General features: G+C 67.6%; 39 protein-coding genes, 1 pseudogene and 1 riboswitch. Of the genes and pseudogenes, 7 read left to right on the top strand and 33 right to left on the bottom strand.

The features are described 5' to 3' along the window. Both ribB and N7573_RS14430 read right to left on the bottom strand, forming a co-directional pair. Positions 1 to 1,056, bottom strand: a 1,056-nt coding sequence (ribB, locus tag N7573_RS14435; protein ID WP_279943200.1) for a 3,4-dihydroxy-2-butanone-4-phosphate synthase, incomplete at its 3' end; no start/stop codon positions are given. Continuing rightward, positions 1,053 to 1,679, bottom strand: a complete 627-nt coding sequence (locus N7573_RS14430) for a riboflavin synthase (protein WP_065722764.1) — start codon at positions 1,677 to 1,679, stop codon at positions 1,053 to 1,055. The genes ribB and N7573_RS14430, both read right to left, overlap by 4 nt. A 74-nt stretch (positions 1,680 to 1,753) precedes the next feature. Further along, positions 1,754 to 1,899, bottom strand: a riboswitch (FMN riboswitch). 187 nt (positions 1,900 to 2,086) lie between these two features. On the opposite strand from N7573_RS14430, the gene N7573_RS14425 reads away from it, so the two are divergent. The 3 genes from N7573_RS14425 (at position 2,087) to N7573_RS14415 (ending at position 4,274) form a co-directional block, all read left to right on the top strand. Further along, positions 2,087 to 2,707, top strand: coding sequence for a hypothetical protein (locus tag N7573_RS14425; protein ID WP_121504866.1), 621 nt, complete (start codon positions 2,087 to 2,089; stop codon positions 2,705 to 2,707). A gap of 152 nt (positions 2,708 to 2,859) precedes the next feature. Then, positions 2,860 to 3,744, top strand: a complete 885-nt coding sequence (locus tag N7573_RS14420; protein ID WP_032128043.1) for a hypothetical protein — start codon at positions 2,860 to 2,862, stop codon at positions 3,742 to 3,744. Positions 3,745 to 3,902: 158 nt separating this feature from the next. After that, positions 3,903 to 4,274 carry a hypothetical protein gene (locus tag N7573_RS14415; protein ID WP_279912446.1) on the top strand — a complete coding sequence of 124 codons (372 nt, stop codon included), beginning with the start codon at positions 3,903 to 3,905 and terminating at the stop codon, positions 4,272 to 4,274. Between the two features lie 35 nt (positions 4,275 to 4,309). Here N7573_RS14415 and ribD read toward each other — a convergent pair whose 3' ends face one another. The 6 genes from ribD to N7573_RS14385 all read right to left on the bottom strand — a co-directional run bounded on the left by ribD (position 4,310) and on the right by N7573_RS14385 (position 9,130). Continuing rightward, a complete protein-coding gene (gene ribD, locus N7573_RS14410; RefSeq protein ID WP_279912445.1) occupies positions 4,310 to 5,395 on the bottom strand; it encodes a bifunctional diaminohydroxyphosphoribosylaminopyrimidine deaminase/5-amino-6-(5-phosphoribosylamino)uracil reductase RibD in 1,086 nt (361 codons plus the stop codon). Between the two features lie 131 nt (positions 5,396 to 5,526). Next, positions 5,527 to 6,048: a transcriptional regulator NrdR gene (gene nrdR, locus N7573_RS14405; protein ID WP_004143350.1), complete on the bottom strand. Its 522-nt coding sequence runs from the start codon at positions 6,046 to 6,048 to the stop codon at positions 5,527 to 5,529. 149 nt (positions 6,049 to 6,197) lie between these two features. Further along, the gene (locus tag N7573_RS14400; protein ID WP_279912444.1) at positions 6,198 to 6,647 is read right to left on the bottom strand and encodes a hypothetical protein; all 450 of its coding nucleotides are present in this window, start codon (positions 6,645 to 6,647) and stop codon (positions 6,198 to 6,200) included. A gap of 27 nt (positions 6,648 to 6,674) precedes the next feature. Continuing rightward, complete coding sequence (locus N7573_RS14395; protein ID WP_279912443.1) at positions 6,675 to 7,094, bottom strand: hypothetical protein; 420 nt, start codon at positions 7,092 to 7,094, stop codon at positions 6,675 to 6,677. A gap of 124 nt (positions 7,095 to 7,218) precedes the next feature. Then, entirely contained in the window at positions 7,219 to 8,472 is a 1,254-nt protein-coding gene (glyA, locus tag N7573_RS14390) for a serine hydroxymethyltransferase (protein ID WP_279912442.1), read from the bottom strand. 184 nt (positions 8,473 to 8,656) lie between these two features. Further along, the gene (locus N7573_RS14385) at positions 8,657 to 9,130 is read right to left on the bottom strand and encodes an RcnB family protein (protein ID WP_154262284.1); all 474 of its coding nucleotides are present in this window, start codon (positions 9,128 to 9,130) and stop codon (positions 8,657 to 8,659) included. 253 nt (positions 9,131 to 9,383) lie between these two features. Here N7573_RS14385 and ettA point away from each other — a divergent pair, with 253 nt between their 5' ends. From ettA to N7573_RS14370, 3 genes and pseudogenes are all read left to right on the top strand, one after another. Next, positions 9,384 to 11,048 (top strand): energy-dependent translational throttle protein EttA, encoded by a 1,665-nt coding sequence (gene ettA / locus N7573_RS14380; protein WP_005412220.1) that lies wholly within the window; start codon positions 9,384 to 9,386, stop codon positions 11,046 to 11,048. A 100-nt stretch (positions 11,049 to 11,148) separates the two neighbouring features. After that, a complete protein-coding gene (locus N7573_RS14375; protein ID WP_005408048.1) occupies positions 11,149 to 12,465 on the top strand; it encodes an NCS2 family permease in 1,317 nt (438 codons plus the stop codon). Between the two features lie 82 nt (positions 12,466 to 12,547). After that, positions 12,548 to 13,552, top strand: a pseudogene (locus tag N7573_RS14370) (DUF4434 domain-containing protein). On the opposite strand, the gene N7573_RS14365 reads toward N7573_RS14370, so the two are convergent. The 8 genes from N7573_RS14365 to N7573_RS14330 all read right to left on the bottom strand — a co-directional run bounded on the left by N7573_RS14365 (position 13,546) and on the right by N7573_RS14330 (position 27,215). Then, positions 13,546 to 16,380 carry a hypothetical protein gene (locus N7573_RS14365; protein WP_279912440.1) on the bottom strand — a complete coding sequence of 945 codons (2,835 nt, stop codon included), beginning with the start codon at positions 16,378 to 16,380 and terminating at the stop codon, positions 13,546 to 13,548. The pseudogene N7573_RS14370 and the gene N7573_RS14365 sit on opposite strands and share 7 nt — an antisense overlap. Beyond that, a complete protein-coding gene (locus N7573_RS14360) occupies positions 16,377 to 18,524 on the bottom strand; it encodes a glycosyl transferase family protein (RefSeq protein WP_279912439.1) in 2,148 nt (715 codons plus the stop codon). The genes N7573_RS14365 and N7573_RS14360 overlap by 4 nt, the downstream gene beginning before the upstream one ends. 6 nt (positions 18,525 to 18,530) lie before the next feature. Next, a complete protein-coding gene (locus N7573_RS14355; RefSeq protein ID WP_279912438.1) occupies positions 18,531 to 20,732 on the bottom strand; it encodes a hypothetical protein in 2,202 nt (733 codons plus the stop codon). Then, positions 20,729 to 21,913, bottom strand: a complete 1,185-nt coding sequence (gene wecB, locus N7573_RS14350) for a UDP-N-acetylglucosamine 2-epimerase (non-hydrolyzing) (RefSeq protein ID WP_049399830.1) — start codon at positions 21,911 to 21,913, stop codon at positions 20,729 to 20,731. The genes N7573_RS14355 and wecB overlap by 4 nt, the downstream gene beginning before the upstream one ends. Positions 21,914 to 22,179: 266 nt before the next feature. Further along, positions 22,180 to 23,214 carry a fimbrial protein gene (locus N7573_RS14345; RefSeq protein WP_279912437.1) on the bottom strand — a complete coding sequence of 345 codons (1,035 nt, stop codon included), beginning with the start codon at positions 23,212 to 23,214 and terminating at the stop codon, positions 22,180 to 22,182. Next, the gene (locus tag N7573_RS14340) at positions 23,205 to 25,769 is read right to left on the bottom strand and encodes a fimbria/pilus outer membrane usher protein (RefSeq protein WP_343238885.1); all 2,565 of its coding nucleotides are present in this window, start codon (positions 25,767 to 25,769) and stop codon (positions 23,205 to 23,207) included. The genes N7573_RS14345 and N7573_RS14340 overlap by 10 nt, the downstream gene beginning before the upstream one ends. A gap of 92 nt (positions 25,770 to 25,861) precedes the next feature. After that, a complete protein-coding gene (locus N7573_RS14335; protein WP_032128056.1) occupies positions 25,862 to 26,590 on the bottom strand; it encodes a molecular chaperone in 729 nt (242 codons plus the stop codon). A gap of 85 nt (positions 26,591 to 26,675) precedes the next feature. Then, positions 26,676 to 27,215 carry a fimbrial protein gene (locus N7573_RS14330; RefSeq protein ID WP_032128057.1) on the bottom strand — a complete coding sequence of 180 codons (540 nt, stop codon included), beginning with the start codon at positions 27,213 to 27,215 and terminating at the stop codon, positions 26,676 to 26,678. 459 nt (positions 27,216 to 27,674) lie between these two features. Here N7573_RS14330 and N7573_RS14325 point away from each other — a divergent pair, with 459 nt between their 5' ends. Next, positions 27,675 to 28,040: a hypothetical protein gene (locus N7573_RS14325; protein WP_014645902.1), complete on the top strand. Its 366-nt coding sequence runs from the start codon at positions 27,675 to 27,677 to the stop codon at positions 28,038 to 28,040. Between the two features lie 10 nt (positions 28,041 to 28,050). Here N7573_RS14325 and pncB read toward each other — a convergent pair whose 3' ends face one another. The 17 genes from pncB to purL all read right to left on the bottom strand — a co-directional run bounded on the left by pncB (position 28,051) and on the right by purL (position 55,955). Beyond that, on the bottom strand, positions 28,051 to 29,229 hold the full coding sequence (pncB, locus tag N7573_RS14320; RefSeq protein ID WP_010482009.1) for a nicotinate phosphoribosyltransferase: 1,179 nt from the start codon (positions 29,227 to 29,229) through the stop codon (positions 28,051 to 28,053). Positions 29,230 to 29,337: 108 nt separating this feature from the next. Beyond that, the gene (locus tag N7573_RS14315; RefSeq protein ID WP_032128058.1) at positions 29,338 to 30,177 is read right to left on the bottom strand and encodes a glycosyltransferase family 2 protein; all 840 of its coding nucleotides are present in this window, start codon (positions 30,175 to 30,177) and stop codon (positions 29,338 to 29,340) included. After that, on the bottom strand, positions 30,174 to 31,028 hold the full coding sequence (locus N7573_RS14310; RefSeq protein WP_279912434.1) for a glycosyltransferase: 855 nt from the start codon (positions 31,026 to 31,028) through the stop codon (positions 30,174 to 30,176). The genes N7573_RS14315 and N7573_RS14310 overlap by 4 nt, the downstream gene beginning before the upstream one ends. 578 nt (positions 31,029 to 31,606) lie before the next feature. Continuing rightward, positions 31,607 to 33,808 carry a type II secretion system secretin GspD gene (gspD, locus tag N7573_RS14305; protein WP_279912726.1) on the bottom strand — a complete coding sequence of 734 codons (2,202 nt, stop codon included), beginning with the start codon at positions 33,806 to 33,808 and terminating at the stop codon, positions 31,607 to 31,609. A 9-nt stretch (positions 33,809 to 33,817) separates the two neighbouring features. Continuing rightward, positions 33,818 to 34,612, bottom strand: coding sequence for a general secretion pathway protein GspN (locus N7573_RS14300; protein WP_100437858.1), 795 nt, complete (start codon positions 34,610 to 34,612; stop codon positions 33,818 to 33,820). Continuing rightward, positions 34,602 to 35,321 (bottom strand): type II secretion system protein GspM, encoded by a 720-nt coding sequence (gene gspM / locus N7573_RS14295; RefSeq protein ID WP_049424965.1) that lies wholly within the window; start codon positions 35,319 to 35,321, stop codon positions 34,602 to 34,604. Before gspM ends, N7573_RS14300 begins: the two co-directional genes overlap by 11 nt. Beyond that, positions 35,296 to 36,441 carry a PilN domain-containing protein gene (locus tag N7573_RS14290; RefSeq protein ID WP_279912727.1) on the bottom strand — a complete coding sequence of 382 codons (1,146 nt, stop codon included), beginning with the start codon at positions 36,439 to 36,441 and terminating at the stop codon, positions 35,296 to 35,298. Before N7573_RS14290 ends, gspM begins: the two co-directional genes overlap by 26 nt. Then, positions 36,438 to 37,301, bottom strand: a complete 864-nt coding sequence (locus N7573_RS14285; RefSeq protein WP_279912728.1) for a general secretion pathway protein GspK — start codon at positions 37,299 to 37,301, stop codon at positions 36,438 to 36,440. The genes N7573_RS14290 and N7573_RS14285 overlap by 4 nt, the downstream gene beginning before the upstream one ends. Beyond that, positions 37,298 to 37,930: a type II secretion system protein J gene (locus tag N7573_RS14280; protein ID WP_032130130.1), complete on the bottom strand. Its 633-nt coding sequence runs from the start codon at positions 37,928 to 37,930 to the stop codon at positions 37,298 to 37,300. The genes N7573_RS14285 and N7573_RS14280 overlap by 4 nt, the downstream gene beginning before the upstream one ends. Beyond that, complete coding sequence (locus N7573_RS14275; RefSeq protein ID WP_032130131.1) at positions 37,927 to 38,346, bottom strand: prepilin-type N-terminal cleavage/methylation domain-containing protein; 420 nt, start codon at positions 38,344 to 38,346, stop codon at positions 37,927 to 37,929. Before N7573_RS14275 ends, N7573_RS14280 begins: the two co-directional genes overlap by 4 nt. After that, a complete protein-coding gene (locus tag N7573_RS14270) occupies positions 38,343 to 38,837 on the bottom strand; it encodes a GspH/FimT family pseudopilin (protein ID WP_032130132.1) in 495 nt (164 codons plus the stop codon). Before N7573_RS14270 ends, N7573_RS14275 begins: the two co-directional genes overlap by 4 nt. Before the next feature lie 6 nt (positions 38,838 to 38,843). Beyond that, entirely contained in the window at positions 38,844 to 39,287 is a 444-nt protein-coding gene (gspG, locus tag N7573_RS14265) for a type II secretion system major pseudopilin GspG (RefSeq protein WP_004142831.1), read from the bottom strand. A 49-nt stretch (positions 39,288 to 39,336) separates the two neighbouring features. Next, on the bottom strand, positions 39,337 to 40,557 hold the full coding sequence (locus N7573_RS14260; RefSeq protein ID WP_279912730.1) for a type II secretion system F family protein: 1,221 nt from the start codon (positions 40,555 to 40,557) through the stop codon (positions 39,337 to 39,339). A gap of 24 nt (positions 40,558 to 40,581) precedes the next feature. Beyond that, the gene (gspE, locus tag N7573_RS14255; protein WP_049424954.1) at positions 40,582 to 42,306 is read right to left on the bottom strand and encodes a type II secretion system ATPase GspE; all 1,725 of its coding nucleotides are present in this window, start codon (positions 42,304 to 42,306) and stop codon (positions 40,582 to 40,584) included. A 136-nt stretch (positions 42,307 to 42,442) separates the two neighbouring features. Then, positions 42,443 to 44,296: a S8 family peptidase gene (locus tag N7573_RS14250; protein ID WP_125894942.1), complete on the bottom strand. Its 1,854-nt coding sequence runs from the start codon at positions 44,294 to 44,296 to the stop codon at positions 42,443 to 42,445. Positions 44,297 to 44,453: 157 nt separating this feature from the next. Further along, on the bottom strand, positions 44,454 to 51,632 hold the full coding sequence (locus N7573_RS14245) for an ESPR-type extended signal peptide-containing protein (protein ID WP_279912731.1): 7,179 nt from the start codon (positions 51,630 to 51,632) through the stop codon (positions 44,454 to 44,456). Between the two features lie 438 nt (positions 51,633 to 52,070). Continuing rightward, positions 52,071 to 55,955: a phosphoribosylformylglycinamidine synthase gene (gene purL, locus N7573_RS14240; RefSeq protein WP_279912732.1), complete on the bottom strand. Its 3,885-nt coding sequence runs from the start codon at positions 55,953 to 55,955 to the stop codon at positions 52,071 to 52,073. Positions 55,956 to 56,159 lie beyond the last annotated feature (204 nt).

Here is a 56,159-nt window from a genome sequence, read left to right as displayed (position 1 = left end):
GCCGATCTGGCGGCGCGGGGTGCCCAGTACGCGCAGCTTGCCCAGGCCCAGGTCGGACAGGATCTGTGCGCCAGCACCATTGCGGCGCCACTGGCTCACGTCCTTGTCCTTGCCCGGTACCACCGGCGCAGGCTGCTGCCGCAGGCGGGCCAGCAGGGCCTCGCCGTCGCGCGGGGCCGACAGCACCACCATCACGCCGGCGCCTTCGGCATCGATCGCGCGCAGGGCATCGGTGGCAGCCACGCCGAAGTCATCGCGGCGCCAGTGCAGCAGGTCGGCCAGCGGGTTTTCCACCTGCACGCGCACCAGGGTCGGGGTGTCCGCATCCGGGGTGCCGCGCACCAGGGCGAAATGCACGTCGTGGGCGATGCGATCGCGGTAGGTGACCAGCTTGAACGGGCCGAACTCGGTCTCAATCTCGCGCTCGTCCACACGCTCGACGGTCTTTTCGGTGGCCAGGCGGTAGGCGATCAGGTCGGCGATGGAGCCCATCTTCAGACCGTGCTCGCGGGCGAACACTTCCAGTTCCGGGCGGCGTGCCATGCTGCCATCCGGGTTCAGGATCTCCACCAGCACGCCGGCCGGTTCCAGCCCGGCCAGCATGGCCATGTCCACGGCCGCCTCGGTGTGGCCGGCGCGGGTCAGCACGCCGCCCGGCTGGGCGATCAGCGGGAAGATATGGCCCGGCTGGTGCAGGTCCGACGGCTTGGCGTTGGGCTTCACCGCGGTGCGGATGGTGTGGGCGCGGTCATGCGCCGAGATGCCGGTGGTGACGCCCTCGGCGGCCTCGATGCTGACCGTGAAGTTGGTCTGGAACTGCGCGGTGTTGGCCTGCACCATCGGCGCCAGGCCAAGATCGGCGGCGCGGGTACGGTTCAGCGGCAGGCACACCAGGCCACGGCCATGGGTGACCATGAAGTTGATGTCGCTGGCCTTGACCAGCTCGGCGGCCATGATCAGGTCGCCTTCGTTCTCGCGGTCTTCGTCATCGACGATGACGACCATGCGGCCCAGGCGGATGTCTTCCAGGATTTCCGGAATCGGGGCGAAATTCATGCTGCATCTCCATGCGGGTGCTGACCGTTGGCCGGCACACTGATCAGGCGCTCCACGTAACGGGCGACCAGGTCGATTTCAAGATTGACCGCGCTGCCCACGCCTGCGGCGGAGAAAGCGGTGTTGGCCACCGTGTGCGGGATCAGGGCGACTTCAAAACCTTCATCGTCCACTTCGTTGACGGTGAGGCTGACGCCGTCCACGCAGATCGAGCCCTTCTTGGCGATGTAGCGGCGCAGCGAGGCCGGCGCGGCGAAACGCCAACGCTGGGCACGCGCGTCTTCGTGGATGGACAGCACCTGGCCGAGGCCGTCGACGTGGCCGCTGACCAGATGGCCGCCGAGGCGGTCGGTCGGGCGCATCGCGCGCTCCAGGTTGATGACCGCACCCTCGCCCAGCTGGCCCAGCGTGGTCAGGCCCAGGGTCTCGGTGGAGGCATCGGCCTGGAAGCTGCTGGCGTCGAATGCGATGACGGTGAGGCAGACGCCGTTGATGGCAATGCTCTCGCCCATCTGCACGTTGTCGAACGGCAGATTCCCGACATTGAAGGTGAAGCGGACATCGCCGCCGATGGATTCGCGTGCGGCCAGACGGCCGACGCCTTCGATGATTCCAGTAAACAAGTAACGTTCTCCGCGAAAAGTGAGCGAAAAACGCCGCAAGGCAAACAGGCGCACGCAGGGCATGAGCCCTGTGGCACCGTCTTCTTTCATCCGGACTATGACCGTCGGCTCCGGCATTGGACCGGATCTGCTGACCCCCGGCCGTGGGCCGGGGCGCTCGCGGGCTCGTGCTTGCGCACCTACCGCCGGTGGGGAATTGCACCCCGCCCTGAAGACGTTTGTGTACCGGCGAACCGGCGTGGCTAGTGTACCAGCCCGTGCTGAACGGGGTCGGATGCCACAGCTGTGACGGCCGTCGCTCGCAATTTGTAAAACTTTCATTAAAATTCTGCCCCGGACGACATGAGGTCGCCACGGGCAGCCCGCTGGGCAGGCCCGCCAAAGGACTGAAATTCACAGGAATTCCCATGCGCAAGATGCTGATCGTGGCCGCCCTGCTGGCCACCGCCCCGCTCTCGGCTTCGGCCGACGCCCTGAGCTACACCTACGTTGAAGGCGGTTGGACGCAGGTCAAAGTTGACGACAACGCACTGGACGACCCGAAGGTCGACGGCGGCTACCTGCGTGGCTCTGTGGCCATCGCCGAACAGGTCTACGTGTTCGGTGGCTGGTCGCGCACCAGCAAGACCTATCACTACAGCGACGGTTCGCTGAAGGTTGAACTGAATCAGCCGGAGCTGGGCATCGGCTACCACATGCCGTGGACCGACCGCGTCGACTTCACCGCCGACATCGCCTGGGTGCGCCAGAACGCTGAGCTGACCGATCGTTATGACGGCTACAGCGACCGCTACAAGGACCACACCAACCTGGCCCGCGCCACCATGGGCATCCGCGGCAAGCCGTCGCGCATGACCGAAGCCTGGGCCAAGGCCGGTTACATGGACGGCGGCAACAACTACAAGGGCACCTGGGTCGGCACCATCGGTGGCCAGATCAACTTCACCAGGACCTGGGGGCTGGTGGGCGAGATCTCCGGCTACCGCGACGTCACCCAGTACTCGGCCGGCGTCCGCGCCAGCTTCTGATCCAGCGATCGCTCCTCGTCGTGCGATCGAACGGGCCCCGCAAGGGGCCCGTTTTTTTGGCCGGCATACACGACCTCGTGACCCCATCGCGCCATCGAAAGTCCACGCAGATGCGCTAGGCTTGCGCGCCTCTGGAACAGGAAAACACCGTCATGAAGACCCCCACCCGTACTCTGCTGGCCAGCATGCTGCTGTGCGCCCCGCTGATCGCCACGGCCGCCCCGGCCACGCTGTCGCCCGAACAGGCGTTCGACCTGTATGCACGCACCCTGCTGGAAGACGACGCGACCGCCACGCGCGCGCTCAACGACGCACTGAAACCGGCATTTGAAGGCCAGGACGCTGTGACCCCGAACCCGGGTGCGCTGGCCAAGGCACTGGCCGAACCCTGGCAGACCGTACTGGCCAGCACCGGCGCCAAGGTAGACGCTGCAGCCACCGAAGCGCTGTATGCCAAAGCGCTGCGTGATTCGAAGTGCCGCGCGACCAAGAGCGTGATCGAAGACAACGAATACGTTGAAGACCAGAAGCTGGCGCGGATCACCTACAGCTGCCAGCTGCCCGACCTGGGCAAGGTGCGCCCGCTGTTCGCCGCCAGCCTCGCATCCGATGCCAGCCCGGCCTCGCGCAAGCAGTTCACCGATGCCTACACCCAGGCGCTGCAGAGTGGCGCGCGCGTGCCGGTCAGCGGCACCTTCACCCTGTACCCGGCCAAGGACAACGGCTACTGGTACAGCGGCAATTTCGATGACCTGGTGGGCACCGTGGCCGGTGCGCTGGCACCGTTCGAGGACTGGATGCAGGATGCGCAGGCGGCCAACGCGCCGAAGGTGACCGGCGTACCGGGCTGCGACCTGCTGCTGCAGCAGCATCGTGCCTGCGTGGCGAAGATCGCACCGGACCAGATCAGCGGCGTGGACGCCATGGCCGAGGAGCTGAAGGCCAAGGCCCAGGTACAGTCGGCCGATGAGATGACGCAGGAGTGCAAGGCACTGCGCCCGATCGCCGAGATGATGTGGACCGACGAGTGCGCGTGAGCCGCGTGTAGAGCCGAGCCCACGCTCGGCTCATTGTCGCCGACGACGAGGGCGGCCGCACTTTCAGAACCGTTGCATGGCCCTGCGTGGCCTGCATGGTCAATGCTGTTGCCCTCTTCCATCGGGGCAACCGCATGAAACACCGCACGACGTCGACCATGGTCATGTTGCTGACGCTGCTGGCGCTGGTGGCGTGCGGGCAAGCCAAAGTTCCCAAGTCCAGGATTACGACCTTCTCGGTCATCCCAGCGGTTGCCTTCGAGTCAACCCTGCTGAGCGACAGGCAGCTGGATGCGTGGATGAGCGAAGACGACGACTGCCACGCGTTCCTGATGTACCACGATCAGTGCGCAGTGCTGGTATTGCCGCATGAGTACGACGACGGGTTTACCCGTCACCAGTTGCGATTGAAGGCGAAGAACCTGCCGGGCGAGGCACTGGGCGCGTACTGCCGCAACCTGCATGCACTGTGGAAGCAGCAATGGAAGGGCCAGTGCCCCGTCGGCGAAGAAGACGACGAGGAAGCCTGACGACAAGGGCATCGCCCCTGCTTCGCGTCATTCCCTCACGGGCGCAGCAGCAGCCTGATGTCCTCACCGACCTGACGCTGGTCCACCACACGCAGGCGGCGCTGCTGGTCCATGGCATCGATGCCGAGGCCGGCCAGCAGCGGGCGACCGGTATCGCCCAGCAGCGTGGGCGCCTGATACAGCAGCAGTTCGTCCACCCAGCCGCCGTGCAGCAAGGCACCGGCCAGCGTCGCGCCGGCTTCGGTATGCACTTCGTTGATGCCGCGTTCGGCCAGCAGTGCCAGCACCGCGCCAAGATCGAGACGGCCGTCAACACTGGGCACGCTGGCGAATTCGGCATCGGCCGCATCCGGTGCACTCACTGCAGCATCGTGCAGGTACAGCGTCGGTGCCCCGCCCTCGCGCACGCGGCTGCACTCCAGTGAGCGCAGGCGCGAATCCAGCACTACGCGCAGTGGCGGCATCACCTCGGCATCAGCCAGGCGCACGGTCAGCATCGGGTCGTCGGCCAGCACGGTTTCGGCGCCGGTCAGGATCGCGCCGGCGCGCGCGCGCCAGTGCTGCACGTCTTCGCGCGCGGCCGGGCCGGTGATCCACTTGGAGCTACCATCGGCCATCGCGGTGCGACCGTCGAGGCTGGCCGCCAGCTTCACCCGCAGCCACGGCCGGTTGCGCTCCACACGCGACAGGAAGCCCTTGTTGAGCTCACGTGCCTGCGTCGCCATCAGCCCTTCAGCGACTTCGATGCCCGCATTGCGCAGCAGATCGAAGCCACCACCATCGACCTTCGGGAACGGATCGCGCATCGCGGCAACGACGCGCGACACACCCGCTTCGATCAAGGCCAGCGCACACGGCGGTGTGCGCCCGTAGTGCGCACAAGGCTCCAGGGTGACGTAGGCGGTGGCACCGCGCGCCTCGCTTCCTGCCTCGCGCAGCGCGAACACTTCGGCGTGCGGTCCACCGGCACGCTGGTGCCAGCCCTGCCCGACCACGCGTTCGCCGTGGGCGATCACGCAGCCGACCATCGGGTTGGGGCGGGTGGTGTAGGCGGCACGCTCGGCCAGACGCAGTGCGTTGGCCATGTGCAGGTGGTCGAGAACGGAGAACGGGGTGGTCATGCGGCCATGGTAGCGCCGTTGGTGGCGGTGTAGATCCACGCCATGCGTGGATGGGCGCCACTGTGCCAACCAAGGTTGGCACCCACCGAAGCAGATATCTGTGCCAACCAAGGTTGGCATCTACCGGGGCGTCAGCCCTTCTTCTTCTTGGTCAGGGCGATCACGTCGCCCAGCAACTGCAGCTGTTCGGTACTGGAGGGCAGGTCGCGCTCAAGCTTCTCGATCTCCTCGCGGAAATCGGCCACGTCCTCGAAGCTGCGATAGACCGACGCGAAGCGTACGTAGCCGACATGGTCGAGCTTGCGCAGTTCGTTCATGACGAACTCGCCGACCTTGATCGAGGGCACTTCGCGCTCGCCGCTGATGCGCAGCTGGTGGACCACGGCGCGTACCGCCGCTTCGATCTTGTCTTCGGCCACCGCACGCTTCTGCAGCGCGCGGTCGAAGCCAGCGCGGACCTTGCGCTGGTCGAATGCTTCACGGGTGCCATCGCTCTTGACGATGGCGGGCAGTTTCAACTCCACCGTTTCCATGGTGCTGAAGCGCTCGCCACAGGCTTCGCATTCACGCCGACGACGGATCGTCGCGCCGTCTTCGGAGACGCGCGAGTCGATGACCCGGGTATCGGCATGTTGGCAGAAGGGGCAGTGCATGGAACGCCTGGCTCAGGAAAGTACCTATTGCCACGGTCATGGCAGCGTCGCAAAGGTACCTGAGAAAGGCCCCCGCAGCAAATGCTGTCTGCGCGGAAGTGCCTGCATTTCGGCCGAACAGAGCCGCCAGCGCGGTCACGGCTGCGCGTTCAACCGGGTGCCGGCGGCGCCGAGGCCGCGCGCGCCCAACGCAGCCACGCCAGATGCCCTGCCATCACCAGCAGCGGCGGGCCGAACCCGAGGAAGGCCAGGGTCGAGATCTCCCCATGCTTGAAGGTGAAGTACAGCGTGGCGCCAACCACGCCCAGCGCGGCCAGGGTCCCCAGCGCCAGGCCGACCCAGGCGACAACCGGCGATTGGCGCAGGCCGCTGACACCGCGCCACAGGAACAGGCCGCTCAGCCACAACCACGACAGCAGGCCGATGATCCCGGCCGACGACCACAGCAGCAGGATCCTGTACTCGTCACCGGTCAGGTACTTGCCATCCCATACGACCATCAGACCCAGCACGGCACCCGTGCCTCCGGCGGCCACCGTGGGCAGGCCCACCAACAGGTCGGCAATGGCCATCCAGCGTTTGTGCAGACGCTCATCCATGCGTTCGGTTTCCTTCCATGGGCCGCGTCATGCGCGGCGTTTGATCCACACCAGCATCGCAGCCGGCACCAGCATCGATGGGCCCAGCAGCAACAGGCTGATGCCCTCGGCGTGCACGGCAATGCCCCACCACAGCGCCAGCCCCAGCGGGGGCAAGGCGGCGAGACCGCCCGCCAGCAGCATCCACCACCAGAGGCGGTGCACGTGCAGCCCGGCACGCCCCTGCAACAGAAAACCCGCGCTCAGCCACAACCAGGCCAGGCAGCCGGCAATGCCGGCCAGGCCCCACAGCGGCATCACCGTCACCGAGGCCAGCGTGCCATGGCCGAACTGGCCCAGCCCCATCAGCAGCAGCATCGTCGCCGCCGCGCCGCCCATCGCCAGGCTGGGCAGGCCGAACAGCACCGCCAGCGCGGTGTACAGGTACTTGAGGTGGCGCTCATCCATGCGCGGTTGCTCCGATACCGGGGTCAGAGCCCTTCCCTGCGGGAAGGGATCCGACCCCTGCTTCGATCCGGGCTTCGGGGTCGGATCCCTTTCCGTCAGGAAAGGGCTCTGACCCCTGCTGCGATCAGCCGTAGACCGGGTACTTGCGGCACTGCGCGCTGACGGCGTCGCGCACGCGGGAGATGACGGCGTCATCGTTCGGTGCGTCGAGCACGTCGGCGATCCAGTTGGCCAGATCCACGCAGTCCTGTTCGACGTAACCACGGGTGGTCACCGCCGGAGTACCCAGGCGCAGGCCCGAGGTCACGAACGGCGAACGCGGATCGTTCGGCACCGAGTTCTTGTTGACGGTGATGTGGGCCTTGCCCAGCGCGGCTTCCGCGTCCTTGCCGGACACGTCCTTGCCGATCATGTCGACCAGCATCAGGTGGTTCTGGGTGCCGCCGGAGACGATCTTGTAGCCGCGCGCGATCAGCGTGTTGGCCATCGCCTGGGCGTTCTTCACCACCTGCTGCTGGTAGGCCTTGAAGCCCGGTTCCAGCGCTTCCTTGAAGGCCACGGCCTTGCCGGCGATGACGTGCATCAGCGGACCGCCCTGGATGCCCGGGAACACGATCGACTGCAGCTTCTTGACCAGGTCTTCGTCGGCGCCCTTGGCGACGATGATGCCGCCACGCGGGCCGCGCAGGGTCTTGTGGGTGGTCGAGGTGACCACGTGCGCGTGTTCCAGCGGGCTGGGATAGACGCCAGCAGCAACCAGGCCGGCGACGTGGGCCATGTCGACGAACAGGTAGGCACCGACCTTGTCGGCGATGGCGCGGAAGCGCGCCCAGTCGATCACCTGCGAGTAGGCCGAGAAGCCGGCCACGACCATCTTCGGCTTGTGCTCCAGGGCCAGGCGCTCGACTTCGTCGTAATCGATCAGGCCCTGGTCGTTCACACCGTACTGCACGGCGTTGAACAGCTTGCCCGAGGCGTTGACCTTGGCACCGTGGGTGAGGTGGCCGCCGTGGGCCAGGCTCATGCCGAGGATGGTGTCACCCGGCTGCAGCAGGGCGAAGTACACGGCCTGGTTGGCCTGCGAGCCGCTGTGCGGCTGCACGTTGGCGTAGTCGGCGCCGAACAGCTGCTTCAGGCGGTCGATCGCCAGCTGCTCGGCGATGTCCACGTACTCGCAACCACCGTAGTAGCGCTTGCCCGGGTAGCCTTCGGCGTACTTGTTGGTCAGCTGGCTGCCCTGGGCTTCCATCACCGCCGGGCTGGTGTAGTTCTCGCTGGCGATCAGCTCGACGTGGTCTTCCTGGCGCTGGGTTTCAGCGGCGATGGCCTTGGCCAGTTCGGGATCGTAGGATTCGATGCGGACGTCACGCGGGAACATCGGGTACTCCAGCAGGCAGGGAAAAGGGGTACGGCTCAGCCCCCGATTGTAGCCCTGCACCGGGCCTGCCGGGGCCGAAACGGACGAGGCCGGCATCCCCGAAGGAATCCGGCCCCGTATGGTTTCGAGTGCGCTGTACCGGCGTACCGGTAGATCCACGCCATGCGTGGAGGTGGCTGCGGACTCAGCGGCTGCTGAGCACGTACTGGGCGATCACACCGGTGGCGATGGCCACCAGCAGCATGTTGCCGCGGTCATCGCGGATCCAGTGGTGGCCATACGGCGGGCGACGCAGGTGATAGCGCGGGTAGTCGTTCACCACATAGATCGGGCCACGGTAGTAGTCGCGGTAGCGATGGCCGACCTTCCAGCCGTAGCCCGGGCCATAGGCCGGACGGTACACCACACGCGGCGGTGCCGGGCGGTAGTAGCGGTCATGGTCGCGGTGCCACTCGCGGCGATCCTGGCGGTAGTCGCGCCGGGCCTCGCGGCGGTCGCGCTCCCAGTCACGGCGATCCTGGCGCCACTCGCGGCGGTCCTCGCGCCACTCGCGGCGATCATGGTCGCGGCGGTGGTCGTTGTCGGCGAAGGCCGGGGCCACGGCGCCGAGCGCCAGCACAGAGGCCACGGCGCCGGCCATTACTCGATTGATGCGCATGTCAGACCTCTGCTCGGGTGGGTGGTGAACCCATATTGCGCACCCGATCTGAACCGTTTCCGGCTGGAAACGCTTCCCGCAACAGGACTGTGACCGGGTATTCAGGCCGCGGCCAGCCCGACGCCCCTGCCCGGGCGCGGCCCGGAACCGGTTCCGGCTATAATTGGCGGTATTCCATTTCAGTCTGTGCCCGCTGCCGCAACGGGATGTTCCCGTGACGGGTCGGGCGCAGGGCCGCGCCTACGGAGACCGCATGTCCTCGCAATACATCTACACCATGAACCGCGTGTCCAAGGTGGTCCCGCCCAAGCGGCAGATCATCAAGGACATCTCGCTGTCCTTCTTCCCGGGCGCGAAGATCGGCCTGCTGGGCCTGAACGGCGCCGGCAAGTCCACCGTGCTGAAGATCATGGCCGGCGTGGACACCGATTTCGAGGGCGAAGCCCGCCCGCAGCCGGGCATCAAGGTCGGCTACCTGGCGCAGGAACCGGAACTGGACCCGACCAAGACCGTGCGTGAAGCGGTCGAGGAAGGCGTGGGCGAAGTGCTGCAGGCCCAGGCCGCGCTGGACGCGGTGTACCTGGCCTACGCCGAGGAAGGCGCCGACTTCGACGCGCTGGCCAAGGAACAGGAGCGTCTGGAGGCGATCCTGGCCGCTGGCGACGCGCACACCCTGGAGAACCAGCTGGACGTGGCCGCCGATGCGCTGCGCCTGCCGCCGTGGGATGCCGTGGTCGGCAAGCTGTCCGGTGGTGAAAAGCGCCGCGTAGCGCTGTGCCGCCTGCTGCTGCAGAAGCCGGACATGCTGCTGCTCGACGAACCGACCAACCACCTCGACGCCGAGTCGGTGGAATGGCTGGAACAGTTCCTGGCGCGCTACACCGGCACCGTGGTGGCGGTCACCCACGATCGCTACTTCCTGGACAACGCCGCCGAGTGGATCCTGGAACTGGACCGCGGCCGCGGCATTCCGTGGAAGGGCAACTACACCGACTGGCTGACCCAGAAGGATGAACGCCTGAAGCAGGAAGACAACCAGGAAAAGGCTCGCCAGAAGGCGATCCAGAAGGAACTGGAGTGGTCGCGCCAGAACGCCAAGGGCGGCCGCACCAAGGGCAAGGCCCGTCTGGCCCGCCTGGAAGAGCTGCAGTCGGTCGATTACCAGAAGCGCAACGAGACCAATGAAATCTTCATCCCGCCGGGCGAGCGCCTGGGCAATGCGGTGATGGAGTTCAAGAACGTCTCCAAGAAGTTCGGCGACCGCCTGCTGTTCGACAACCTGAGCTTCCTGGTGCCGGCCGGCGCCATCGTCGGCATCATCGGCCCGAACGGTGCCGGTAAGTCGACCCTGTTCAAGATGATCACCGGCCAGGAAAAGCCGGATACCGGCGAGATCGTGGTCGGCCCGACCGTGAAGCTGTCCTACGTGGACCAGAGCCGCGACGCGCTGGAAGGCAACCACAACGTCTTCCAGGAAATCGCTGGCGGCCTGGACATCCTCAACATCAACGGCATCGAGATCCAGTCGCGCGCCTACATCGGCCGCTTCAACTTCAAGGGCCAGGACCAGCAGAAGATGGTTGGTTCGCTGTCCGGTGGTGAGCGTGGCCGCCTGCACATGGCCAAGACCCTGCTGCAGGGTGGCAACGTGCTGCTGCTCGACGAACCGTCCAACGATCTGGACATCGAAACCCTGCGTGCGCTGGAAGATGCGCTGCTGGAGTTCCCGGGCAACACCTTCGTCATTTCGCATGACCGCTGGTTCCTGGATCGCATCGCGACCCACATTCTGGCGTTCGAAGGCGACTCGCACGTGGAGTTCTTCCAGGGCAACTACCGCGAGTACGAAGAAGACAAGCGCCGCCGCATGGGCGACGACGCTGCGCCGAAGCGCCTGCGCTTCAAGGCGCTGAAGTAAGGCAACAGGAAAGGCCGCGCTCGCGCGGCCTTTCTCCTTTTGCAATGTGTACCGACCATGCATGCCGGCCAGCGGCCGGCATCTACCCATGAGCGACCCCATGTCCCTGTTCGAGCGCCTGTTCCAGCTGCAACAGCACGGCACCACCGTGCGCACCGAGCTGCTGGCCGGTGTCACCACCTTCCTGACGATGTCCTACATCGTCTTCGTCAATCCCGAGATCCTCGGCACCACCGGCATGGATGCGGGCGCGGTGTTCGTGGCCACCTGCCTGGCCGCTGCACTGGGTTCGGCGGTGATGGCGCTGGCCGCCAACTTCCCGGTCGGCATGGCGCCCGGCATGGGCCTGAACGCGTTCTTCGCCTTCACCGTGGTCGGCGCTGCCGGCCTGCCGTGGCAGCAGGCACTGGGAGCGGTGTTCATCTCCGGCCTGGTGTTCCTGGTGCTGTCGCTGACCGGTGTGCGTGCATGGCTGGTGTCGGGCATTCCTTCGTCGCTGCGCTCGGCCATCGTGGCCGGCATCGGCCTGTTCCTGGCGATCATCGCGCTGCAGAAGTCCGGCGTGATCGTCGGCAATGAAGACACGCTGGTGGCGCTGGGCCCGTTGAACACGGCGCCGCCGCTGCTGGCGCTGGCCGGTTTCCTGCTGATCGCGGTGCTGGAAGCGCGTCGCATCCGTGGCGCGATCCTGATCGGCATCCTGGCGGTGACCGGCGCCGGCTGGGCGCTGGGCGACGTGCAGTACCAGGGTCTGGTCTCGCTGCCGCCGAGCCTGGCACCCACCTTCCTGCAGCTGGACCTGCCGGGCCTGCTGCACCATGACGGCGGTGCGCCGATCGCGGTGCTGCTGCAGGTGGTGCTGGTGTTCGTGCTGGTGGAAGTGTTCGATGCCACCGGCACCCTGTATGGCGTGGTCGGCCGCGCCGGCCTGCTGAAACTTCCGGGCGCGCAGAAGCGCTTCGGCCGTGCGCTGCTGGCCGACAGCACGGCGATCGTGGCCGGCTCGATGCTCGGTACCAGCAGTACCACCGCGTTTGCCGAAAGCGCCTCGGGCGTGCAGGTAGGTGGCCGTACCGGCCTGACCGCACTGGTGGTATCGGCACTGTTCCTGGCCGCGCTGCTGTTCTCGCCGCTGGCGGCGATGGTGCCCAGCTATGCCACTGCGCCAGCACTGCTGTTCGTGGCCGGGCTGATGCTGCGTGAGCTGGTGGAAGTGGACTGGAGCGACCTGACCGAATCGGTGCCGGCCGCGCTGTGTGCGCTGGCGATGCCGTTCACCTACTCCATCGCCAATGGCCTGGCGTTCGGCTTCATCGCCTATGCCGCACTGAAGGCCGGTACCGGGCGCTGGCGCGAAGTGCATCCGGCGGTGTGGCTGGTGGCGGTGCTGTTCACCCTGCGCTATGCGTTGGAATAAGCGGTAGGTGATGCCGGCCAGCGGCCGGCACTACCGGGCGGTGGTTCACCTGCCGCGCACGGTGCTCTGGGATGATGCGGGCATGGTTCGGCCTGACCTTCCCGCGGATCCGTCTTCGCCGTTGCGCCGCCGGTTGCTGCGCGCGGCAGTGCTGGCACCGCTCGCCGGCACGCTCGCCACCCTGCCCGGCTGCTCGTTGCCGGTGCAGGTCGATGGCACGTTCCTGCAGCCGTGGCTCAGCCACCTGCAGTGGGGCCTGGCCGACTGGCAGCGATCCTTGAAGCTTGCACGTACGCTGGGCTGCCGGCAGCTGGTGCTGCAGTGGACCGGCATCATCGGTGGCAGCGACGGCGACTGGTCACTGCCGGACAGCAGCCTGCAGCAGCTGTTCACCGCCGCCAGCGAGAACGACATCCGCATCCGCGTCGGCCTGCCATTCCAGCAACGCTGGTGGCAGGCCATTGGTGCCGACGATGCCACGCTGCAGGCCTTCCTGGCCGACAGCCTGGCGCACGCACGCCAGTGGTTGGCACAGGCGCCCTGGGCGCAGCAACCCGCCTTCGGGGGCTGGTACCTGCCCTACGAACTGGAGCAGTAGCACTGGGCCGATCCGGCACGCCAGCAGTGGCTGGCACAGTGGCTGCACGGGCTGGTGCAGGCCGCCAGCGCACGCGGTGGCGACTGCGCGATGTCCTGCTACTTCAGCCGCCTGCAGACCGATGGCAACCTGGTCACGCTGTGGCAGGCGGTGTTGGCACAGACCGCGCTGCGGCCAATGGTGCAGGACGGCGTGGGGGTGGCCGGCGCCGGCAACGTGCAGCAGCTGCAACCGCTGCTCGATCATCTCCATGCCAACGGCATCGGTTTCGATGCGATCGTTGAACTGTTCCGCGAACTGCCCGGCGGCCCCGCCGACGGCAGCGGATTCAAGGGCGAAACGGCCGATGCCGCACGCATCCAGCGGCAGTTGGCATGGGCACGCGACAGCGGCGCACAGCACGTGCTGGTCTATGCATTGGAGCCATGGCTGACCCAGGACACGCCGCAGGCCGCGGCGCTGCGGCGACGCTGGGGCCTGCCTCAGTAGTAGAGGATGGCGGTGGCGAACAGGCCCTTGGCACGCTGCGTATCACCACCGCCGATGGCGATGCGGTACTGCACGGTCAGGTCCAGGTAGGAACGCGGCGTGTTGTAGTGGTCCTCGCGGAACCAGTAACGCACGCCCACGCCTGGCCCTGCGCCAAGTGACCAGCTGCGCTGCGTATCGTTGAGCGCGAACGACTGCGCCGGGAACAGCGGGTAACGGATGTCGCGCACGCGCGAGCGCTGGTCCAGCCAATCGGCGCCAACCACGACATAGGGTGTGACCACCCAGTGCGTCTGCCCGGCACCGAAACGGAAGCTGCGCCCGGCGCGCAGTTCACCGGCAACGAACCACTGTTCGCGATGCAGGCGCCCGTTGGCGTCGCCGATCCGCCGCACCGGCGTGCCGTTGGCATCGAGCGCGTCGAGGGTGAAGGTGGCACCGTTGTCGTCCCAGGTATATCCCCCCTGCGCATAGCCACTGACCATCCACCACTGGTTCACATCGGTGCGCAGATCGGTGCCGTGGTAATAGCCGTAGGTCAGGTAGGACATCCATCCACCGGAACCGCTGGCCAAGCGGTAGCGCGCCAGCGTGCTGGCTTCCAGTGGCCGGTTCAGGGCCAGCTGCAGGCGGCACTGCACCGCTGCCGATGCGGGGTAGACCTCGCCCTGGCGGGTGGCACTGCCCAGGAACTGGCGGCGCTCGATGCCGGCGCTCAAACCGGTCTGGCCAAACGCGTAGCGCAGGCCGAACGAGGCGATGGTGGACGGCCAGCCGGTGGTCGAGCGCGAATGACTGAGGCGCTCGGCGCGTGCACGCGCATCCGGCGTTGATTCGCCGGTGCACGGATCCACCGCACGGATCGACTCGTAGGTGCCACCCTCGTCGTACAGCGTGTTGAGCAGGCGTGCGTAGAGCTCCAGCGTGCCATGCTGGTCATTGAACGCTGGTGGCCGCCAGAACGCTTCCAGCGTACTGAACACCGAATCGCCGGGCGTACTGATCGCCGCACCGCCGACATTGGTTGCGGCCTGGCGCGCACCCCGGAAACCCGCCGAGGCGACCACGCCCCACTCGCGTGAATAGTTGGCGATGGCATTGCGCACGTTGTAGCGCTGATGCTCATCCAGCGGCAGCTCACCGACGTCGGCGCGGTCGATGGCGCTACGCAGCAGTGACACCGCCTGTGGATGATCGCCGTTGGCTGCGCTGGCGTAGGCCTGGTCCAGCACCACGCTTTTCGGTGCCTTGCCGGTGGCCTCGGCGGCACGGAAGTCGGCCAGTGCCTGCGCAGGTTCGTGCGCCTTCTGGTTGAGGTAGCCGCGCTGCATCAGCGCCTCCGCATCGTCAGGACGCTGTGCCAGTGCCGCATCCAGGCGCTGCCGTGCTTCGTCCTGCTGGGCGCGGTTGCCCGCTGCCAGCGTGGTGGTCAGCAGGGCTTGCAGGTTCGCGTCGTCCGGTGCGAGTTGCACGGCCTGCCGCGCCTCAACGATGGCATCGGCGTAGTCCTCGCGCGCGTAGGCAGCATAGGCACGCTGTGCGGCACCGCCGTCGCCCTGCAGGTCGGCCGGCATCAACTCGCAGACATTGCCTGTGTCGCCCGACTGGCAGTGCTGGAACGGCGCCGGATAGGTCTGCGCGCTCATACGCGGAAGCTCGCGACTGGAGCGGATCGCCCGGCTGCGTTGCTCGATGCCCTGCTGCAGAAGCTGCCGTGTCCGTGCATCGCCTTCAGCTGGCGGTACCGCCGCCTGCAACGGTGCCAGCAGTGCAGCAGCGCGTACCCGATCACCTGCGGCCAGTGCCGCATCTACCGCCAGCAGTCGCACGTTGCGCTGCTGCGCGGTTGATCCCGGCGTGGCAAGCGCGGCGTCGAAATCTTCATTGGCCCGCAACATGCTGCCCTGGCGCTGGCGCAGGTAGCCGCGCATCACCCGTGCATTGAGATCCTGGCCGTCGGCCTGCAACGCCTGATCAGCACTGTGCTCAGCGTCGGCCAGCTGATCGCCCTGCAGCTGCGCGGTGATCAATAGCAGCCGGTATGAAGCCACGTCGGGGGCCAGTTCCACGGCAGCGTGTGCATGCTCAATGGCGGCGGCATCCTCGCCTGCGGACAGCGATTGATAGGCCTGCTGGGCCTGCAGCAGGGCGCGTTGGCGACCCAATGCCACGCGCCGCGTGCGCAGCGCCTCGGCATTCGGTGCGCCCAACTGCAGCGCGGTGCCGATGGCGGCGTCGGCCTGTTCGGGCTGTTGCTGTGCCTCCAGTGCTGCCACCCATAGCAGGGCCCATGCGCCCTGTTTCGGCTGCTTCCGGAACGCCTGCTCGGCCTTGCTGGCCGCCTCTCCCATCCGCCCGGCGTCATAGGCCGCGTACGCCTCGGTGGCCAGCGCGTAGGCCTGCTGCCTGCTGCGGTCTGCGGCGCTGCCGACCGGACGAGATGGGGATGTCGTGCGCGCACCTTCGCCTCCGGTTGCCGCGCTACGTGCAGCGGTGGCAGCCGCCAGCGCCGGCAAGGCCGGATCTTTCATCCCCGCGTCCAGCGCACGCCGCGCCTGCTGCTGCGCTTCTGCACCACGCCCGAGTTTCTGCAGCGCATAGATCTGCAGCAGGCGCAGCCGCACCACGTCCGGGCGCAGCCGGATCGCTTCAGTGGACTGCTGGTACGCCGCTCGGTAGTCACCACGCTCATAGGCGGCAAACGCCTGTTCGGCGATACGGTAGGCAGCTCCAGACAATGGCAGCTGCGCATCGGCCTGGGCCTGTACCGATACGCTGGCCGTGGCCAACGCCACGGCAATGACGGTGGACAGCAGCGTGGTCTTCATGCCGGCAAGGCTCCGGGAGGCGGTGACTGCAGCGTGGCCGCACGCCGGCGCTGTTCCTGCATGGCCTGGGCCACGGCCTCCTCGGTGGTGATGCCCTGCTTGACCAGGTAATCGCCGATGCGGCCGTCGCGCTGCGGCATGTAGTCATCCAGTGCGATCTCGAAGCGCGCGTGATCGATCAGGCGCATCTCCACCAGCAGGTCACCCAGCAAGGGCACGTTGTCCAGGTGCCACTGCCGGTCGCCGCCGATCAGGCGCAGGCCCGCGTTGATTTCGCTTTCGCGGGCGATGCTCTGTTCGACGTGCTCGCTGCGGGTTTCCTGCTTCAGCAGTGCCAACGCCTCTTCGGGCAATGGGCTGGCCACGGCCAGCCGCAGGGTACCTTCCTGACGCGGCGGCAGCGGCAGCATCCGCCATTGCACGCAGGCATCGGCACTGACCGGGAACTGGCAGGCACGCAGGTAATCCACGTCGATCACCGCGCGTGGCAGGTCGCCCTGGAAGGCGATCGCCTCGGCCAGCGTTTCATCATCCAGCCAGCCCTGGGTGAGCAGGATGCGGCCCAACGGCTGCTGGCGGCCTGCCTGCTGCTGATCCAGCGCCTGCTGCAGGCGTTCGGGTTCCACCGCCTGCCAGGTGGTCAACAGCTCACCGAGCTGCTTGCGGGTCTGCACCAGCTGCGCCGCATCCGGGAAGTCGTGCATGGTCTTGTCCCAGACCATGCGCTTGCCGAACAGCAGGTAGGCCAGGAACACCTTCCACGCGCGTGCGGTGGCCATGAAATTGATCATGTTGCCAACCACCATGCGCGGGATCGACATCAGCGCATGCTCCCAGCCATACAGCCGGTTGACGAAGTAGAAGCGCTGCACGACCCGGGTCGCCAACGCCGCCGTGGTCAGAAGCGCCACGTTCATCTGCCAGGTACCGGCCTGGAACACGCTGGGAAACTGCATCGTCCACAGCCCGGTCATCTTCAACAGCCAGAACAGCAGCAGCTGCAGGAAGATGACGTAGGCGATGATGCTGACGAACGAGGTGATGATGCCCTTGCGGTCGCGCGCCAGCAGGTACTTGGTGGCCAGCGAGCCGCGCCAGCCCAGCGACTCCCAGCTCTGCAGGCCGATGCCCAGCACCCACCGCGCCTTCTGCCGGTACGATGCGCGGAAGTTGTCGGGGAAGTACTCGCGCACGCACAGCGCCATCTGCTGGGTGCGCTCGCGTACCGGGCCCCAGCCGAACCATGACGGGCGACGCACGCGGAACTGCACCGGGAAGCGCGCGAAGATCGACTGCATCCCCATCGCCGCCAGCCGCGCACCGACGTCGTAGTCCTCGGTGAGGCTGTCGGTGTTGAAGGGCTGGTTGTCGGTCTGCGCGCTCAGTGCCAGCAGCGCGCGCCGCGAGAAGCAGGTGCCGACGCCCGCCGACGGCACCATGCCGGAAACACTTTCGCGCACAACCAGATCCTTGGCATGCCATTCGGCGAACTCGTCCATGTAGACGCCGGCCACCAGTTCGTACCACTCGCGGTCCAGCGAGGTGACCGGCAACTGGATCATGTCCTTGCGCGGCAGCAGGTAGTTGTAGAAGCGCAGTTCCATCGGGTGCAGCACGTCCTCGCTGTCGTGCAGGATCACCCCGGCGAACTCGATGTCGTGGCGTTTCTCGTAATCGAAGATGGCCAGGATCAGCCAGTTCAGGCAGTCGGCCTTGCTGGTCGGCCCGTCATGCGGCACTTCCACGCGGCGCAGGCGCTTGTAGCGGCGGCGCATGCGCTCCACTTCGTCGATGGTCTGCTGGTCGTTGGGATAGGTGCCGACGAACACCACGTACTCGCGGTAGTCGAGTACGTTGATCATGTTCTCCACCATCTGCGCGATGACGTCGTACTCCATCCACGCCGGCACCATGATCGCCAGCGGCTGTTGCGGCCGCTGCAGCAGGTCTTCCTGGGTCAGTGGCCGGTACGCCTCGCGACGCTTGATGGTGAGCGCCCGCCAGCTCTCGCGCACCCAGTACCAGACATCGATGAACAGGTCATCGAGGCTGGAGATCAGGATCAGCACGGCCACCGCCGCCGCCGTGGTTTCCAGGGCAGCGTAGTAGTTGGCCAGCTGGATGTTCCAGAACAGACCGTCCACGGTGGATCAGTGCCCTGTGTTGGCGGACTTGCGGCGGCGCACCTGGGTAACGCGGGCGGCCAGCAGCGCGAACACGATCACGCCGACCAGCAGCAGCAACCAGACCATGTGCCGTTCCCACTTCGATTGCGGATTGCCGTCCTGCGCGATACGCGTGCCATAGGGATCCTGGCGGTCGAATTCGCGCACGGCATCACTGCCGTCGAGCACAGCGAGATCACCGCGCAGCAGCCGGAACGGTGCGCCGAATGACGGTGCCTGTGCGCCCAGGTCGCTGTACAGCACGCCGAGCTGGCCGCCGGAGGTGCCGACCTGCACCACCGCGGCACGATCCAACCCGCTGACATCCAGCAGCGGCTGCGGCTTCCCGCCGATCAGCAGATGACCGTCCTTCAGGCCGGCCACATCGACACCCGATGGCGCCACACCGAACGCCAGCCACGGCGCACCCGGGCTGACCGCCGCACCGGCATCGACCACCTTCAGTTCCGACGCCTCCGGCGAGGCACCCACTGCACTGGCCACCGCAATCACCTTGCGCAGCGATGCCGGTGCATCCTGCAGCCACGTGGCCAGCACGAACACCTGGTTGCCGCGCGACAGCTGACTGCTGGCGCCGACGAAATCACTGCCCAGCGACCGCTTGGCCAGGGTCAGGTGGCTGCTGGGCAGGATCGAGACCGGATAGGCGGTGGCCGGATCGTGGCAATAAGGTCGTGCCGGCTGGCGCAGGAAGCTGACGCGGATCTCGTTGCGCGCCGACAGCGCGTAGGCCGGCACCTTGGCCACCAGCCGTTGCGGCTGGCCATTGGCCGACAGCACCTTGCCGCCCAGCAGGTAATCGTTGAAATGGATCGTGGCCACCGCGCCCTGCCCGGCGGCGTTGGGCGCCGCCGAGACATCGATCACCACTTCCTCGGGCAGGCGCCCATCGGCCGACAGCGCGCCGAGGTCGAAGCTGGCGCTGCGATCGGCGCGGGTCACCACCTCCATCGTGCCGGCGATGTTGCCGAGCCGGCTCAACAGCACATGGTCACCGTCGAGCTTCGGCGTGCCCGCTTGGCTGACCTGCAGGCTGCGGCCCAGCGCGTAGCTGCGCCACTGTTCGGCGAACAACCCGGCGACCTTGCCCGCCGCCGCCGGGTCGACCACCAGCGTCGGACGGCCAGCAACGGCGACCACGCTGACCGAGGCATTGGCCGTGGGCTTTTCCAGGCCGCCCATATCGGTACCGCGCCACGCGGCGAAGGCAGCGCCCGCATCGGCACCCGTAGCCGCAACCTGTACGGCCAGCGCGTCCAGTGCCGCGCGTACGCCGGCCCGCAGCGCATCACTGCCGATCATCACGTCAGCGGCCAAGGGCCCGCTGTCACGCAGCGACAGCAGCGCGCCAACTTCAGCCAGATCCTTGATCACATGCGCACGCTCGCCCGTCGCCAGCGCAGCGTAGGCCGGCACGCCCTGCAGGCTGGCCGGGATGCTGATGTCGGCCAGGTCGACACTGTCACCGACCTTGGGCAGCGCCACCACCTGCACCTGCTTGCCACCGGCCTGCAACGCGGTACCGATGCGCCAGGCGGCATCGTAGGCCGGCGCCTGCAGCGCCTTGCCGTCCACCAGCAGGCGCACCTGCGGTGGCAGCGCGCCCCAGGCCTTGGCCACGGTGTCCACGGCGCGGCCGTCGAAGCGGTAGCTGAAACGCGAGTCCGGCGACAGCCGCAACACGTTGGCCGGCGCGCTCTGGTCGGCACATTGGTAGTCGGAGACGATCGACCACCAGCCGACGCCGACCCGCACGAAGCCGTTCTGGCGGGGTTCGCCATCAATGGCCAGCAGCTGGCTGGCGTCCCCCTGCGCGTCGGTGATCGAGCGCGCGGCGATCGGATCGCCATCGACCGACCACAGACCGGAAGTGCGCCCGGCGTGGCCGCGCACGTAGCGCCCGTCCAGCTGCAGCTGCGCATCGCGGGTGGCGACGCCGGCCGGCACCGGCAGGTAGACCTCGCGCTGGCTCTCCTGCCCGCTGAGCACCAGCGGTTGGCGGAAACCGAGTTCACGCAGGGTCATCTGCCGGTTGACCGTGCTGTCGCCGCTCCATTCGGCGAATTGGCCGGCGACGCTGTCGGCGGCATGGGCACTGGCAACCACGCCCGACAGGACGAACGCGGCGGCGGATGCAAACAGGGGAGAGCGGCCGGTCTGGGTCATGGCGTCACTTCGCGTGGATGGGAGTGGGCGGCACCGCTGTTGCGGAGGCCGGGCGAGAATTCGGGAAGGGGCGTGCCACGCAGGGCGGCGACGATGCGCGCGCTGGCACGGCCATCGCCGTAGGGGCTGGCGTCGGGATCGAAGCGGGTCGGGTGCGGTGGTTGTGCCAGTGCCGCGTTGACCGCCTCGACAATGCGCGAGGGCCTGGTGCCGACCAGCGTCACCACTCCGGCCTCGACCGCCTCCGGGCGTTCGGTGACGTCGCGCATGACCAGCACGGGCTTGGCCAGCGCAGGCGCTTCTTCCTGCACGCCACCGGAGTCGGTGAGGATGACGTCGGCGCGCTGCATCAGGCGCACGAAGCGCAGGTAGTCCTGCGGCGGCACCAGGTGCACGTTGTCGAGATGGCCGAGGTGGGCGTTGACCGGGCCCTGCACGTTCGGGTTGAGGTGCACCGGGTACAGCACCTGCAGGTCCGGCCGCCGCGCCAGCTCGGCCAGCGCACGGCAGATGTCCTCGAAGCCCTGGCCGAAACTCTCGCGGCGATGGCCGGTGACCAGCAGCAGGCGACGATCGGGGTCAAGCATGTGGAAGGGTTCGTCAGCCCGCGCACGCAGCGCCGGGTCGGCATCCAGCCGCTCTACGGTCTGCTGCAGGGCATCGATGACGGTATTGCCGGTGACCAGGATCTGCCCGCCCAGGTGTTCACCGGCCAGGTTGGCGCGCGAGCTGGGCGTGGGCGCGTACAGCTGGTGGCCGACCACATCGATCACCCGCCGGTTCATTTCCTCCGGCCACGGCCGGTTGATGTCGCCGGTGCGCAGGCCGGCCTCGACATGGCCGATCGGAATGCGGTGGTGGAACGCGGCCAATGCGGCGGTCATCGCCGTGGTGGTATCGCCGTGCACCAGTACCCGGTCCGGGCGAACCTGCGTGTAGAGCGCGTCAAGCCGTTCGAACAGCTTGGAACACAGGCCATTGAGGGTCTGGTTGGGCACCATGACATCGAGGTCATGGTCGGCGGTGATCGCGAACAGCGACATCACCTGGTCCAGCATCGCCCGGTGCTGGCCGGTGATGCAGACCACCGATTCGATGTCCGCAGCCTCCGCCAAGGCCCTTACCAGCGGCCCCATCTTGATCGCTTCCGGTCGCGTGCCGAACACCGACAGGACCTTCATCGCAGCGCTCCGAAGGGCCGGCGCGAGGGAATGCCAGGAGCTGTAGCCACGTCTGGATCCTTTCGGCGTTCCCGTCCAACACCCGCAGGCAGGAGACGGTCACCTCATGAGGAAACTCCAAAATCGCGACGTACATCACATTCGAATGATGGTACGTGCGTCGTGGCATTGATCTTCATCGTTGGAAGATCAAGACGCAGTCAACGCCGCCCGTGGAACGGGCGACGTTGCGGTGGAACGCAGCAGTGGCGCGGCCTGCGGCCGCCTTACTCGTACTGGATGGTGAAGGTGGCCTGGCCGTTTGCGACACCTGCACCCACCGTGCCGGCCTGGGTCTGCACGTAACGCGCACGCAGCGGCAAGGTCATCGTGCTGGAACCGGGCGTGGTGGTACCGACGTTGACAGTCTGGCCGAAACGCACTTCGCGCTCGGTGCTGCCATCACGCTGGACCATCTGGATGCCGATGCGGGTGGCACTGTTGGTGGCCGCGCTGAGCTTCAGCACGCCCGGCATGTTCGAGCTGTCCTGGTCGGCATCCAGGCGGATACCGATCTTGCTCTGGTAGGCAGCAACGTTGCTGCCCTGGCAGTTCAGGCGGATCTCGAAATCGCGATCGACAGCCTTGGAACCGACACCGGTGAAGGTGGTGTTGGGCACGCTGCCAAAATCGACGGCAATGTTGCGACTGCCCGCCTGCACTTCGCAGGTCGGGCTGACCACGGTGGTGCCCGAGCCCTTGAAGGTGGAGGTCAACACCGGGCGACGGCTGCCATCACCATCAAAATAGTATGTAGTGAAACGACCGTTCGGCGCGATCACGCCGGAACCGGTCTGCGCGGCTGTCTTGATCAGCTGGATACGGAATCGACCACCGTTGAGATTGATCCTCGCCCCACCGTTGAATGGAATGCTGTGCGGATAGTAGGCCTGGATCGCCCCTGAATCGCGGAATAGCTTGATGCCAACGCCAGGGACATCGGTTTCATAGGTATTGGCAAAACCGGGCACCGGGCGCTGCTGCGCCGCGTTGACATACTCGCCGCGCGAGTAGCCGCCACTCCGATCACAGCTGGCCACGCTATCACGCTGAGTGATCGATTCACTGATCTCCTTGATCACGCCGCCGACCGGCGTGCTGGGCAGGATCACGATCTGGCCCATGTCCATGGTGACGTCCTGTGCGGTGAACCACGAAGAGTTCAGGCTGCACGCGGCGCTGGCTTGCTGGGCCAGCAGCACGCCGCCCAGCAATGCAAGGGCACTCAGCGCCTTGCGGCCATGGGAAGAAATCATCGGCATGCTGCCTCCAGCGGGATGAAGCCGGTCTTGGACGCATCGGCGCCCGCCGGAACCTGGTAATCGACCGTGCAGCGCTGGTCGGCGCCGGCGCCCCACTCCACCAGCAGGCTGCCCTGGTTCTTGTCACTGCGCACGTACAGGCGGCCGCCCTGGCTGACCATGCCCACCGGCTGGCCCTGCTCGTCCTTGACCTGCGCACCGAACGGCATGGTGCGGCCATCGGTGTTGCGCACCTGGATCAGCAGCGCGTTGCCCTTGCGGGTATCGAAGCGCAGGTAGCTGATGGCACCGGCGAACGGCGCGATCGACTGGCTGGTGCTTTCCAGCTCGACGTCGTGGGCCATGCCCTGCGGGTCGAGGGTGACGGTGTTGAGGCGGTACGGCGACACGTACGGGACCACCGCGTAGCCGCGGCCGTCGACGCGCAGGCCCGGGGCGTTGCTGACGATCGCATCGCGTGCGCCCGGCGCTTCCACCAGCACCATGGTGTCGCCACGCTGCGGGGTGAAGGTGAAGCCACCCGGATGCACGACCACGCTGCCGTTGGCACCGACCGACGCCTGGCGAAAATCGCGCGAGTGGCTGTAGGTCGCGTTCAACGCGCTGTAGCGGCTGCGGTATTCCGCACTGCCCACCGCGGTGGTGCCACCTTCGCGGGAGTCGGACAGCGCCACACCGTAGCTGAAGTTGTTGTCGATGCCGGTCGAACCGGTGATGCCAACGCGGCTGTTGTCGTAGCCACCGCGCTCGCGCACGCCGAGGTCGGCGCTGAACGACACCGGGTGCGAACCACGACCCAGCGGCACGCTCATCGACAGCAGGTACTGGGTATCGGAACGGCCGAGCACGCCCTCTTCGGTGCGCAGCGCCGAGAAGCCGTAGTTCACCGAACGCCAGGCGTTGTTGTAGCCCACCTGATACTGCTTGGAGGTGCCGGGGCGGTCGTAGAAGTCACGCACCGAGCCGGTCACGTACAGCGCGCCGCCGCGACGGCCCAGCGGCTGGTTCAGCGTTACCTGGAACTGGCTGCGCTGACGGCCACGGGTGGTCGGATCGATGCCGCGCTTGTCCGAATCACGGCCATACAGCGCGTCCTGCAGGCTGTAGAAGCCTTCGGTCGAATAACGGTAGGCGGCCAGGGTCAGGTTGGTCCCGGTCTCGCCGATCATGTTGCTGTAGCTCAAGCGCACGCTGGCACCGGTGTGGTTGCCGTAGTGGTCGAACGTCGTACGTGCGTGGGTGACGTCGGCGGCGAACGCGCCAACCGGCGTGGACAGGCCGACGCCGTACAGCAGCGACAGGTAGCCGTCGCTCAGTGCACTGCCGCCGTACAGCGTCAGCTGGTTGCCGATACCGCGCTGGTAGGTGCCCTGCACCAGCCACGGCTCATCGGCCAGCAGCTTGTTGCGCACCTGGCCGGCCGTCAGCGAGTAACGCGACACGCCTTCGCGCAGCATCTGCGGCACCGAACCGAACGGAACCTTGAATTCGCGGCGGCGGCCATCGGCCTCGATCACGCTCACTTCCAGGTCGCCGCCGTAGCCGGTCGGGTACAGGTCGTCGATGACGAAGCTGCCCGGCGACACGGTGGAGGAGTAGATCAGCTGCTCGTTCTGGCGCACTTCGATGCGTGCGTTGGTCTCGGCGATGCCGCGCACGACCGGCGCGTAACCGCGCAGCGAATCGGGCAGCATGCGGTCGTCGCTGGCCAGGCTGGCACCGCGGTAACCGATCGAGTCGAACAGTTCACCGGTGGTGTAGGCCTCACCGATGGTGAGCATGCCGCGCACCTGCGGGATGCCGCGCTGCGCATAGGTGGCGATGCTCTGCCAATGGCGGCCATCGCCCTCGGACCAGGTCAGGTTCGAATCGTGGCGGAACTGCCAGCCACCCAGGTTCATGCCGGCGTTGAGGCCGAGGTAGGCACTGCGGTTGCGCTGGCCACCTTCGACACGGCTGTCGCTGTCGATGGCATTGAAGCTGTAGCCGACGAAGCCGGCATTGATGCCGCGGTCCCACAGCGCCGGGTTGACGTAGCCGCGTGCCTCACGACGCAGGAACACCTGCGGGATGCTCAGGTCGTAGCGCAGGTTGCCGCTGTCATAGACACCATAGGCATTGGCCATGCGCTGCTGGACCGGCACGCAGCTGGTCTTGTCGGTCGGCACGGACGGATCCTGCTGCTGCAGCACGGCTTCGCTGTCCACGCCCATTTCTTCCAGCATCGGCAGCGGCAGGCAGGCGTCGACACGGCCCTGCGCATCGGCCTTGAACTGCAGATCGCGACGGCCCTGCCAGGCACCGTTGACGTAGACGTCGACACGGTAGTTGCCGGCCACCATCGGGTTGCCGTTGCTGAAGGCCGCCAGATCGACCTGCTTGGCCTGGCCAGACAGGAAGCTGGAGTTGAACTGGGCCGATTCCGGTGCACGCGCATTGGCCGCACCACTCTGCGCCATCAGCGCCTGTTCGCCGAGATTGGCCGGGGCAGCCAGCGCCCATCCTGGGCAGGCCACGCCAGCAACCAACAGGCAAAGCGCCTGATGGATCGACAATGTCAATCTGTTTCCGATCACACTGACATTCCTTCAATTCGCCGCACAGCGGCGGTGGCGGGATGCGCAGGCCCAAGGCCGGCGCGGCGCGTTCAGCCCCCGGTGCTGCCGAGGCGGATGGTGTGTTCCACCCGGCCGCCGTAGTCGTTGATGGTGATGAAGCGGACCTGGTCGGTGCCCGCCGGTGCGGCGAACTCCAGGCTCTGCTTCGGCGCGACCATCGCGCCCTTGTCCTCGACGGCCTTTTCACTGCTGCCGGTCACGGCATGTACTTCGGCCAGAGTGACGTGGAAGGGGCTCGGGTTTTCCACCCGCAGACGGTCGCCCGTGCGGGTCCAGCGCAGCGCTGCGGGCGCGTCGTTGGCGACGCCCTTCAGGCCCTGCGGCCGGTAGAAAAGCTTCAGGCGCGAACGGAACGCGACCTGCAGGTAATTCTGTTCGCCGCTGTCGGCGTTGTCCGGGGACGGCGGAACATCCAGCACGTTGAGCCAGAACACCGACTCGCGGTCGGTCGGCAGCTGCGCGCCGGAGAAGATCAGTCGCAGCGCCTGGCTGCGGCCCGGCTCGACGCGCGCGATCGGCGGCGTCAGCACGAACGGGGCATCGCTGGTATCGGCGGTCTGGTTGGCGTCGCCGCTGTCGATCCAGGCCTGCACCAGCGCCGGCGAATCGCCCACGTTGTCGACCTGCACGGTGACTTCGCGCGCCTGCGCCGGATAGATCACTCGCGTGCCATTGACCACCACGCCGGCCAGAGCGTTCTGGCAGAAGGGCAGCGTGAACGCTGCCAGCAGCAGCGCCCGGGGAAAGAATGCTTTCATCGGAAGTACTACGCTCGAGGTATGTGGCCAGGGGCCGCGATGCACTGGCCGGCGCGTACGCCGGCCAGTGCGGGTACGACTACGATCAGTTGTAGATGATCGTGTACTTGACGCTGCTGGTGACGTCGCCCGGGGTGGCGGCGGCAGTGGCGTAGTACTCAGCGTAGTAGTTCAGATCGGCCGAGCCGTCGGTGCCGACGGTGACCCACTGCGAGTTGGTCTGGGCCTGGCCAGCGCCTGCAGCCTTGATCGGCAGGACCTGGTTGTTCGAGCCCAGCAGCTGCAGCTGCACGTTGGTGGCAGCGTTGGCCGAAGCCTGGTTCAGCAGGCGGCCGGTGTTGAAGTCAACGGTCGAACCCGGCTCGAAGTAGGTCGCGACGTTGCCGGCGCTGCACTTGGTCAGGTTGATGGCGAACGGGGTGCGACCGGCAACGTTACCGGCGGCGGCCAGGGTGTTCTTGGACACGGTCGGCAGGTTGACGGAGAAGTCCTTGCCGCCCGGGGTCGAGATGGTGCAGGTCTTGTCGGTCACCTTGCCGTTGAAGGTGATGGTGCCGTCGGCGGCGTTGGCGGCCAGCGGAGCGGCGGCCAGCATCAGAGCGGCGATGATATTGATCTTGTGCATTCGCTTTTACCTAACCCTACTGAAGAGATGAGAAGTAGAGGAGGAAGCAAGGAGCACTGCCGGGCTATCAAGACCCATCCTTGCGTCTCACCTGTGGCCGGACTCGGACATACCTTCCCCTGAATCCGTGACGCAAGTATAGGCACAACTGTGATGAAAGTCTCATTATTTTTCTGAACGCCAATTCATTGACGCCTCAAATGTGACGTGGTAGGCGGAATGAGAGCCCGGCGGGCGTGGAGGATTTGACGGCAAGGCGATCAGGTCACAAACGACCCTGCATGACGCTTCCCGTGGCGCGTTCGGCATGCGCGAAAACAGGCTTTTTTCAGGTGGAAATCGCCTTATTTGATGCGCATCACTCTTTCTTGGTGATGGCCCTAGCAGATTCGGATTTGTCCTATTAAAGACGGATCGAACCTGTCGCTAACTAGGACACACCGAACCAGAGAACGTGTCATGAGGAACTCCATTCTGCTGTGTGTGGCCCTGATGTCCGTCAGTGCGCTGGCCCAGGCCAGCAGCGGCAGCATCCGTTTCAGCGGCCGTATCGCCGAGCCGGGCTGCACGACGAACCTGTCCCAGGGTGAGCTGAGCCTGGCCGCCTGCCCGCCCTCGGCCAAGGGCTCGACGGTGGCCGTGACGGCGCTGGCCGATGGCCAGGCCGCGACGCTGCGCGACGGCAAGCGCCAGGGCCAGAAGCTGTCGGTGTCGGCCAGCGCGATGCGCGCCGGCGATATCGCCTTCTCCGAGCGTTACAGCGTGCAGGCTTCGAAGCAGCAGCCGCTGCAGGGCGCCTACCTGGTGGTGGTCGACTACCTGTAAGCCGACGTGTTTACGCCGGCGGCAGCTCGAAGACCTGGCGCAGATAGGCCAGGTAGCCCGGGTCGTCGCACATGCTCTTGCCCGGCGAATCGCTGAGCTTGGCCACCGGCTGGCCGTTGCAGCGGACCATCTTGATGACGATGTTGAGCGGCGTTGGCCCCAGATCATTGGTCAGGTGGGTGCCGACGCCGAAGGCGACCTGGCAGCGACCACGGAAGTAGTCGTACAGGCGCATCACCTTGGCGATGTCGAGCCCATCGCTGAACACCAGCACCTTGCTGCGTGCATCCACCCGACGCTGCTGGAAGTGGGCCAGCATGCGGTCGCCCCAGTCGAACGGATCGCCGGAGTCATGGCGGACGCCGTCGAACAGCTTGCAGAAGTACATGTCGAAGTCGCGCAGGAACGCATCCAGGCCGACCACGTCGGACAGCGCGATGCCGAGGTCGCCGCGATACTCGCGTGCCCACGATTCCAGTGCCGCCACCTGCGAATCGCGCAGGCGTGGGCCCAGCGCCTGGAATGCCTGCAGGTACTCATGGGCCATGGTGCCGTGCGGGGTCATGCCGTACAGGCGGGCGAAGTGCACGTTGCTGGTGCCGACCAGCTGCGGGCCGAGCGCATCGCGCAGCAGCGGCAGCAGACGGGCATGCCAGTCACGCGAGTAGCGGCGGCGGCTGCCGTAGTCGGCAATACGGCACTGCTCGAACCCCGGGGTATCACGCAGCAGCGCGGCCTTGGCCTGCAGGCGGCGCTCGCCCTCGGCGAAGTCGGCGGTGGTGGTGTTGCGGAACCAGACTTCGTTGATGATCGCCAGCAGCGGCACTTCGAACAGGATGGTGTGCAGCCAGGGGCCGGTGATGTCCAGTTCGATCTCGCCGGGCACGGTCTTCGACGCGCGCAGCTGGATGTACTTGCGGTCGAGGTGGAACAGGCCGAGGAAATCGGCGAAGTCCGGCTTCACGAAGCGCAGGCCACGCATGTAGTCCAGCTCCGCGTCGCTGAAACGCAGGCTGCACAGGTGGTCGATCTCTTCGTCGATCTGGTCGATGTAATGGGCCAGGTCGATGCCGGGCGTGCGGCACTTGAACCGGTACTGCACCTGGGCGCCGGGGTGCTGGTGGAGCACCGCCTGCATCATGGTGAACTTGTACAGGTCGGTGTCGAGCAGGGACTGGATGATAGGCATGGGGCGGATTATGCGCCCGGCAGGGTGAACCGGGGTGCCTGCGGCCACACTCAGCTCACGGGAAACAACATTGGTAGATCCACGCCATGCGTGGATGCTCTTGCGGCGCTACAGCGCCCTGCGCAGCAGCTTCGGCACCAGCATCAGCGCGTGCGCCCAGATCGCGCCCCACACCGCTACCCGCACCGGCAGCGAACGCTGCCTGGCCTCGAACTTCTGGAAATAGCGCCACAGGCCCTTGTGCTTGTGCCATTCAACGAAGAACGGCCGCGAGCGGCTGGAGACGCCACGAACGTGGGTGACCTGCAGGTCATTGGCGATCGCCACCACTGCTCCGGCTTCGCGTGCACGCCGGCACAGGTCCAGGTCTTCGGCATGCAGACGATAGCCGGCGTCCCAACCTCCGATGCAGTCGAACAATGCACGCGGCATCATCAGCAGCGCACCGGACAGCGCCGGCACCCGCTGCAGCGCCTGCTGCGGGTCACGCGGCACCGCCAGCTTCGAGCCCTTGCCCGGCGAGCGCAGCATCATCAGGAAATCAGGGTCGCGGCGGCGCACGGCTTCGTCGGCATGGCCCTGCTCGTCCACCTGCTCGACACCGAGCAGGCAGTCGCCCAGTCCTTCCGCGCGGCTGCGCAGTGCGGCCAACGTCTCCGGTTCGACCATCAGGTCCGGGTTGATGAAGGCCAGCCATGGGCTGTGCGAATCGGCCACGCCCTGGTTGTTGGCGGCGGCAAAGCCGGGATTGTCCGGATTGCCGACGAAACGCACGCGCGGGTCGTGGCTGGCATGGCGCTGCACGATATCCAGCGTGCCATCCATCGAGCCATTGTCGATCACCCGGATCTCGGCCACGTCCTGCGCCTGGCGCAGACGCGAGAGGCAGGCGTCGATGGTGCTGCCGCTCTGGTAGGTGACGACGATGGCGGCAATGGCAACATTCAAGCAGGAGGCTCCGGCGCGGAAGACGAGACGAACAGGTCACCCTGTTCCTTCGGCATTATCGCCTGCCGCATGCGCTGCTGCAGATCGGCACGCAGGCCATGCAGCGGATCGTGCATGAGGAAGTCAGCCAGCCGTGGCACCCACCCCGGCCAGCGCGCGGCCAGGGCCTCGAGATCGCCATCACGGCTGACCGCCTCCCCTGCCCGGCTGACGAAGGCGGTCTCGCACAGCACGTTGCGCCATCCCAGGCCAGCCATGCGCAGGCTCAGGTCCACCAGTGCCGCGTTCCAACCCACGTAGCTGTCCACGTCCAGGCCGCCGGCACGCCGGCGTGCGTTGCCGCGCACCAGTACCGCGTGGGTGACCGCCGAGGGCAGCTCCGGATGCAGCACCGGCAGCGTGGCACAGGTGTGTGCCAGCAGCGCCGGGTCCTCCGGTTCGGGATTGATTTCGCCCAGCCGCGGCCATGCAGCGGTTTCGCCGGCATTGCACCACGGGGTTGCGGTGGCGATGGCGGCGTCGCGGGCGAAGGCATCCTGCAGCTGCTGCAGCCAGCCCGGCGCGGGCACGCTGTCCGGCGCCAGCACCGCCACGTCCATGCCCTCGCAGGCGCGCAGCATCTCATCCAGATGGGCGACCTCGCCCAACGGCCGCGCGCGGCGGGTGTATTCGGCCTGCAGTGGCGTATGCGCCAACCAATGCTCCACCACCGCCTGCGCACGCGGGCCGGTCTGCGCGTCATCGGCCAGCCAGACCGCGGTACCCGGCGCGGTGCCGGCATCCAGCGCGGCCAGGCAGCGGTCGAGTGCAGCATCGTCCACGCACAGCGGCAACAACACGATCGCCCCCATCCCGCCTCCGTGGTTGTCGGTAGCCACAGCCTAGCACTGGGAGGGTATCGGCCGGGTTGCACCCGGCACCTGCAGAGGCCAGAGCAGAAGCAACAGCAGAAGCCGGCTATCCGTGGCATGGCGGGGTGGGTCCGGTTGCGGGGGACGCCGTTAACCCGTCCATGGGGGCTTGGCCGCGGCATCCATGCCGCGGACACCCCCGCAACCGGACCCACCCCGCCTTCGACAGTTTCCTGCGATCTGTCGGGCATTGCTTTCTGTAGAGCCGAGCCATGCTCGGCTCAGATCTCACAGATATCGAAATATTCGATTTCGATGGAGAGTCTTCCACGCATGGCGTGGATCCAGCGTGTCGACCAAGGTCGACACCTACCAACAGCAGCAGGACACTGTCGAAGGCGGGGCACTGTGGGTTTGCGGGGTGTGAGCCGCATGGATGCGGCGACCAAGCCTCCATGGACGGATTTACGGCGTCCCCGCAAACCCACAGTGCCCCGCCCCCCCCTCAGTAAACCCGCTGTTGCCGTTGCTCCAGCTCTGGCCTCTGCGGGTGCCGGGCGCAGCCCGGCCGTAATCCCTTACTTCTTTGCGCGCGGCTGGTTCAGCGGTTCCATCGCGCGGAAGCGCTGGCTGTACTCGTCGGTCAGGGTGCGTGCCTCCTGCCCGTTGCGCACGATGCTCGGCGTCAGCAGCACGATCACCTCCGAACGGCGGCTGGTGCGGCTCTTCTGCCCGAACAGTGCGCCCACCACCGGAATCCGGCTCAGGCCGGGGATGCCGCTGCTGCCATCGGTGCCCGTGTCGGTGATCAGGCCGGCCAGCATGATGGTGTCGCCGCTCTGCACCGCCGCTTCGGTCGACAGCTTCTTGGTGGAAATCCGCGGGTTGCAGTTGCGCTCCTGCGGGTTGCAGTTCTCCGGCACGTTCGAGGCGCTGCTCACTTCCTGCACGATGTCGAGGAATACCGTGCCGTCGCGGGTCACGCGCGGGCGTACCTTCAGGATCACGCCGGTGTCGATGTACTGCACCGAGCTGTAGCTGCTGGTGCCGATACCGGTGTTCACCGTGGTGGTATTGATCGGCACCTTGTCACCCACGTTGAGCGTGGCCTCGGCGTTGTTGCGCACGAACACCGAGGGGGTCTGCAGCAGGCGCACATCGGTGACCTTGTCCAGCGCGCTCACCACCGCCGCGCCATTGTGGCCGGTGAACGCCCAGCCCAGTCCTTCACCAGCGGTTGCAGCACCGGCGAAGCTGCTCCAGGAGCCGCCGGCGGCGGGCGGCAGGGTCACGCCGGCCAATGCGCCGGTCAGCGCGCGCCCGGCCACCGCGTTGTCGAAGAACCAGTTCACGCCGTACTTCAGGTCACCCTCCAGTGCGACCTCGGCCACCTGCGCTTCGATATGCACCTGCAGCGGCATCACGTCCAGCTTCTCGATCACTTCGCGGATCGAGCGCCAGGCCTGCGGGGTCGAGCGCACCAGCAGGGTGTTGGTTTCCTCCACCGCCGACACGCCCACGCGATCGCCTTCCACTTCCAGGCTGACGCTGACGTTGCCGGACTGGCGCTGCGGCAGGTTCATGCTGCCGTTGCCGGTGCCACTGGAGCCACTGCCCGGCGTCGAACCGAAATTGCTGCTGTTGTTGCTGTCCATGCCACGCTCACCGTCGCTGCCCAGCTGCGACGGCATTGCACCCGGTGCCAGCGAGGCCGGGCTGGAGCCGCCGCGATTGCCGCTGCTGGCGAAGGCTTCACTGAGGCGTTCGGCCAGATCGCGCGCCTTGATGTAGCGCAGCTCATAGGAGAACAGGCGGGCGCTGCCACCGGCGGTGTCGATGCGGTCCAGCCACTGCTGGATCTGGTCCAGGTAACGCACCTGCGGGGTGATCACCAGCACCGCGTTGGCGTTTTCCAGCGGCAGGAAGCGGAACATGCCGGCGCTGGGCGTCTTGCTCTCCTCGCCGAACACCTTCTCCAGGTCGGCGGCCACCTGCTCGGCCTTGCCGGACTGGATCGGGAACACGCCCACCGACATGCCCGACAGCCAGTCGACGTCGAAGATCTCGACGGTGCGCATGTAGTTTTCCAGCTCGGCGCGGGTACCGCCCAGGGTGATCACGTTGCGGCCGCTGTCGACGTTGACGATGGCGTTGGGGCGCGCGTACGGCTCCAGCACCTTCTTCATTTCAGTTGCGGAGATGAACTGCAGCGGGATCACCCGTACCTCGAAGCCACGCGCACTGGCTGCCGGCGCCGTGCTCGGCGCGACAGTGCCGGCCAATGCCTGATCGGCGGCGACGATGTTGTAGCGACCACCGCTGTAGACCATGCGGGCATTGTTCCAGCCCAGCACCATCTCCAGCAGGTTCAACGCCTGTGCCGGCGACACCGGCTTGGGCGTGGCCAGAGTGACTGTGCCCTGCACCCCCGGTGCGATCACGTAGTTCTGGCCCAGCATGTCACCGAGGATGGCCTTGACCACCGCATGCACCGATTCGCCTTCGAAATTGAAGGTTGCTTCACCGGTGCTGGCGCCATGCAGTGCCGGAGCCGGTGCGCGTGCTGCTTCGCGGTTGATCATGGTGCCGGTGCCACGGCGGATCACCGCCTGCGGAGCGCCCTGGGCGTCACGGGCAGCATCAGCGGCGACTTCGGCCGCCTGGCCGGCCTCGGCAGTGGGCGACAGATTGCCCTTGCGCTGCACATGCGGTGCGGACACGGTGCTGCAGCCGACCAGCAGCGCGAGGGCAAAGGACCAGGGAAGGAAACGCAGGCTCATGCATTCACTCTATCGGTTGGTGCCATCGCCCGGGGGCGGCGACGGTTGTTGCTGCTGTTGTTGTTGCTGCAGCTGGCGGCGACGGGCCTGGATGCGTTCGCGGATGGCCTGCATCTGCGCTTCGCTGGGGCCGTTGTTGTTGGCAGGCGGTGTGGCGGCCGCCGCAGCCGAGGATGCTGGCGCACTGCCAGCAGGCGACGGCGATGCGGTTGCCGCAGCCGGCGGCGGTGCCGGCGGAGCGCCTGCCGGGGGCGGCACAACGATCGCACCGGCCGGTGGCGCACCGTTGGCGCCGCGCAGCACGGTCGGCGGTTCACCCCCCTGCCCGTTGAATACCGCCAGTTCCAGCACCTGGTTGCCACCGGGGCCGATCACGGTGGCCTGGCGCGGCTGCAGTGCGACCAGCTGCCAGCCGTCGACGGCTTCACCGTTGAGGCGCAGGCGCAGCGAGCGGTTCTGTTCGGTGGTGAAGGTGGCCATGCCGAAGTCGCCGGTCAGCAGCACGCCGGTCAGGCGCAGTGCGGCGCTGGCGGCGGGCTCGCTGCCGCCGAGCAGGTAGGGCTTCGGCCTGCGGTCCTCGGCGAACAGCGGTCGCTCGCCGATCGCGCTGTAGCTTTCGGCGCTGGCCATGCGTTCTGCGGCCAACGGCGGCAGCACCGGCAACGAAGGCACCGCATCGGCATCACCGTCCGCACCTGGCAGCTGGCTGCCCAGACCGAAGCCGGTGGCCAGCCAGACCGCTGCCGCCCAGCCGGCCAGTGCCAGCAGGAAGCCGGTGCGCAGGCTGATCTGCTCAAGCTTCATCGGCCACCTCCTGCCCTTCTTCCGGCGCAGCCGGTGCGGCGGCCGGTGAAGGTGTGGCCGAAGGCGGTTGCGGCGCCGCGCCCGGTTCGGCTGCAGGTGCCGGCGCAGCGCCATCGGCCGCAGCACCGGGCAGCAGGTAACCGGCCAGTTCGAACGACACGTCCAGGCCGAGCCCGGACTCGTTGGGCGACTGCTGGAAGCGCTGCGCGATCAGGTTGAGGTTGTCGACGAACAGGCGCGGGCTGCCGGTTTCCAGGCTGTGCAGCACCGTGGCCAGTTCGGCCACACCGCAACGCAGGCGCACCTGCATGGCCACGCGCACGAATTCGGCGTCACGGCGGTTGTCGGTCAGTGGCGTACGGTTGCTGATGGTGCAGCTGCGGTTGCCCGGGCTGGCCATCGCCACCGCATCCTGCAGCTTCGCGCCCAGCGCAGCGGCCGCAGCTTCGGCGGTGGCTTCGCGCAGGAAGCCCGGCCGCTGCTGCAGTGCCTCGCGGGTGGCGCGCAGGCGCTGTTCGATCTGCGGCTGCTGCTGCAGCTGCGCCTGCACGCGCTGCTCGCGCTCGCGCAGGGCGGCCACGTCGGCGTCGATTTCGCGCAGTGGCTGGGTGAACCAGGGGTGCACCAGCAGCAGGTAGGCCAGGCCCAGCACTGCCAGCAGCAGCGCCAGTGCCAGCCAGCGGTCACGGCGTGCGCTTGGCATCGGCATCGACCGCCTCCCGGGTCGGGGCCGCAGCCGGCAACGGCTGCAGTTCGGCGGTCATGGTGAAGCGGTCACGGCCACTGGCGGCGCCATCGGCCTGCAGTACGCCGGTCAGATTGACCTTGCGCCACTGCGGTGCGTCCTGCAGCAGCTGCACCAGCTGCGAGGCCTCGCGGCTCAGGCCGATCAGCTGCAGGTTGTTGTTCTCGATGGCCAGCTTTTCCAGGTAGGTGCCCTCCGGCAGGCGCCGGGTCAGTTCATTCCAGATTTCCACCGTTCCGGCGCGCTGGCTGCGCTGCTTTTCCAGGAACGCGGCACCATCGATCAGCGCCTGCAGCTGCGCGCGTTCGCTGGCGACACCACGCGCACTGCGCGCACTGCGCTCGACCTGCGCACGCAGTTCGTCGGCGGCGGCGCGGCGGTTGTCGAGCAGCTGCAGGGCCGCCAGCACCAGCATCACCAGCGCGGCCACGGCCAGCAGCACATTCCAGCGCCGCGTCGGGTCTGCCCGCAGCTGGCGCTGCCCCGGTGGCAGCAGATTCACCTGCAGGGGTTCACCCTCGGTGTCGATGGCATCGACACCGGCCAGTGCATCGGCCCATTCGCCCACGCTGGCCCGCCACGCCTCAAGCTGGCGCAGTGGCCAGGCGATCAGTTCGACCTGCAGCTGGCCCTCGGCGGCGCCCCCGAGTTCACGCACGTCATAGCTGACCTGGCTGGATTCGAACGGCGTCTGGCGGTCGATCTCGAAACCGACCACGGCGCGCAGCCGGTCGGCCGCAGCCGCAGGCAGGCGCAGATGACGACGCAGTACCTCGCTGGCCGGCAGCAGCCACACCCGCGGCAGGCTGCGCAGTCGCGGTTCCAGCACGCGGTCCAGTTCGGCCGGCGACAGCGGCCATGGCACGCTGGCAACTGCTTCGCGGCGTTCTCCGGCCTCTCGCCAGACCTGCAGCTGCTCACCCTGGCGCTGCAGCAGCAGGCGCGCCTGTGCCCAGCCCAGTGCCCACTGCCAACGTGCCGGCACCCAGGCCAGCAGCGATTGCCGCCACCAGCGCAGGAAACGGCCGGCGCCAGGGCCGATCCGGCCCTGCACCTGCCGCACACTGTCCTGCCATGCCGTCATCTTGCTGTCATTCCCTGCTCCCAGCGAAGCACTGTGTAGGACCGCCCGGGAACCCCGCCCGAGCCATTGCGTACCACTGCCTGCAACACCGACCGGCGTCCACTGCCGTCGGTTGCACGAGACTCGATACTATAGGTGCCGCTGCTGCTGGCAAGCGTTGTCGCACCGCCAGCGGTATCTGCGTCACGCTCCTGCTGTGCGCGCTGCGCCAGCACGGTATCCGCATCCAGGCCCAGTGCGGTCAGCACCGGCGCGCTGGCGAACTGGGGATCCGGGCGTGCCTGGCGGCTGTACAGGGTCAGGTGCGGCAGCATGGCCTTGTACAGCGGGCCGCGCACTCCCAGTACCCGCTGCAGTTCACCGAGCGTCTCGAAACGCTTGTTGCGTGGGCCATACGGCAACCCCGCCGCCGCATAGTCCGGGGCTTCGGCACCGCCGCCCGGCTGCAGCAGGCTGTCTTCATCACGCCAGTCGACAATGGCACCGGCCAGCTGCCGGGCTGCCCCTTCGTCTTCGCCGAGCGCCTTGAGGAACGCGGTCAGCAAGGTCACGTCGGCCAGGTTCAGGTTGATCTTGCCGTTCTCGTCCAGCACCTTGATCTCGATGCTGGCGTCATCGAACTGCCAGCGGTAGGTTCGGCCATCAGCGCGCCAGGGCGCCCGCAGCGGATCGGCGGAAAGGCGCAGCAGCGCGTACTCCAGGCCGGCGCGCGCCCGTTCCTGGCCGCGTGCGTCGTCATCCAGCACCCGCTGCTGCAGATGCTCGACCCGTGCGCTCAGCGCGAACGCACCGACCAGCGCGGTCATCAATGCGATCAACCACAGAACCAGTACCAGTGCCGCACCGTGTTGCCGGTTCATCGCGCGCCTCCGCTGCCACCGTTACGCGGCGCCACCACCAGCGTCGGCCAGGGCGCGCCCCTGGCCGGGACGATCTTGATCTCCACCAGCATCGGCAGGCGGCGGGTATCGTCCCAGCGCGGCATCCAGTCGCTCACCTGGCCGGTACTGGCATCGATGCCGCGATAGCGCAGTTGTACCGACTTCAGGTTTTCCACCAGCACTTCCGGCGGGCGCGGCGGGTTCTCGGCGATGCGCTCGCCTTCCTGCAGCAGCACCAGGTCCAGCAGCAGGCGCTGCTGGCCATCGCGGCCGTCCACCTGCAGCGCGTGCAGGTAGGGTCCGCCGCGGCCGAGGTAGCCCGGCAGATCGGCGGCGAACAACATGCGCTGCTCTTCGCCCTGGAAGAAGATCGGTTCGCGGGTGGGATCGGGTACTTCCAGCGGCGTGCGCAGCGCACCGGCCAGCTGCCGCCGCAACAGCGACTGCACCGCGCGCATGCGCTCACTCTCGGCCGCGATCTGCTCGCCACGCTGACTGACCGCCATTGCCGAGCGGACGCTGGCGAACGCCAGCGCCAGGCCACCGGCCAGCAGCACCGTGGCCAGCATCACTTCAACCAGCGTGAAACCCGCGGCGCGGCGCTTCATCGCGCGCTCTCCAGGTCCGGCGGCAGCAGGCGCAGGCTGCGCCAGCGCAGCTGCTCGCGTTCGCTGTCGCCCCAACGCACCTGCAGCTGCAGTTCGGCCAGCCAGGGGGCACCGGCCGACTGTGACTGCACGGCGTTGCCGGCACGTGGCTCCACCCACGGCTGCACCTGCAGCTCCCAGTGGTAGCGTCCCTGTTCCCAGTCGCCCTGCTGGCTACCCACCTGCAGTGGCGTGGCGACACCGGTTTCGGCCAGCAGCGACTGCGCATGCAGTATCGCGCGCGTGCGCAGCTCGGCCTCGCGCACCTGCCTGGCACCACCGGACAGACTGCCCAGCAGCAGGGTCAGCGCCAGCCCGAGCAGGGCAAAGGCGATGATCACTTCCAGCAGGGTGAAGCCGCGAACGTGCCGCTTCATTGTGCCCGCCAGGGGCCGGAGCGGACCTCACCGGTCAGCCAGCCCACGTCGATGCGCCATTCGGCATCGTCACGCTGCAGCCGGATGCGGCCACCGCTGGAGCCACCATCGGGATGGAACTCGATCACGCCCTGCCCTGGCGCGGTGGCCAGCTGCGCGGCACCTTCGAACTGCACCTGCAGCTGTGCCGGCACGTCACCATGGCGCTGGTTGGCACCTTCCCAGCGCCGCTTTGCCGGTTCGATGACAAAGCGCTGCGGCTCGCCGCGGGCGATCGCCTGCGCGCGTACCACCCGCAGCTGGTTGGCGATGTCCTTGCCGGCGCTGCGCAGCTGCATGCCGGCGAAGCCGCGCGACAGGCCGGCGGCGGTAATCAGGCCGATCGCTGCGATCAGCGCGATCACCAGCAGCATTTCCAGCAGCGACAGGCCCGCTGCGCGCCTGCCGTGCAGGCGCGGGCGAGGCAGCCGGCGCGGCAGGAAATACGTCATGCAGGATTACGGCTGGTAGCGGATGTCGGCATCGACGCTGCTGCCGCCGGCCTTGCCATCCTTGCCGAGGCTGATCAGCTCGTACGGCTGGCCTTCGCCCGGCGCACGGTACTCCAGCGCGTGGCCCCACGGGTCGTTCAGGTCAGCCGGCTTGGCATACGGCCCCAGCCAGCCACCGACACCCGCCGGTGCGGTCACCAGATCGTTGAGCGAGCCGGGCAGCTTGCCGGTATCGATCTGGTAGTTGTCGACCTTGGACGCAACGGTCTGCACCTGCGCCTTGGCGATGTTGGCCTTGCCGCGATCGGCGCCGCCCAGCACGCGGCTGGCGACCAGGGTCAGCACCGCACCGATCAGCACGATGACGATGATGATTTCCAGCAGGCTCATGCCCGACTGGTTGCGCGCGGCGGTGAAGGAAAGGCGGATCGGTCGACGGGAAGCAATCATGGTCGGTCCTTTCAGTTGCGGAGTGTCGGGGTTGCGTAGGGATCCATCGTCAACCGATGGCATTGGTCAGGTCGTACAGCGGCACCAGCACGGCAACGATCACCGCACCGACCACCGAGGCCAGCACCAGGGTGATCGCCGGCACCATCGCCGCCAGCAGGCGGTCGATGCGCCGGGCGCTGTCCTGTTCGAAGGTATCGGCGGCTTTCAGCAGCATGGTATCGAGTGCACCGGATTCCTCGCCGACCTGGATCATCTGCAGTGCCAGGCGCGGGAAACGCTTGCCGCGCGACAGCGCCAGCGACAGGCCGGTACCGTTCTTCACTTCATCCGCGGCGGCTTCCACATCGGCGGCCAGCGCGCGGTTGCCCAGCACGTTGCGGGCGATGCCCAAGGCACCCAGCAGCGGCACGCCATTGCGCAGCAGCGTGCCCAGCGTGCGGGTCAGCCGCGCGGTTTCCAGTTCACCGAGCAGGCGGCCAATGCCGCGACGCTGCAGCAGCCAGCCATCCAGCGCCAGCCGGAAGGCTGGTTGCCGCGCCTTGCGTTCGAAGAACAGCGCAAGTATCCCTGGCACCACCAGCAGCAACACCCACCAGTCGCGCACGAACAGGCCCAGCTGCAGCACCGCGTTGGTGAACCACGGCAGCGCCACATCCAGGCTTTCGTACATCTGCGCGAACTGCGGCACCACGTAGCCGAGCAGGAACAGCAGCGCGCCGCCCACCACCACCAGCAGGATGGCCGGGTACACCAGCGCGTTGATCACCTTGCCCTGCAGCGCGCGGCTGCGTTCGAGGTAGTCGGCCAGGCGCTGCAGGGTTTCGTGCAGGCTGCCGCCGGCTTCACCGGCCCGCACCATGTTCACGTACAGGCGCGAGAACAACCCATGCTGGCGCTCCAGTGCGGTCGACAGCGGCGCGCCACCGCGCACCACATCGCGGATGTCGGTGATCGCGCGGCGCGAGCGTTCGTCTTCGGGCAACCCGAGCAGGATCGACAGCGCGCGATCCAGCGGCTGGCCTGCACCGAGCAGTGTCGCCAGCTGCTGGGTGAACTGCAGCAATGCAGCGCCCTGCAGCGGCCGTTGGCGGAACAGGTTGCGCCAGGTACTGCCACCGATCGCACCGCCATCGGCCAGCTGGGTCTCCATCGGCAGATGGCCCTGGTCCTGCAGGCGCGCGACCAGCTCGGCCTCGCTTGCCGCTTCCATCTGCCCGTCGAAGATCTCGCCGTGCGGATTCAGTGCCTTGTAACGGTAGGTCGGCATGTCAGCCCCGGCGTCCTGCGCGCATCAGCTTTCCTCGGTGACGCGCAGGACTTCCTCGATGGTCGTCTGACCACTGAGGGCCTTGGACAGGCCATCTTCGTACATCGTGCGCATACCGGCTTCGCGGGCAATACGTTCGATCTCGCCCATGCCGTCGCGGCGCATCACCGCGCGCCGCAGCGCGTCGTTCATCACCAGGAATTCCATGATGGTGGTCCGGCCGAGGTAACCGGTCGGCGCCAGCGCGGAGGGCTTCGGGCGGTACAGGTGGATCGGTCCTTCCGGCTGCAGGCGGCGCAGCTCGAAGCGTTCGATCTCTTCCGGCGAGGCTTCATAGCGCTCGGCATGGGTCGGCTCCAGCCGACGCACCAGGCGCTGGGCCAGGATGCCGTTGATGGTGGAGGTGAGCAGATAGTCTTCCACGCCCATGTCGAGCAGGCGGGTGATGCCGCCGGCTGCGTTGTTGGTATGCAGGGTGGACAGCACCAGGTGGCCGGTCAGCGCCGACTGGATCGCGATGCGCGCGGTTTCCAGGTCGCGCATTTCGCCGATCATGATGATGTCCGGGTCCTGGCGCACGATGCTGCGCAGGGCGTTGGCGAAGTCCAGGCCGATCTGCGGCTTGGCCTGGATCTGGTTGATGCCTTCGATCTGGTATTCCACCGGGTCTTCGACCGTGATGATCTTGACGTCGGCAGTGTTCAGCTGGCTCAGCGCGGTGTACAGCGTGGTGGTCTTGCCTGAACCGGTCGGGCCGGTCACCAGCAGGATGCCGTGCGGCTGTTCCAGCACCTTGCGGAACTGCGGCAGGAAGGCGTCAGTGAAACCGAGACGATGGAAATCGAACACCACCGTTTCGCGGTCCAGCAATCGCATCACCACGCTTTCGCCGTGCGCGGTCGGCACCGTGCTCACGCGCAGGTCCAGCTCCTTGCCCTGCACGCGCAGCATGATGCGGCCGTCCTGCGGCAGGCGGCGCTCGGCGATGTTGAGCCGGGCCATGATCTTGATACGGCTGATCACCGCAGCAGTGAGGTTGGCCGGCGGGCTTTCGCCTTCCACCAGCACGCCATCGACGCGGTAACGCACCTTCAACCGGCTTTCGAACGGTTCGACATGGATGTCCGAAGCGCGCAGCTCCACTGCACGCTGGATCACCAGGTTGACCAGGCGGATCACCGGCGCTTCCGAGGCGAGGTCACGCAGATGCTCGATGTCATCGACCGCACCGCCCTCGCCATCGGCGGTTTCGACGATCGCGCCCATCGCGCTGCGGCCCTGGCCGAACCAGCGCTCGACCAGGTCATCAATTTCTGCGCGCATGCCCAGCACCGGTGTCACCGGTACCCCCAGTGCCAGCTGCACGGCCTGCTGCGGATAAGGATCATGGGCATCGGCCAGCCACAACCGGACCCCCTGTTCATCCAGCGCGAGCGGGCAGACATGGAACTGCTTGAGGAAGCGCAGCGACAACGGCAAGCCTTCCGCCAGCCCTTGTGGCGGTGCTTCCGGCAGCTGTTTGCCTTCCAGCAGCGGCAGCCCCAGCACTTCGGCGCTGGCCTGGGCCTGGTCACGCTCGGAGACCAGCCCCAGCCGCACCAGCAGGCCCAGCAGGCTGCCGCCGGCCTCTGCGTGCAGCGGCCGCGCACGTGCCAGATCGCCTTCCTTCAGCCGGCCGCGCGCCAGCAGCGCATCCAGGATGCGGCCTTCAGCGTCGTCGGCAGCGGCGGTAGCAGCAAGCGCGTTCACATGACTCTCCTGTCAATCGGCTCGACTTTAACAGTTAAGCCATGATTTCCGCCGCCCCTGCGCCACCTTTCGTAAAAAGACGAAGCCCGTCACATGGGATGACGGGCTTCGGCCATTCAACTACGACAGTTCAAGCTTACTGCGTGGCGAGAATGCTCACCCCGTTGTAGGCCGCTTCACCCACCACCTTGATGTAGTAGGTGGCCGCCACCGGCTTGGTCACCCGCACCGTCTCGGAGGTGCCCGGACGGGTCGACTTGGCGTCGTTGTCGCTGGCACTGGGCTCACGGCCTTCAGCCACGTAGACCGAAACGTTGCCGGTGCCACCGTAGGTGATCACGCTGAACTGCTTGCCGGCAGCCGCTTCGAAGCTGTAGAGCTTGCTGCTGCCGGCCGCACCGGACAGGCCACCGACGGCGGCCTTGTTGGTCAGCGGCGTGGCCACCGGCCCGCAGTTCTCGGTGCACGGTTCTTCCAGTGCCTTGGCCAGCGCGGCCTTGGCATCGAGGATGCCGGTACCGATCGGCGTGGCTGCCGGGATGGCGACCGGGAACGGACGTGCGGTTTCCTTCAGCAGGGTACGCATCGCGGCCGGGGTCAGCGGATCCTTGCCCTTGGCGATCAGTGCGCTCTGCACCAGTGCAGCAACGGCGGCCACATGCGGCGAGGCCATCGAGGTACCGCCCATGCCCATGTAGCCCGGCGTGCCCGATTCCGGCGTGGTCGCCGCATTGGAGCCGGTCTGCCAGATGTAGCCACCCGGGTTGCCGTCGACACTGCCGCCGCCACCCGGACCGGACAGGTCCACGCGGGTGCCGTAGTTGGAGTAGTAGGTGATGCCGCCGGTGATGCGCGTGGCACCCACGGTCACCACGCCTTCGCAGCTGGCCGGACGGTACTTGGATGCGTTGTCGGCTTCATTGCCCGCCGCGACCACTACGGTGGTGCCACGCGAGATCGCGCCATTGATGGCGTCCTGGTAGGTGCTGCCGCAGGTACCGCTGCCGCCCAGGCTCATGTTGATGATCTCGGCCGGATTGGTGTTGGCCGGAATACCGGTCACCGTGCCACCCGATGCCCAGACCACCGCGTCGGCGATGTCGGACAGGTAACCGCCGCACTTGCCCAGCACACGTACCGGCAGCACCTTGGCCTTGTAGGCGACACCGGCCATGCCGACGCCGTTGTTGGTCTGCTCGGCCACGGTGCCAGCGACGTGGGTGCCGTGCCAGGAACTGTCCTCGGCCAGCGAGCCGTCATAGCACTCGTTGTCGTTCTCGACCCAGTCACCGTAGTCCTGCGCACCCGGCACACGATCGTTGGTCGGGCGCCGCGAGGTCTCCGCATCGCTGATGAAGTCGTAACCTTCCAGCAGGTTGCCGACCAGGTCCGGATGCTGCGGCAGGATGCCGGTATCGATCACCGCCACCACGATGCCCTCACCCTGCGAGACATCCCATGCCGCCGGTGCGTTGATGCCGCCGACGGCGTTGTGCAGGTGCCACTGGTTCTGCTGGTAGAAGGGATCGTTCGGCACCAGCGCCGGCTGTACGTCGCCGGCACGCAGCTCGGTGCGGCGCAGCTTGACGTCGGCTTCGGCGTACTGCACCGACGGGTCGGCCTGCAGTTCCTTCAGCACACGCTGCAGTTCGGCCGGGGCCAGGCGGCCCTGCACGCGGATCAGGTCCGCACCGGTAGCGAGCTTGCGTACCACCTGCGGGCCGAGAGTACTGGCACGTGAGGTACCGCCGGAGAGGCTGGCCCGGGTCAGCGCCGACTGCACGGTGGACAGCTTCGCCGAGCGGTCGGTGGCGGCGGCAGCGCCGGCCCGGTACTTGACGATGATGCGCTCGGCGCCCGGCTGGGCGGTGCTGGCCTGGCGCACCGGTTCGCGGGTCGGCAGGCCGGCGGCGTGGACGGCACCGACGGCCGTCATCGACAGCACGGCGGCGGCAAGCACATTGATGCGAAGGTTCTGCTTCTTGATCACGTCGAATTCCTCTTCTGGGTCATGGATCGAACCAACACTGCGGCCATCATTCCTTGACGACTCCCGGCCGGCCCAGCCGGGATTGCCGTGACCTCCCCCCAGGCCCTCACTGCAGGTGCTGCGCCGGCGTGGGTGGCCGCCGGCGCGATGGAGTGGCTTACCAGCCGAAGCCGGCACCGACGCCAACCGAGCTGTCGTCGCTGCTGAAAGCACCGCCGAAGGTCACCGTGGCGCGATCGCTGATCGCACGCTGGTAGCCCAGCGACAACGCCGACTCGCCGCCCTGGAAACCAATGCCGACGCCGACCCGGTTCTGGGTGCGGATACCGGCGGCACTGGTGGCCATGTTGAGCATCGCCGCGCTCATCGCACCCTGGCGGTCGATGCGGCGATCCATGTGGCGCAGGCGTCCGTCGATCTCGCCCTTGAACACATCGAAGCTGTCGGCGACGGCCTGGACGCGGCTGTCGGTGTAGCTGTTGGCTGTGGCCATGCCACGGTCGAGCTGGCCCTTGTTGACCGCATCGGTGGCCGTGGTACCCGCCGCCACATTGGTGACCTGGCGCTCGTTGCCTTCACTGCCCACCGAGACCGTGTTGGCACGATCGGCAACCGAGCCCTGGCCCAGCGCCACGGCATTTGCCGCAGTGGCATTGGCGCCCTGGCCGATGGCCGTGGACGAAGCGCCACTGGCGACGGCGCCCTCGCCCATGGCGACGGCATTGAAGCCCGTCGCGGGAGTGCCAACCGGAATCCCGGCACCGGCGGCAGCAGCGGTCGGCGTGCCCTGCACACGCGCGGTGCTGGCCGGTGCCGCGTCGGCCGTTGCAGGTGCATCAGCGGTGCTTGCCAGCGGGCTCTCATCCAGCGAGGCACTCATCGCGCGCAGGTTGGCAGTCCCGGCACGCGAGCCACCGGCGGTTCTGCGGTCGATCTCGCTGACCTTGCGGTCCAGCGCGCCGAGCGCATCGCCGACGTTGCTGTAGGTGGCGCCCTGGATCACGTAGTTCGGGGCCACGAACACACCCTGCATGCCGACGCTGGCACCACCGCCGAGGAAGCTGGCGGCATCGCTGAGCGACTGGAACAGCTGGCCGCCGTTGATCGCCTGGCGACTGCCCGCGGCAATGCTGCCGGCACCGACGTTGTCGATGGTGGTGCCCTGGAAACCGGACAGGGTCAGGCGGTCACGGCTGGCGTCGTCGTAACCGACCGAGCTGGCCGCGGTGGTTTCCACGGTGGCGATGCGCGAATCGAAATCGCCCACGCGCGTTTCCACCGCGCCCACCCGCTGGTTGGTGACGTTGAGCTGGGAGCCGGTGATGGCATCGCTGCTGCCGGCGGCGATGCGGCCATCGGCCACATTGACGATGCGGCGCGTGGCTGGACCATCGGTGCCATTGCCGCCGCCGACCGACACCACGTTGGCATCGAGCGCACGCGAGCCCGCACCCAGCGCCACCGAGTTCGCACCGGACGCGCCGGCACTGTTGCCCAGTGCAAGTGCACCGTTGCCGATCGCCATCGCGTTGGCGCCCAGCGCATTGCTGCGCGCGCCGCTGGCACTGGCCGCCGAACCGATCGCGGCGGCATCACTGCCGCTGGCGCTGGCAATACCTGCGCCGGTGGCCTTGACGTAACGTGCCGTGCCATCGGCAGTCGCTGCGACCGCATCAAGCTGGCCACGATTGACCGCATCGGTGCGCTCGGTACCGGCAGCGACGCGGGTGATCTGACGATCACTGGTACTGCTGCCCACCGACACGGTGTTGGCACGGTCGGCCACCGAGCCTGCGCCCAGTGCGATGCTGCCGGCCGCCGACGCGTTGGCACTGACACCCACCGCGGTGGCATTGGCGCCGGTGGCCTTGCTGCCGTAACCCACTGCAGTGCCAAGGCGACCACTGGCTTCGGCATAGCTGCCCAGCGCCGAAGCGCCGTCGGCCGAAGCATTGGCGCGGAAACCACTGGCCTGCGACTGGGTGCCGCTGGCCGTGGCCTGCGCGCCGCTGGCAGTGCTGTAAGCGCCCTTGGCCTGGGCGCCGGCGCCGGTAGCACTGGCGCCGAGTTCGCTGGCGCTGGCGCCACTGCCCACGGCTACGCTGTCGACACCAGCAGCCTGCGCCGCGTTGCCGAGCGCCGCCGCATTGTTGCCGGTGGCCAGCGCATCGAAGCCCACGGCCGTGGCATTGCCGGCCATGGCATTGGCACCACTGCCCAGCGCGGTGGCGCCGTTGCCGATGGCGTTGGCCGCGTTGCCGGCGGCCAGTGCGTTGTCACCGTCCACCAGGGCACCGGCCTCGCCATCGGCATTGCCGCTGGCCTGGAACTGCCGGCTGGTCTTGTCGGCGACGCTGGCGACTGCATCCAACTGGCCCTTGTTCACCGCATCGGTGGCTTCGGTACCGGCTGCGACATGGGTGACCTGGCGCTCACCGCCCGCCTTGCCGACGGCCACCGTGTTGTCACGGTCGGCCTTGGAGCCGGCACCGAGCGCGACGCTGTTGCTGCCATTGGCGGTGGCGTTGGCACCCAGCGCGGTGGCACTGCTGCCTGCCGCCCACGAATTCCAGCCGATCGCCGTGGCGTAGTCTTCGGTGGCCCACGCGCCCGCACCGAATGCCGCGGCACCGGTGCCACTGGCACGCGAGGGGATCAGGCCGAAGAAGGTGCTGCCGCCGATCGCCACGCTCTCCTCGCCACTGGCCTCGCTGGACTGACCCACGGCAACGGCACCGGTACCGGCCGCAGCGGCACCGAAACCGACTGCGGTGGTGTTGGCACCACTGGCCGCCGAGCCGTAGCCCAACGCGGTGCCGAGGCGACCGCTGGCTTCGGCGTAGCCGCCGACAGCGGTAGTGCCATCGGCAGACGCGGCGCTGCGGAAGCCACTGGCCAGTGCCTGGGTGCCGCTGGCATTGGCTTCAGTGCCCGTGGCCGTGCTGTAGGCACCGCTGGCCTGCGCGCGCGCACCGACCGCGCTTGCGCCCAGTTCACTGGCGCTGGCGCCGGTGCCGAGCGCGAGGCTGTCTTCGCCGGTGGCCTGTGCCGTGCTGCCCAGGGCCGCCGCGTTGCTGCCGGTGGCCAGCGCATCGATGCCCACGGCCGTGGCGTTGGCGGCCAGCGCATTGGCACCACTGCCCAGCGCGGTGGCACCGTTGCCGATCGCGTTGGCCGCGTCACCGGCCGCCAGCGCGTTATCGCCCTCCACCAGCGCCCCGGTTTCACCATCGGCATTGCCGCTGGCCTGGAACTGCCGGCTGGTCTTTTCCGCTGCCGCGGCTACGGCATCGAGCTGATTCCTGTTGACCGCATCATTGCCCTGCGTGCCATCGGCCACGTTGGTGATCTGGCGGGTGTTGCCACCGCCGCCCACCGACACGGTGTTGTCGCGATCCGCGATCGAATCGGCACCCAGCGCCACGCTGTTGGCGCCGCGCGATTCAGCGGCGTTACCCAGCGCGGTACTGTTGATGCCCCCCGACCAGGCGCCACCACCCACCGCAGTGGAATAGTTACCCGACGCTTCGGTAGCCACCACGCCGAACAACGAGCCACCGACGGCGACGCTGTTGGTGCCGGTGGCCAGGCTGCCCTGGCCGGTGGCGGTGCTGTAGGCACCGGAGGCTTCCGAGTCGCCACCCACGGCCACGCTGTTGGAACCGGAGGCATTGGCAAAGTTGCCGAACGCGGTGGCATTGAAGGCCGAGGCCTGTGCATAGCCACCGATGGCGGTGCTGTAACCGCCGCTGGCTTCGGCACCGATACCGAAGGCCGCCGACGCCGTACCACTGGCTACGCTCTCGCTACCGACAGCGGTGGCCGCGTCACCACTGGCATTGCTGAAGTAGCCCACGGCCACGGCCTCTTCGCCGGACGCTTCGGACAGCACGCCATTGGCAGTGCTACCGGCGCCGCTGGCGATGCTGGCCGCACCGAACGCCGCGCTCTGCTCGCCGCTGGCTTCGCTTTCCGCGCCATGCGCGGTGGCGTACTCGCCCGTGGCCTGTGCGTTGGCACCAACAGCGCTGGCGTTGGCTGCGGTCGCCAACGCATTGAAGCCCAGCGCCTGTGCGTTGCTGGCCAGCGCGTTGGCGCCGCTACCCAGTGCGGTGGCGCCATTGCCGATGGCGTTGGCGGCATCACCGGCCGCCAGTGCGTTGTCACCTTCCACCAATGCACCGGCTACGTCGTCGCCGTTGCCGCTGGCCTGGAAGAAGCGGCTGGTGGTGGTGGCCGTGGTCGCCACCGCATCCAGCTGCGCCTTGTTCACCGCATCGGTGGCCTGGGTGCCGGCGGCGACGTTGGTGACCTGGCGTTCGTTGCCGGCGCTGCCCACCGACACCGTGCGCGCGCGGTTGGCGACCGAACCGGCACCCAGCGCGACCGTGTTGCTGGCGCTGGCATTGCTGCCGGCACCGAGCGCGATCGCACTCTCACCACCGGCCACCGTGTTGGTGCCGATGGCGATGCTGTTGATGCTGTTGCCCAGCGCCTGGAAACCCAACGCCACGCTGTTGTCGCCATAACCGAAGGCACCACGGCCGACCGCTGTGGAGCTGGCGCCGTTGGCCCAGCTGTTGTAACCGATGGACGTTGCGCCGCTGCCACTGGCCCAGGCCGCGTTGCCGAACGCCGAGGCATTGGTGGCAGTGGCCCATGCACCCGAACCGAATGCTGCTGCGCCACTGGCAGTGGCCCAGCTGTATCCGCCTACTGCGGTGCTGTCATCGCTGCTGGCGAATGCGCTGTCGCCGACCGCAACCGCATAGCTGCCGGTGGCGCGCGACTTGCCGCCTGCGGCGAAGCTGTTGTCACCACTGGCCTTGGCCGCGTTGCCGAAGGCGCTGCTGGCAGCCCCGGTGGCCTGCGCGCCGCTGCCGACTGCGGTGGCATCGGCAACAGCGGTGGTGCCCACCTGCTGCGCCGTGCCATCGGCACCGATGATCGGCTGGTTGAACTCGTCGTAGGCCTGGCCGAGGCCACCGATGGCGACACCGCCATTACCGGTGGCCGCGCTGTTGCGGCCCACGGCCACGCTGTCATCGCCGATGGCCGACGCGGCAGCACCCTGCGCGATGGCACCTGCGCCGATCGCATTGCTCGACGAACCTACAGCGATGGAGCCTTCGCCATCAGCCAGTGCGCCAGCATCACTGCCCGCCTCCGGCTGTGCCTGGAAGAAACGCGCGGTGGTGTCGGCAGTGCCGGCCACGGCGTCGAGCTGGGCCTTGTTCACCGCATCGGTGGCTTCGCTGCCCGCAGCGACGCTGGTGATCTGCCGCTCGTTGCCGGCGCTGCCGACGGCCACGCTGTTGGCGCGCACCGCTTCGGAGTTGGCCCCGAGCGCGACACTGTTGGCGCCGCGCGCAGTGGCGTAGTAGCCCACGGCCGTGCTCTGCGCACCGCTCGCCCAAGTCTGCGCGCCGAGGGCACTGGCGTTCTCGCCCGGTGCATAGGCGAAGTAGCCGACCGCGGTCGCTTCGGCGCCGGAGGCTTCGCTGAGGCTGCCGTTGGCCACGGCACGGTCGCCACTGGCGATGGCACCGGCACCGACGGCGGTGGCGGCTTCGCCACTGGCCTGGGTCTGCACGAAGAAGCCCAGGCCGGGGATCAGGTCAGCCGGACCACCGATGGCGACGCTGCTGGTGCCCGTCGCGTTGCTCTGCGTACCCAGCGCGGTGGAGTAGTCACCGATGGCATTGGCCACGGCGCCGAAGGCCGACGCCTGCGCACCGGCCGCATAGGCGCCGACGCCGTAGGACGACGCCGCAAAACCACTGGCTTCGGCACTGGCGCCGACCGCAGTGCCGCCGACGCCTGCGCTGGTTGCGCCGGTTTCCACCGGCACGCCGCCGCTGGTGATCAGCGGGTTGCCGTCGGCATCCACCGCCGCGCCACCCACGGCAACGCTGCCCGGACCGTTGGCCTGCGCGTTGTTGCCGAACGCGGCACTGTTCTGGCCCGAGGCCAGCGCGTTGTTGCCAACGGCAGTGGCGTTCTGCGCGATGGCGGTGGCGCCGGCACCGACTGCCGTGGTGCCGTTGCCGATGGCATTGGCGGCCTCGCCGGCCGCCAGCGCCTCGTCGCCCTCGGCCAGTGCACCGGCATCGCTGTTGCTGCTGCCGTTAGCCTGGAAGCGCTTGGCGGTGGCATCGGCCACTGCGGCAACATCCTTCAACTGGCCAACGTTGACCGCATCGGTATCTTCGGTGCCTGCGGCCACGCTGGTGATCTGCCGGGTCAGGCCGTATTCGGCGGCACCAACGGACACGGTATCGACGCGGTCGGCCAGCGAGCCCGCGCCGAGCGCCACGCTGCCGGTGGCCACCGCCGCGGAATTCGAACCCAGCGCGGTGCTGTATTCACCGACGGCGGTGCTGAACGCACCCACCGCGATCGATGCTTCGTTGGCTGCGGTAGCGCCGCGGCCCAGCGCGGTGCTGCCCGGGCCCATCGCCACGGCACCGCCGCCAACAGCGGTGGCGCCATCGGCAGTCGCTTCGGACAGCGCACCCAGTGCGGTGGCTGCGCCGTTCTCGCTGGCGGCGGTCGCGCTTGCGCCAACCGCGGTGTCGCCGAGACCGAAGGCCGCAGCGCTCTGCCCGACCACCACGCTGGCATCGCCGATTGCCAAGGCGCCCTGGCCGAACGCGCTTGCGCCCAGGCCCGCGGCAATGGCCTGGGTACCGATGGCAGTGGTGGCATTGGCCAGCGACTGTGCGCCGGCACCGGCCGCGACTGCGCCCTGCCCGTCGATCTTCGCCGCGTCGCTGTCATCGCCTGCGCCATCGGCCTTGAAATAACGGTTGCCATCTGCGGCAACGTCGGCCAGCGCAGCCTGAGTGGCGCGCGCCTGCGCGTCCAGCTGCGCCTTGTTCACCGCATCGGTGGCCTGGCTGCCTGCGGCAACATTGGTGATCTGCCGTCCCTTGCCGGTATCACCCACGGACACCGTGTTGGCACGCGTGGCCTTGGAGCCGGCGCCCAGCGCTACGCTGTTGGCCGCACTGGCGCTGCTGTTGCTGCCGATCGCCACCGCGTTGCTGCCCTTGGCCGTGGCCGAGCCTTCGATCAGGCACTTTTCGAGCAGCTTGCCGCTGAATGCCACGCAGGTGGCGCTGCCGCCGATCTGCACCGACTGTGCTGCGGCGATACCGCTCATGCCCAATCCCAATACCAGGCCCAGTGCCATCGCCAACCTTGCGGGCGCAGCCTGCGTTGCATCGCGGCGCTGGTCGACGACCCCGCCGCCGCTGTCGGAGGAGGCCAGTTCCGAGGCCACCACCAACTGACCCAATGCTTTGTTCCAGACCTTGCGATAAATCCGATTCATCGGTACGGCTCCTGATTGGACTGGTTTTGGGCAAAGCAACGCCACCGCTGGGCTTTCCGGCCCAACGTCCCCTGGGGGCGTTTATTCGCGTGATTTACTGCGGGGTATTGCCGAACGGCGCGCAGCGACAGAAAACCGAGCGCGTGCGCCAAGCGGTTACTGCGAAATGAATGATTCTGAAACGGGGTTCAAGTGTTAACGGCAACTTTGCAGATCGTCAAGACTTTGACACAGCAAATCCTATTGCCGTGAAGCACATCACTATTTCACGTGTTTATGAAATGATTTTGTTATGCATGCGTGACGATTCCTCGACGCATGAAAATGCATGTAACTAGCGGTCGCGACTGGAGTTTCAAGCGCGCAAAGAAAAACCCGCCGATCAACGGCGGGTTTTTCCATACGCGATGGCATTGAGGCCTGCGCGATGCAGTGCGATCAGCCGCACCACACCCGCGCGTTGCGGAACATGCGCATCCACGGCGAATCGCCCTGCCACTCGGCCGGAGCCCAGCTCAGGTTGAGCGCGCGCGGGGTGCGTTCCGGGTGCGGCATCATGATGGTGACGCGGCCGTCACTGCTGGTCAGGCCGGTGATGCCGTCCGGCGAACCGTTCGGATTCAGCGGGTACTGGCTGGCGACGTTGCCATTGCCATCGATGTAGCGCAGCGAGACGCGTGCGGCGGCCTGGTCGACGGCGTTGTCGAACACCGCCTGGCCTTCACCATGCGCCACCGCCACCTGCAGGCGCGAGCCGGCCATGCCACGCAGCAGGATCGACGGCGATTCCACCACCTCCAGCAGCGCGGTACGGGCTTCGAACTGCTCGCTGGCGTTGCGGCGGAACTGCGGCCAGTGCTCGGCCCCCGGAATGATGCCCTTCAGCTGGCTCATCATCTGGCAGCCGTTGCACACGCCCAGCGCGAAGCTGTCCTCGCGGGCGAAGAACGCAGCGAAGGCATCACGCAGCGCGCTGCGCTCCAGGATCGAGGTGGCCCAGCCACGGCCGGCACCGAGCACGTCGCCGTAGCTGAAGCCACCACAGGCGACCAGGCCGGTGAAGTCCTGCAGGGCCACGCGGCCTTCGATCAGGTCGCTCATATGCACGTCGAAGGCGCGGAAGCCGGCACGTTCGAAGGCGTTGGCCATTTCAATCTGGCCGTTCACGCCCTGCTCGCGCAGCACGGCCACGCGCGGGCGCGCACCGGTGCTGATGAACGGCGCCGCCACGTCTTCGTTGAGGTCGAAGCTGAGCTTGGGCTTCAGGCCCGGCGCCGTGAAGGAACGCGCAATCTCGCGCTCAGCGTCGGCGTTGGCCGGGTTGTCGCGGCGCTTCTGCATCGCGTGGGTGACCGACCACCAGGCGTCGAACAGCGCGTCCCAGCGCCACTCGGCCAGGTTCTCGCCGCCCAGCGACACGCGCACCACCGGTGCGGTGGTCGGCTTGGCGATGCGCTGTGCGCATTCGGTCAGTGCGTGGCGTTCGACCAGGTCGGCGAACGCAGCACGGTCTTCGCGCGCGATCTGCACCACCACACCCAGTTCTTCATTGAACAGGCTGCGGAACGGATCATCGCCCCAGGCATCGAGAGTGATGTCCAGGCCCAGGCGCGAGGTGAAGGCCATTTCGCACAGCGCAGCGAAGGCGCCGCCGTCGCTGCGGTCGTGATAGGCCAGCAGCAGGCCGGACTGGCGCGCATCGCGGATCAGTTCAAAGAAGCCACGCAGGCGCTGCGGGTCGTCCAGGTCCGGCGCGGCACCGGCGAAGGCCGGCAGATCGCCGTGGTCGGCATGCACCTGGGCCAGGATCGAACCGCCCAGGCGCTGCTTGCCGGCGCCCAGGCCGATCAGCCACAGCTCGCTGTCCACGTCGCGGTCGAGCAGCGGCGTCAGCTGCTGGCGCACGTCAGCCACCGGCGCAAACGCCGAGATCACCAGTGACACCGGCGACACACTCTTGTGCGCTTCGCCCTGGTCGTGCCACTGCGCCTGCATCGACAGCGAGTCCTTGCCCACCGGGATGCTGATGTCCAGCTGCGGGCACAGTTCCATGCCCACCGCCTTCACCGCGTCGTACAGCAGCGCGTCTTCACCCGGGTGGCCGGCTGCGGCCATCCAGTTCGCCGACAGCTTGATCTCATCCAGCGCATCGACCGGGGCCGCGCACAGGTTGGTCAACGCTTCGCCCACCGCCATACGTGCCGAAGCAGCGGCGTCGAGCAGGGCCAGCGGGGTGCGCTCGCCGATCGACATCGCTTCGCCGGACACGCCGTCGAAGTCGGCCAGGGTGATCGCCACGTCGGCCACCGGCAGCTGCCACGGGCCGACCATCTGTTCGCGCGCGGTCAGGCCACCGACGCTGCGGTCACCGATGGTGACCAGGAAGTTCTTTGACGCCACCGTCGGGTGCGCGAGCACGCGCAGGCCGGCTTCCTGCAGGTCCAGGCCGCCGGTCTTCAGCGCCGGCCAGCGCGGGGCCGGCGGGTGCGCGGTGTCGCGGTGCATCTTCGGCGGCTTGCCGAACAGCACATCCATCGGCAGGTCGATCGGCGCATCGGCCGGGGTATGGCCCGGCACGGCACCGTAGGCCACCACCAGGTGCTCCTCGGCAGTCGCCACGCCAACCGCGGCGAACGGGCAGCGCTCGCGGGCGCACAGCGCAGCGAACTCGGCCAGGCGCTCCTGGGCCACGCCGAGCACATAGCGCTCCTGCGACTCGTTGCACCACAGCTGCATCGGCGACAGCGACGGATCATCGGTGGGCACCTTGCCCAGATCGATGACACCGCCGACCTTGGAGTCGTGCAGCAGTTCGGGGATGGCATTGGACAGGCCACCGGCACCGACGTCGTGGAAGAATTTGATCGGGTTGTTGGCGCCCATCGCCACGCAGCGGTCGATGACCTCCTGGCAGCGGCGTTCCATTTCCGGGTTGTCGCGCTGCACGCTGGCGAAGTCCAGGTCCTCGGCGCTCTCGCCCGAGGCCACCGAGCTGGCCGCACCGCCGCCCAGGCCGATCAGCATTGCCGGGCCACCCAGCACGATCACCGCGTCACCGGCCTGCAGCTGGATCTTGTCGACCTGCACGCGATCGATCGCGCCGAGGCCACCGGCCAGCATGATCGGCTTGTCGTACGCGCGCACCAGATCGGCGCCTTCCGGCAGTTCGAAGCTGCGGAAGTAGCCGAGCAGGTTCGGGCGGCCGAACTCGTTGTTGAACGCGGCGCCGCCAAGCGGGCCGTCGGTCATGATTTCCAGCGCCGGTGCCATGCGCGGGTTCAGCGCGCGCGGCGCTTCCCACGGCTGCGGCAGCTCGGGAATGCGAAGGTGCGAGACCGAGAACCCGGACAGGCCCGCCTTCGGCTTGCCGCCGCGGCCGGTCGCGCCTTCGTCGCGGATCTCGCCACCGTTGCCGGTCGAGGCACCCGGGAACGGCGCGATCGCGGTCGGATGGTTATGCGTTTCCACCTTGATCTGGAACGCGCTGGGCACCTGCGGCTCGCGGCGGTATTCGCCGCTGGCCGGATCCGGGCGGTAACGCGACGCCGGATGGCCTTCGATCACTGCGGCATTGTCGCTGTACGCGCTGAGCGTGTGCTGCGGGGTCTGCTGGTGGGTGTTCTTGATCATCCGGAACAGCGAGCGGTCCTGCTCCTGCCCGTCGATGGTCCAGCTGGCGTTGAAGATCTTGTGCCGGCAGTGCTCGGAATTGGCCTGCGCGAACATCATCAGTTCAACATCGGAGGGCGAGCGGCCCAGCGCGGTGAAGCGTTCGCGCAGGTAGTCGATCTCGTCCTGGGCCATGGCCAGGCCGAGGCGCTGGTTGGCGGCCTCCAGCTGGTCCACCGGCACGCGTTCCAGTTCGCCACGGGCCGGCGCCGAGAACAACGCCTGGCCCTGTTCCACGGTCTCCAGCACCGACTGCGTCATCGGGTCATGCAGTGCCTTGACCAGCGCCTGCTGGGCCTCGGCGTCGGCCGGCCAGCCCTGCACATCGATGCGCAGGCCACGCTCGACCCGGCTGACCGGCTGCCCGGCACCACGGACCAGTTCGGTGGCCTTGCTCGACCACGGCGACAGCGTGCCCAGGCGGGGCACCACGATGCGGCTGACCGCGCCGTCGGCCACGGCCTCGGCCTGCGGCGCGGCTTCGAGGATGCGGCACAGGGTGGTCAGGTCGGGGGCGGCGCTGCCTTCGGGCTGCACGAAGTAGACGTGCCAGGCACCGCTGATGCGCAGGGAGGGCGCGATGGACTGCAGGCGGGATTCAAGACGTTCGCGGCGGAACGGCGACAGGGCGGGCGCGCCCTCGAGGACCATCATGTCCGGGGAACCGTAGTTGGGAAACGGGCCCGACATTGTACCGGAAGCGGGGGAAGGGCTTTGGCCGGGCGGCGCCCGGCACCCGCAGAGGCGCCCAAGCCAAGGCCACAGCCAGAGCAGAGGCAAAAGCCACAGCAACAACGGGCATTCCGTGGGATGGCGGGGTGGGTCCGGTTGCGGGGGACGCCGTGAATCCGTCCATGG

The sequence above is a fragment of the Stenotrophomonas sp. GD04054 genome (assembly GCF_029836955.1).
GTDB classification, from domain to species: Bacteria; Pseudomonadota; Gammaproteobacteria; order Xanthomonadales; family Xanthomonadaceae; genus Stenotrophomonas; species Stenotrophomonas maltophilia_A.
Note: the sequence above shows the minus strand (reverse complement) of the source record. Positions and strands in the feature narration are given on the sequence as shown.

Bases quoted from the DNA above. Each gene is read 5' to 3' on its own strand.
- N7573_RS14425 (WP_121504866.1), top strand. From the start codon at position 2,087: ATGCGCAAGATGCTGATCGTGGCCGCCCTGCTGGCCACCGCCCCGCTC.
- N7573_RS14420 (WP_032128043.1), top strand. From the start codon at position 2,860: ATGAAGACCCCCACCCGTACTCTGCTGGCCAGCATGCTGCTGTGCGCC.
- N7573_RS14415 (WP_279912446.1), top strand. From the start codon at position 3,903: ATGGTCATGTTGCTGACGCTGCTGGCGCTGGTGGCGTGCGGGCAAGCC.
- ribD (WP_279912445.1), bottom strand. From the start codon at position 5,395: ATGACCACCCCGTTCTCCGTTCTCGACCACCTGCACATGGCCAACGCA.
- nrdR (WP_004143350.1), bottom strand. From the start codon at position 6,048: ATGCACTGCCCCTTCTGCCAACATGCCGATACCCGGGTCATCGACTCG.
- N7573_RS14400 (WP_279912444.1), bottom strand. From the start codon at position 6,647: ATGGATGAGCGTCTGCACAAACGCTGGATGGCCATTGCCGACCTGTTG.
- N7573_RS14395 (WP_279912443.1), bottom strand. From the start codon at position 7,094: ATGGATGAGCGCCACCTCAAGTACCTGTACACCGCGCTGGCGGTGCTG.
- glyA (WP_279912442.1), bottom strand. From the start codon at position 8,472: ATGTTCCCGCGTGACGTCCGCATCGAATCCTACGATCCCGAACTGGCC.
- N7573_RS14385 (WP_154262284.1), bottom strand. From the start codon at position 9,130: ATGCGCATCAATCGAGTAATGGCCGGCGCCGTGGCCTCTGTGCTGGCG.
- ettA (WP_005412220.1), top strand. From the start codon at position 9,384: ATGTCCTCGCAATACATCTACACCATGAACCGCGTGTCCAAGGTGGTC.
- N7573_RS14375 (WP_005408048.1), top strand. From the start codon at position 11,149: ATGTCCCTGTTCGAGCGCCTGTTCCAGCTGCAACAGCACGGCACCACC.
- N7573_RS14365 (WP_279912440.1), bottom strand. From the start codon at position 16,380: ATGAAGACCACGCTGCTGTCCACCGTCATTGCCGTGGCGTTGGCCACG.
- N7573_RS14355 (WP_279912438.1), bottom strand. From the start codon at position 20,732: ATGACCCAGACCGGCCGCTCTCCCCTGTTTGCATCCGCCGCCGCGTTC.
- wecB (WP_049399830.1), bottom strand. From the start codon at position 21,913: ATGAAGGTCCTGTCGGTGTTCGGCACGCGACCGGAAGCGATCAAGATG.
- N7573_RS14345 (WP_279912437.1), bottom strand. From the start codon at position 23,214: ATGCCGATGATTTCTTCCCATGGCCGCAAGGCGCTGAGTGCCCTTGCA.
- N7573_RS14335 (WP_032128056.1), bottom strand. From the start codon at position 26,590: ATGAAAGCATTCTTTCCCCGGGCGCTGCTGCTGGCAGCGTTCACGCTG.
- N7573_RS14330 (WP_032128057.1), bottom strand. From the start codon at position 27,215: ATGCACAAGATCAATATCATCGCCGCTCTGATGCTGGCCGCCGCTCCG.
- N7573_RS14325 (WP_014645902.1), top strand. From the start codon at position 27,675: ATGAGGAACTCCATTCTGCTGTGTGTGGCCCTGATGTCCGTCAGTGCG.
- pncB (WP_010482009.1), bottom strand. From the start codon at position 29,229: ATGCCTATCATCCAGTCCCTGCTCGACACCGACCTGTACAAGTTCACC.
- N7573_RS14310 (WP_279912434.1), bottom strand. From the start codon at position 31,028: ATGGGGGCGATCGTGTTGTTGCCGCTGTGCGTGGACGATGCTGCACTC.
- gspD (WP_279912726.1), bottom strand. From the start codon at position 33,808: ATGAGCCTGCGTTTCCTTCCCTGGTCCTTTGCCCTCGCGCTGCTGGTC.
- N7573_RS14300 (WP_100437858.1), bottom strand. From the start codon at position 34,612: ATGAAGCTTGAGCAGATCAGCCTGCGCACCGGCTTCCTGCTGGCACTG.
- gspM (WP_049424965.1), bottom strand. From the start codon at position 35,321: ATGCCGATGCCAAGCGCACGCCGTGACCGCTGGCTGGCACTGGCGCTG.
- N7573_RS14290 (WP_279912727.1), bottom strand. From the start codon at position 36,441: ATGACGGCATGGCAGGACAGTGTGCGGCAGGTGCAGGGCCGGATCGGC.
- N7573_RS14285 (WP_279912728.1), bottom strand. From the start codon at position 37,301: ATGAACCGGCAACACGGTGCGGCACTGGTACTGGTTCTGTGGTTGATC.
- N7573_RS14280 (WP_032130130.1), bottom strand. From the start codon at position 37,930: ATGAAGCGCCGCGCCGCGGGTTTCACGCTGGTTGAAGTGATGCTGGCC.
- N7573_RS14275 (WP_032130131.1), bottom strand. From the start codon at position 38,346: ATGAAGCGGCACGTTCGCGGCTTCACCCTGCTGGAAGTGATCATCGCC.
- N7573_RS14270 (WP_032130132.1), bottom strand. From the start codon at position 38,837: ATGACGTATTTCCTGCCGCGCCGGCTGCCTCGCCCGCGCCTGCACGGC.
- gspG (WP_004142831.1), bottom strand. From the start codon at position 39,287: ATGATTGCTTCCCGTCGACCGATCCGCCTTTCCTTCACCGCCGCGCGC.
- N7573_RS14260 (WP_279912730.1), bottom strand. From the start codon at position 40,557: ATGCCGACCTACCGTTACAAGGCACTGAATCCGCACGGCGAGATCTTC.
- N7573_RS14245 (WP_279912731.1), bottom strand. From the start codon at position 51,632: ATGAATCGGATTTATCGCAAGGTCTGGAACAAAGCATTGGGTCAGTTG.
- purL (WP_279912732.1), bottom strand. From the start codon at position 55,955: ATGATGGTCCTCGAGGGCGCGCCCGCCCTGTCGCCGTTCCGCCGCGAA.